Genomic DNA, 57,671 nt, shown 5'->3' with positions numbered 1-57,671 from the left:
CTCCTCGAAACTCGCGGGGACCCCATCGGCCAGGACCCGCCGGTCGTTGCCGGCAAGGAGCGAGGCCACCTCGAACGGGAAGATGTCGAAGTCCGTTCTCCCGAGGGGATCGGTCACTTTCGGGGGCATCAGCTCGCGGCAGAGCCGATTGGCCAGGAGATACCGGCCCTCGGGGTCTTTCATGTAGATGATGGCGGCGGCGTTGTCGGTGATGGCCCGCAGGGTCTCCTCGCTCTCCAAAAGAGCCTGCTCCGCCCGCTTTCTCAAGAGCGCCTCCCCCACGTGCTCGGCCACGTCCTCCAAAAGGGAGATCTCCTCCCGGATGAAGCACCCCTTCCGCTTGGCCCCCATCTGGAGGACGCCGACGATCTCCCCCTTGGCCCGGATGGGAACCAGCGCCATGGAGACGTACCCGTGCCGCCGGCACTCGTTGCGGGGGCAGTAGCGGCGGTCCTCCGCCGGGGATGAGTCGAGCTCGGAGAAGGAGTCGTTGGACCAGGCACTCCCGCGCGGGGTGAAGACCGCCTGCCCGGGGTCGGTGCGTCCGGAAGCCACCACCCCGCAGGTGCATTCCAGCCTGAGGCCGCCGGAGGGGTCGCGGACCGGGGAAGAGTGCCCGACGAGCGAGCGTTCGCGTTCCAGGAAATCGGCGCTGTACCCGTCGGAGCGGATGATGGGGAAGTCCTCCCCCTCCCTGAGGCGCACCGCCACCGCATCGACCCCGGTCATCGACTTCACCAGCGAGAGGGTCTCGGCGAGGATGTCCTCGAGGAGGGCCGGGGTATCGAGGGCGAGCATGATCCGGTGGCTCATGGCCCGGTAGGACTCCACGAGCTTCCTGGTGGTGACGTTGCGCACGAAGATGACGGTCACCCCGCCCCCCTCGGTGAGGTAACGGGCGGAGAGCTCGACGTCGAAGGTGGTGCCGTCCTTGCGGCGGTGCCGCCCCTCCAGTTCGGCCTGTCCGGTGGCGGCCACCTGTTGGGAGAGCCGCTCGAGCTCCTCGGAGGAGCGCTCGGAGAGGTCGTGGATCCTCATGGTCAAGAGTTCGCCGTCAGAGAAGCCGCTCATCCGGCAGTAGGCGTCGTTGACGTCGAGGATCCTCCCGGCGCGGTCGCAGCGGAGGATGCCGTCGCGGGCCGACTGGAGGATGGAGTTCAGCAGCTCCTCCCGCTCCCGCAACTGGGCGGTCCGCTCCTCGACCTTGCGCTCCACCGACTGGTTCGCCTCGACCAGGGAGCGCTGGGACTGGCGGAGCTCCCGGAACATGGTTTCGAAGGGGCGCCGGACCCCGCAGACGAAGATGGCGCGGTAGATCAGGTAGTAGGCGGCCAGCTTCAGGTAGTGCCCGGCCATGTTGGCGTGGTCGGAGACCCCGACGTAGCGGGTGAAGGCGATCTCGGAGAGGATGGTGCAGAGGACGGAGGCCATGATGAGGCGGAAGGTGGTCGGGCTTAGCCGGGAACGGATCCTCCAAAGGAGCGGGAGCGTGAAAAAAAGCACCAGGGAGATCGCGTACTCGGAGCCGATCTTGAAGCGGGTGAGCCCGCTCCCTTCCCGGTAGCAGTCGGGGAAGTCCCCGTGGAAGATCGCCCACAAAAGGGCGAGGGCCGAAAACGCGTATCCCCCCATCACGACCGGCAGCCGCGGCTTTTTCCCGATCAGCAGGGGGGCCGCCAGGAACGAGGTGGCCTGGAGGGCGCGGGCGGCGACCCAGAGCTGGGTCGGGAGGTTGGCGTCGTAGCCGGGAAAGACGTTCATCCCGCGGTAGGCCAGGGTATGGTGGAGATCGATGGCGCCGGCGGCGGCGAAGCCGGTGCAGATCACCATCAGGTAGCCGTTCTCCAGCCGTTCGCGGGTGTTCCAGACCAGGATGGTGGTGGTGAGGGCGAGCGATATGCTGGCGAATTCGACCAGCGAGTGGAAGAGGAGATAGGAGTAGCGGGCGGAGAGGAAGAGCCCGGCGGCCACGGCAACGGCCGCGGCCAGGAAGCGAGCGGCACCGACCTTTCCCATGACGTCGTCCTCGGCAGGCAAGATGGGAGGAGGTCCCTCGGGACGGTTTATGTCGGCTCCGCTTCGGTTCATGGCAACTCCGACGAAGGGGCAGGATCTGTACGCGCAGACGGCAAAGGATGCGGGAATCCTTACTGTATCGGCACGTCCAGAGTTAATCTTTTAACACAAATATCACTAAAGAAAACTAAGTTTATTCCTGTGATGTCAAAATCTTATCCAGTGGCGGGAAGGGCTTGAGAGTACCGGGAAGGTGAGGTGGCGGGCGAAACTCATTCCAGCGACTTGTGGAAACGGAGCACGCTCACCGAGAGCATGAAGATCCCGATGGCGGCCATCCCCGCCATCTGCGGCCAGAGCACGTCGAGCCCCACCCCCTTCAGGTAGACGCTCCTCAGCACGGTCTGGAAATAGCGCATCGGGTTCAACAGGGTGAGGTACTGCAGGAAGGTCGGCATGCTGCTGATGGGGGAGCCGAACCCGGAGAAGATGATGGCGGGCATGATGAAGAAGAAGCTGGTCACCATCGCCTGCTGCTGGGTCGCCGAGACCGTGGAGATGAAGAGGCCGATCCCGAGCGCCCCCAGAAGAAAGAGGACGGTGCCGAGGGCGAGCACCCAGACGCTTCCCCGCAGCGGCACCTTGAACCAGAGGGTCCCCACCGCGGAGATCAGGGTGGCGTCCAGGCCGCCGATCAGGAAGAAGGGGATGGTCTTTCCGAGGATAAACTCGCTTCGACGGATCGGGGTCACCATGATCTGCTCCAGGGTCCCGATCTCCCGCTCCCGGACCACCGAGACCGCGGTGAGGGTCATCACGATGACCAGCATGAGGTTGCCGATCACCCCCGGGACGAAGAACCACTGGCTCGACATGTCGGTGTTGTACCAGGGGCGCTTCTCGAGGACGATGGTGGGCAGCCGCCCCGCGGAGAGGGGTGCCGTCCGGGCGAGGGAGGCGAGCTGGTAGCCGCGGGCATAGGAGCCCGCCACCTCGTTGAGGTAGCCAAGCCCCACCAGCGCGGTGTTGGAGTTGCTGGCGTCCACGATGACCTGGAGGTGAGCGGTCTCCCCCTTCCCGAGCAGGCGGGCGAAGCCGGCATCGATCTCGACCGCCATGGTCACCTCCCCCCGGTCGATGAGGGTGGCGACCTGGCGGCGGTCGGTGAGCCGGTGGCGGACGTCGAAGTAGCGGCTCCCCTCGAAGCGGGAGATGAGCTCGCGGGAGGCCTGGCTCTGGTCGTAGTCGAGCACCGCCATCGGGACGTGCTTGATCTCGAGCGTGGCGGCGTAGCCGAAGACCACCATCTGGATCACCGGGGGTCCCAAAAGCAGGAAGCGGGTCCGCTTGTCCCTCAGGACCTGGATGAATTCCTTGACCAGCATGTGGCGCAGGCGGCTCAGCATGGCGTGCATCTAATCGATCCTCTTCTTGAAGGCCCGGGTGGCCAAGGCAGTGAGCACCACGGCGAAAAGGGCGAGCCCGGCCACGTCCTGCCACATCAGGGAGAGCGGCGTCCCCTTCAGAAAGACGTTACGCAGGATGAACATGAAGTAGCGGGCCGGGACGAGATGGGTGACCAGCTGGACTGCGGCCGGCATCTGGTCGATCGGGTAGATGAAGCCGGAGAGGAGAAAGGCCGGGAGAAAGGTCGCCACCAGGGCCAGCTGGCTGGCCGCCATCTGGTTCTTCCCGACCACGGAGAGGAAGTACCCCATGGAGAGGACCACCAGGATGAAGAGGACGGTGGAAAAGAGGAAGATCCAGAGCTGGCTCCGGAAGGGAACGCCGAACCACCAGACCCCGAGGGCCGCGCAGAGGCAGGTGTCGAAAAGGCCGATCACGAGGTAGGGGGCGAGCTTGCCGAGCATGATCTCCATTCTGGTCACCGGGGTGGAGACCAGCTGCTCCATGGTCCCCCGCTCCCACTCGCGGGCGATGGTGAGCGAGGTGAGGAAGGTCCCCACCACCGCCATCACCATGGCCACCACGCCGGGGACGATGGTCGCCATGCTCTCCAGGTTCTCGTTGTACCAGGTGCGGGCGTCGAGGCTCAGCGGGGGGGCCACGGAGGACTGTCCCCGCCGCCTGAGCCAGGCGACCTGGAGCCCCTGGGCGTAGGAGGAGACCACCGCCTCGCTGTAGCTCATCCCGAGGTTGGCCGAGTTGCTGTCGGTGCCGTTCACGATGGCCTGGATGCTGACCGGCTGGCCCGCCGCGAGCTTCGCGGAGAAGTCGAAGGGGACCACCACCGCCATCTGGCAGTCGCCGCGGTCGATCGCCTCCACCACCTCCCGGTAGCTATCCACCGTCTTCACCACCTCGAAGTACTCCGAGGCCTGGAAAAGCTTGAGGAAATCCTGGCTCTGCTGGCTTTTCTCCTGGTCGAGGAGGTAGACCGGGATGTGCTTGGTGTCGAAGCTCACCCCGTAGCCGAAGGCGAACATCATGATGACCGGCATGGCGATCACGATGGCGATCGAGCGGGCGTCGCGCTTGATCTGGATGATCTCCTTGATCGCCATGGCCAGGAAGCGGTCCAGGTTCATGGCGTCCTCCCGGGCCGGGGGGTGGTGAGCGAGACGAAGACGTCCTCGAGGCTCGGGCGGATCCGCTCGACCTTGACGGCGGCGATACCCTCGCGGGCGAGGAGCTCCTGCACCTTGGGCGCCGCCTCACCCGCGTTCTCCACCACCAGGTGGAGGGCGTTACCGAAGATGGCCGCGTCCTCGAGGAAGGGGGCGGCCCCCAATAGCTCCAGGGCCCGGCCGACCTTTTCGCACTCGACCAGCAAAAGCTCGCCCGACATGGAGTTCTCCTTGAGCTCCAGCGGGCTTCCCGAGGCGACGATCTTCCCCCGGTAGATGAGCACCAGCCGGTTGCAGTACTCCGCCTCGTCCATGTAGTGGGTGGTCACGAAGACGGTCACCCCCTCAGCGGCCATCTGGTGGATGAGCTCCCAGAACTGGCGCCGGGACATGGGGTCCACCCCGGAGGTCGGCTCGTCCAGGAAAACCACCGGCGGGCGGTGCAGGACGGCGCAGCCCAGGGCGAGGCGCTGTTTCCAACCGGTGGCAAGGGTGCCCGCCATCACCTTTTCCCTACCCTTCAAACCCGCCATCTCCACCGCCCAGGAGATGCGGGAGGAGAGCTCGGAGTGGGGGACCGAGTACATCCCGGCGAAGAAGTTGAGGTTCTCCAGCACGGTGAGGTCGTTGTAGAGGGAGAATTTCTGGGACATGTAGCCGATGTGCTGGCGGACCGTCTCCGGGTGGGAGGCGACGTCGACCCCGGAGACGGTGGCGGTGCCGGAGGTGGGAGCGAGGAGGCCGCAGAGCATGCGGATGGTGGTGGACTTGCCGGCACCGTTGGGGCCGAGGAAGCCGAAGATCTCCCCCTTGCGGGCCTCGAGCGAGATGCCGTCCACCGCCGCGAAGTCGCCGAACCTCTTGACCAGGTTGGAGACCACCACCGCCGCCCCCTGGCCGCCCTGGCCGCCCTGGAGTCCCTGGACTCCCTGGACTCCCTGGACTCCCTGGACTCCCTGGACTCCCTGGGCTACTTGGACTCCGGCGGGTCCTTCGCTCGGGGTCCGGTCTCTCGGCTCCCTCATATCCCTCGAGTCCCTCACCCTTTCTTCTCCATTCTCACCGCCTCCACGAAGAGGTCCTCCACCGTCGGGGCCACCTCCTCGATCGAAGAGACCTGCGCCCCGGCCGCCGCCAGTTCGCTTTTGAGCTCCGGGATGATCCGGTCCGGCTCGTTGACCACCACGTGGAGCCCGTCCCCCACCACCATCACGCTCCCCACCCCCTCGCGCCCCTCCAGAAGGGAGGCCACCGGGCGGGGGTCGGCGGTGACGATGGAGACCACCGAGCCTGCGAAGTTATCCTTCAGGGCGGCCGGGGTGTCGCAGAAGAGGAGCCTCCCCTCGTGCAAGAGGGCGATCCGGTGGCAGCGTTCGGCCTCGTCGAGGTAGCTCGTGGTGGTGAGGATGCTCACCCCCTCCCCCAAGAGCGAGTAGAGGATGGCCCAGAACTCCCGGCGGGAGACCGGGTCGACCCCGTTGGTCGGCTCGTCGAGGAGGATCACCTCCGGGGTGTGGACGAGCGCGCAGACGAGGCCTAACTTCTGCTTCATCCCCCCCGAGAGCTTGCCGGCGAGCCTTCCCCGAAACTCGCTCATCCCCGCCCCCGCGAGGAGCCTCGCCGCCCGCGCCTCGCACTCCGTCCCCTTCACCCGGAAGAGCCGGGCGTAGAAGCGGATGTTCTCGTCCACGGTCAGCTCCTCGTAGAGCCCGAAGCGCTGCGGCATGTAGCTCACCCGCTCTTTGGCCCCCTCCGGGTCTTTGACCAGGTCGCACCCCGCCAGCCGGACCTCCCCCGCGTCCGGCGTCAAAACACCCGCCAGCATCCGCATGGTGGTGGTCTTCCCGGCCCCGTCGGGACCGACCAGCCCGAAGATCTCCCCCCGTCCGACCGAGAAGCTCAGGCCGTCCACGGCACGCACCCCGGGGAAAGACTTGGTGAGTCCCCGGACCGCTATCGGGCTCTCCCCTTCCGTCACCGCGCCTCCCCGGTGTCGATCACCGCGTCGGCCGGCATCCCCGGCTTCAGCTCGTGGTTGGCGTTGTCGAGGTCGATCTTGATCCGGTAGACCAGGGTCACCCGCTCCTTGTGGGTCTCCACGCTCTTGGGAGTGAACTCCGCCTGCGAGGAGATGAAGGAGACCCTCCCCCGGTAGCTCTTGCCGGGATAGGTATCGCTCTTCACGGTGGCCACCGCCCCGAGCTTCACCCGCCCGAGGTTGGTCTCCGCCACGTACGCCCTGAGCCAGAGGTGGTCGAGGTCGGCGATGGTCACCACCGGGGCTCCCGCCGCCAGCACCTCGCCGAGCTCCGCCTGGCGGACCAGCACCACCCCGGAGAGCGGCGCGGTCAGCGTGGTGTAGCCGAGCCTGATGCGGGAGAGTTCCAGCGCCTGGCGCGCCTGGGCGACCCCGGCGCGGCTGACCGCCACCTGCTCTTTCCTCGCCCCTTCCAGTACCTGGCTCAGGTTCTGCCGGGCCCGCTCGTAGGCGGCCTGGGCCCGCTCGAAGTTGGTCCGGTAGCCGTCACGGACCTGGGCCGAGACCTCGTCCTTTTCGTAGAGCGCCTGGTAGCGCTGGAAGTCGGTCCGGTTCTGGTCGAGGGTCGCCTTGGCGTCCACCAGCGCCTGCTCGGCCGATCTTTTCTCCTGGACCCGGCTCCCCGAGAGGGTGAGCCCCAGGTCGGCCTGCCGCGTTTTCACCCCGGCCTCGTCGATGTCCACCTGCTGGCGGTAGTCGGCCTGGTCCAGCCGGGCGATGAGGTCGCCGGCCTTCACCCACACCCCCTCCTCCACTGCAAGCTCGGCGAGCCTCCCCTGCACCTGGAAGCCGACCACGCTCTCATGGGCCTCGATGTTGCCGGAGACCGGGAGCCCCGCTACCGTCTCCTTCCCCTTGCGGGTGGCGACCAGGTAGGCGGCGGCCAGGATCAGGAGGAGCACGACGATGACGGCGATGATTCTCTTTCTCATTGACGAGGTACCTCCTCACCGATGCCTAAGAACTGGCGGTAGACCTTTTCGGTCTCCCCCAGGGCCGAGGCGAGGGCGATCTTGGATTCGACGTGGCGGACCAGGGCGTCGAGGTTGTTGTCGAGGGCGCGGGCCAGGGCGTCCTGGGCGTTCACCACCTCCACGTTGTTGGCGACCCCGTTCTTGAAACGGTCGCTCGCGTAGGTGAGCTCCTTTTGGGCGAGCGCCAGGCCGTCGGCGGCCACCGTCACCTCCTGGTCGGCCGCTTCCAGGTTCAAAAGGGCCTCGCGGATCTCCTGCTCCACCCCGAGCTTCTGGTCGGCGATCTGGTCGTCGACCCGCCGCATCCTGCTCTCCAGCTCCACCCGCTCGCCGGTCCGGTCGGCGTCGAAGATGGTCATCAGGAGGTTCACCTGGATGATCCCGGACGGCTCGATGTCGTTTATCTGCTGGCCGCTCCCCCCGTAGTTGCCGCTCACGATGAGCTTGGGAAAGTAGCGGGCCCGCGACGCCTTAAGCTGCTCCTCCAGCGACTGCCGCTGGGTGAGGAGCGAGCGGTAGTCCGGGCGCGCGGTGAGGGCGAGGGAGACCGCCTCCTCGATCTGCGGACGGGGCAGGGGGCGGTAGCGGAGCGTCTCGGCGAGCGAGAGCTCGGTGGAGAGGTCGATGCCGATGCTCCTGGCCAGCACCAGCAGGGACTGCTTGAGGTCGTTTTTGGCCACCACCAGGTGCTGGCGGTCGTTGGCGAGCTGCACCTGGGCGCGCAGGACGTCGAGCCCGTCCGCCACCCCGGCGGCCCGCTGGTCGAGCGCCAGCCGCTCCAGGGTCTCCGAGCTCCTCACCCGCGAGCGGGCGGTCTCCACCCGGGCCGCCGCGTACTGGGCCGCGAGGTAGTTCCCCGCCACCAGCCGGATGGCGCGGCTGCGGGCGTCCCGGTAGTCGTCACCGCGCGCCGCCACCTCCTTCTCCCCGGCCCGGATCCCGTAGTAGCTCTGGAGATCGAAGAGGGTCTGGTCGCCGTAGAGGCGGAAGTCGTAGGTGGTGAAGGGGCCGACCACCGCCGGGACGCCGGGGAAGCTGATCCCCATGGCGCGGAGGTTGCGGGTCTGGTAGGCGAAGGGGGTCTCGATGTGCAGGTGGGGGAGGTAGGCGGCGTTGCGCCGCTTTTTGCTCCCGGCCGCCTCCTCCACCCGCGTCGCCGCCTGCAAGACGGCGGCGTTACCGGAGAGTCCCCGCTGGATGGCGTCGTCGAGCGACAGCGACAGGCGCTGGCCGCTTTCGGCGCCCGCCGGTGTGGAGGTGAAAAGGAGGGCCAGCGCGGCGAGAGGGAGGAGCCTTTTCATGGTTTCCCCCCGCAGGCGGCAGGCGACGAGGCCATCCCGCCGACGAAAAGCTCCACCGCGCAGGTGAGCGTCTCCTCCAGGGGGCGCAGCGGCGACAGCGACCAGACCAGGGTGGTGCCGAGCACCATCCCCTGGAAGGAGGCCGCCATCTCCCTGGCCGCCGGGCGACCGGGGATCTCCCCCCTCGCCTGGCGGTCGGCCAAGAGCCGCCCCAGCATCTCGCGGGCGTTCTCCAGCCCCTCCGACATCCGCCGCTGCACCGCCTGGTTGGAGAGGATGGCGGTGAGGAGGCAGTGGAACATGGCGGGGGAGGCCTGGAACTCAGCCGTCATGGTCAGGGCCAGCAGCGTGAGGAGGCGGGTGAGCGGGAGATCCGACGAGAGGTGGGAGGCGACGAACTCCTTCACCCGCCCCATCTGCATCTCGCGGTACTCCATCAGGATGCTCTCCTTGTTCTCGAAGTAGTTGAAGAAGGTCCCCTTGCCGACGTCCGCCGCCTCGGTGATCTGCCCGATGGTGGTGGCGGCGAACCCCTTCTCGGCGAAGATCTCCAGCGCACAGCGAAAGATCCTCTCCCGGGTCTCCCGGCTGCGCCGCTCCCTCCTGCCGTCCGGGAGCGGTTCCTCGGTCCTTGCGATCTCAGACACGCCGTCCTCCTTTATAAAATGACCGGTGGTCACTTTTGACTTTAGGTCACGAATAGCTCTTTGTCAAGCGACCCCGGAAAATATTCTTCAATCTCAATACCCTCCGGGAGAGGGGGAACCTGGACAAGGAGAATCCAGCCGGCAGCGCCCGCCATCAGTCCCCTCCGGGAGAGGGTTAGGGTGAGGGAGGCTTCCGTGAACGAACCACCCTCACCCCGGCCCTCTTCCTCCGGGAGAGGGGAGCCTGCACAAGGTGAAATCAAGCGAACAGGTTGGGAACCGTTGGGAATAGTCGTCGGGGAATGAAACGATAGAGGAGGAGAGAAAGCCCTACTATTCGGCCGCAGAGGCCGACGTCACGCTCTTCACCACCTTGGCGAGGGCCGACATGTTGTAGGGTTTCTGGATGAAGCCGGAGAACTCATGGATGTGGAAGCGCTCGGTGACGTCCTGCTCGGAGTAGCCGCTGGAGAGGATGACCTTCAGCTCCGGGTTCAGGCGGCGGAGCTCCTGCAGGCAGCGCTCGCCGCTCATGCGCGGCATGGTCAGGTCGAGGATCACCAGGTCGATGTCCGGGTGCTCGCCGAACCGCTTGACCGCCTCGGTGCCGTCCACGGCGGTGATGGTGAAGAAGCCGAGCGCCCCCAGCATCTGGACCGCGACGTTGCGGACCGCCTCCTCGTCATCCACCAGGAGCACCGTCCCGCCGGAGCGGAACTGTTCGGGCTCCTCCTGGACCACCGGGACCGCCACCCGCTCGCCCGGCGGGAGAAGTACCTTGACCACCGTCCCCATCCCCGGCTCGCTCCAGACCTTGATCGCCCCCTTGTGCCCGCGCACGATCCCTTGCACCGCGGCCAGCCCGAGCCCCCTGCCGAGAAACTTGGTGCTGAAGAAGGGATCGTAGATGCGGGAGAGGGTATCAGGGGTCATGCCGCAGCCGTTGTCGGCCACCTCGAGAAAGAGGTATCCCCCCCCGGCGAGCCCCTCTCCCAGCGAGGCCCCCTGGAGGTACTGGAGATCGCAGTCGACCATGCCGGTCGAGATGGTGACCATCCCCCGCTGTTCCCCGAGCGCCTCGCAGGCGTTGACCACCAGGTTGGAGAGGATCTGGCTCAGCTGGCTCGCGTCCCCGTGGACCGGAGGGAGCGAGTGGTCGAGGTTCAACTTCACCTGGGCCGTCTCCGAGAGGGAATCGTGCAGCATGGGGACCATCTTCTCCACCAGGAGGGAGAGGTCGATGCTCTCCAGCACGAACTTCCCTTTCCCGGAGTAGGCCAGCATCTGCCGGGTGAGGTTGGCGGCCCGGCTCCCCGCCTCGGTGATCCTCAAGAGGTTGGAGGAGACCAGCTTCGGGTCGTCCAGGCACATGAGGGCCAGGTCGGCGCTCCCCAAGACCGCCATCAGGATGTTGTTGAAGTCGTGGGCGATCCCCCCCGCCATCAGCCCCAGGCTCTCCAGCTTCTGGGCCCGCATGAGGCTCGCCTCCTGCACCAGGCGGGCCTCTTCGGCGAGCTTGCGGCCGGTGATGTCGTGGCAGATGCTCATGACGGCGGGGCGGCCGCTCCAGGTGATCCGGCGGGCAGTGACCTGGGCGGTCAGCACGCTCCCCCCCTTCGCCAGCACCTCGGCCTCGAAATCGAGCGCCCCCCGCGCCAGGACAGCCTCCACCCGGTCGAGCATCAGGGGGCCCCGCTCCACGGGGAGGAGCTGGGTGACCTTCATGAGGGAGAGGTCCTCCTGCCGGTACCCGAGCCAGCTGGCGGCCTGCGGGTTGGCGGCCAAGACGCTCGTGTCGCTGTCGTAGATGAGGATGGCGTCCCCGGCATTGTCGAAGAGGGCGCGGTACTTCTCCTCGCTCTCCTGCAGGAGCCTTTCGGCGAGCTTACGGGAGGTGATGTCGGTGAAGATGGCGGTGAACTCGCCGGGGAGCGGGCTGTAGGCGTACAGGGAGAGGAACTGGCTGGTCGGCTCGAAGAAGGCCTCGAAGGCGGTCTCCCTCCCCGTGATGGCCACCTCTCCCAACACGCCGAGGTAGTCGAAGGCGAACCCCTCGATCCCGGGGAAGATATGGCTCGCGCGGCGCCCCTCGACCTGGCTCCGGTGGATCCCCAGGATCCGCTCGAAGGCGCCGTTGACCTCCATGATGACGTAGTCGATCGGCCGCCCCTCCTCGTCGGCGATCACCCGGCAGTGGGCCATGGCGCCGTTGTCGTTTTGGAAGAGGGTCTTGTAACGGCGCTCGCTCACCCGCAGCTCTTCGGTCCGGGTGAAAAGGAGCTCTGAGGCCTGGGAGAGGGCGGCGGCGACCTCGCCGGTCTCCTTGATGCCGGTGTCGTCCGGCAGCGAGACCGGCTCCCCGCGCCCCATGGCCAGTGCCGGGGCCACCAGCGCCTGAATACCCTGGGAGATCCGCCGCGCGTAGCCAGCCGCCAGCACCACGCCGGCGATCGAGAGGAGGGTGGCCAGCGCCACCAGCCCGAGGGTCCGGAGGTAGACCTCCTCCATCAGGGTCGATTTCGACACCCCCACGGTGACCGTCCAGCCGGAGGAGGCGGAGCGGCAGTAGGCCACCAGCACCCGCTTCTGCTCCAGGTTGGTCGACTCCAGGCATCCCTCGGGTGCGCTGAGGAGGGCCCTCCTCAGCACCGGGTTGGCCTGCTTTCCGAGATAGAGGTTGAGGTTGCGGCTGCGGGCGGCCACCCGGGTGGTTCCGTCCAGGATGCTGGCGTACTCGGCGGGGGCGAGGTTGCGGCTTTTCAGTAAAGTGGAGAGGGAGTCGACCGGCAGGGTCATCGCCAGGTCGTAGGCGACCTTCCCGGCGACCACCACCGGGATGTCGATACTTACCATGGGGCGCCCGGTGGTGACCGCCCCGTAGAACATGTCGCTCACCACCGGGGAACCGGTCCCGAAAACGTGGACCACCGCATGACGGGGGGTGCGGACCGGGAGCGGCGAGCCGAACGGCTGGTAGGAGTTCACCAGCTGCTGCCCGTTGCGGTCGGCGAGGATGATGTCCGCACCCGGGTAATTCCTGAGCAGCAGCCGGGCCTCCCGGTGGATGCCTTCCAAATCGCCGGTGGCAAAGGTGGGGGAGGTGGCGAAGGCCTGCAAGGCGGACTGCACGTTGGTGAGGTTCTGGTCGACGGCGAGGGTGAGGGAGCGGGCCGAGTTGAGGAGGGCGGTCCGGGTCAGGTCGCGCTTGTCGACGTAGCCGACGTACAAAAGCGCGGCGGCCACCAGCCAGATCGGGAGGACCGAGATGGCGACCAGGGAGATCAGCTGGGATCTGGTTGTCGGTGGAGAGCTGAAGGACATCACCGCTCCAAGCAAAAGGTCGTCACCGCGCGGACGGGTGACCGGGATCCTCTACAAGGGGACCGGAGCGGGGGGCGGGAATCCTCCGGGTGCGCACGCGAGGTTTTGGCAATACTAGTACAATTATCCCCGGCACACCATTAGGATAAACCCGTAAATCCTCTAATCCATTCGTTACCTTCCCTCCTTTTGCCGCCCCATCCGCTCGGCAACCATGGCCCAGCGGGCAAGCCCCACCGCGTTGCCTGCCCCCAGCTTGCGCATCAGGTTGGCCCGGTGCACCTCCACCGTCTTGTGGGAGATGCCGAGTCTCTCGGAGATGGCCCGCGAGGAGCATCCCTCCCCCACCAGGGCGAGCACCTCCCGCTCCCGGGGAGTGACCCGCTCGAGAAGCCGGACGTTCTCCTTCTCCGGCATGAGCGACGCGGCACCGGTGCGCCCCTTCAGGTGGCGGCGGAGCCTCCCGGTGACCGCGGCCACCAGCTCGTCGGCCGAGAAGGGCTTGGGGAGGTAGTCGTCGGCGCCGGCCGCCATCCCCGACCGGATCTCCCCCCGCTCCCCCATGGCGGTCACGAAGATGAAGGGAAGCTCGGCGAGCCGCGGGTCGTTCCTCACCGTTTCCAGCACCTGGTGGCCGTCCATGCCCGGCATCATGATGTCGCACAGCACCAGGTCCGGGCGGTGCTGCCGCACCAGCTCGAGCCCCTGCTCCCCGTCCACGGCGCTCAGCACCCGGAAACCCTCCAGCCCCAGGATCAGTTGGACCATATCCCGGTAGGAAGGGTCGTCCTCGATCAACACGATGGTATATCCGTTTTCTTCCATAACCTCTCCTCTCATCGCACAAGCGGTATTTCAACCAGCATCACGGTCCCCTCTCCCGTAGCGCTCGCGACCCGGATCTCCCCTCCCAGGGTGTCCAGGGCGTCCCGCACGATGGAGAGCCCGAGCCCCAGGCCGCGCCTGGTCTCGACATTGCTGCTACGGTAAAAAGCCTCGAAGATATGCGGCTGCTCCTCCTCGGGAATGCCGATGCCGTCGTCGGCCACCTCCAGAAGGAGCGAATCCCCTTCCCGGGCGAGCCTCAACTCCACCTTCCCCCCGGTGGGTGTGTAACGGAAGGCGTTGTTCAAAAGGTTCTGCACGATCCTGCGGAAAAGCACCTCGTCGATGGGGACCGTCCCGATCCCCTCGGCGACGGTCAGGGTGAACCGGTGCCCTCCCCCCCAGACGGTCTCCACCTCCTGGGCGATGGCCCGGCAGCTCTCCTCGACCTCCAGGGAGAGCGGGGCTTTCGCCTTCCCCCGCACCCTCCCCGAGACCTCGTAGGAGGTGACCGAGTCGACCAGGTGGGCGATCTGCCGTGCCGCGTTGCGGATGCGGGCGTTTTGCTCCGCACGCTTCTCGGGCGTCAGCCGGTCCCAGTAGCGGTCGAGGACGTCGACGCTCCCGGTCAAAAGGCCCAGCGGGGTCCGGAACTCGTGGGCCACCGTGCTGACCAGGCGCTTCATCGCCACGTTTACCTCCCGGGCCTGCCCCAGCGCAAGGAGCAGCTCGTTCTCCAGCTCCTTGCGGAAGGTGATGTCCCGGATGGTGCAAAGGACGCCGACCACTTCGCCACGGGTGTTGAGCAGCGGCGAGGGGAGCAGGGAAGCCCACCCCTGCCGCCCCGCTTCGGGGACGCGGTAGGTGAGATCGAGCCCCCCGGCTCCGTCCCCTTCAAGCGCGCTTTCCAGGGCATCGCGTACCTGCTGGGCGTCCTCGAAGGGAAGTGAGCGCTCCGGCCCGCTCCCGAGCACCTCACCCGCCTTGAGACCGCAGAGGCTCTCCATGAACGGGTTCCAGACCCGCAGACGGAGATCGAGATCGTAGACCACGATACCTTCGCCGGCGGAGCTGATCACCTGCTCGCTGAACTGCATCGCCTCCCTGAGCCGCTCTTTGGCCTGCTTGCGCTCGGTGATGTCGCGCCCGACGCTCTGGGTCTCCACCAGCCTCCCGTCGGTGTCGAAGAAGCCGCGGTTGACGAACTGCATCCACCGGATCTCCCCCGCGCCGTTGGTGATCCGGTTCTCGATCACCACCACCGGGTTATCCGGCGTCATGGTGGAGAGTTTCTCCTCGATGGAAGCAACGTCGGCGGGGTAGGCGGCGGGGTGCCAGCTGCGGCCCAGCACCTCCTGGCGGGTTTGGCCGAAGATCCGGCAGTAGACCTCGTTGACGAAGGTGAGCTCACCGTTGGCGTCGAAACGGCTGATGGTCTCGGTCTGGTCCTCCACCACCTTCCGGTAGCGCTCCTCGCTCTGGCGGAGCAGCTCCTCGGCCCGCTGGCGTTCGGCCACCTCCGCGGAGAGGGCCTCCAGCGCGGCGCTCAGCCCCTCGGTCCTTTCCCTGATGGTCAGGTCGATCGAGTCGTTGAGCCGCTTCAGCTCCTCCTCGATGCGGCGGTGATCGGTGATGTCCCGCAGGAAGCTCAAGGCGGCCTCACCGCCGCCGAAGGTGACGAGGGTGGCGTCGATGGCCACCAGCAACCGGTCGCCGTTTCCGGTGGCGACGGTCTGCTCACAACTCGCGAGGCGACCGCCCTCCCGCCGGGCGAGCGTCGAGAGCCCCACTGCCGGCACCGGGTCGAGGGCGAACTCCGACCACCTCCTGCCGATCACCTCCTCGCTGCGGTAGCCGAACAGGCGGCACCACGCCTCGTTCACCTCACTGATGGCATGGCCGGGATGGGTGGTGATCATCGCGGGGAGGGGGGCGTTGAGGAAGAGGGAGGCGGCCTTCCCTTCGGCCCGGCACCGGGCCTCCTCGCTCACGGTCAGCGCCGCCTCGAGCTCGGCCACCCTGCGGGCGAGTGCCTCCCGGGAAGGGTGCGCCCCCCCGTCCCGCCCTTCCGTCGACGGCTGATGTTTCGGATCGTTATCCATAGGCTCCGTTATCGGATGTCTGTTCTTACCGTTTTTCCTGCCGGGGCAACCATCCCCTCGCCTCTAGGCCTTCCCTCACCCCGGCCCTCTCCCGGAGGGAGAGGGGGAATTGCACCCCGGCCTTCCTCCCTCAAGGGGGACCTTTCGCATGGTATCGGCAGGTTAAGGTCACTCTATATACGACGGGTCAAAATTAATTTTCAACTAAAAACGGGAACTAACCCGGACCCCGCCGACGGCACGGCCAAATACCAGCTTTCAGCTACTTGGAATCATTGAGAGTTTCAGAAAGTGTCCCAAATAGGGACAACCATTAACAGGCCAACTGGGGCCGGCAAAGTGGCGAACGAGGTGGCGAACGAGGTGGCGAAGGAGGTGGGGCGAAGTCGCGAAGGATGCAGCGTGAACGCCGGGGCAAGTTCCGGTGGGGCGGGCGGAAAGATCCCGCTCACGCGGCGGGGGCGGGGGAGTCGGCCCGTGCGGCGAGGACCTCGTGGATCTTGCGGTGGAGCTGGTGGATGTTGAACGGCTTCTGGATGAAGAAGGTCCCCTCCTCCACGATGCCGCGCTGGGCCACCAGGTTGGCGGTGTAGCCGGACATGAAGAGTACCTTGAGTTCCGGGCGGATGCCCCGGATCCGCTCCGCCATCTCCTTGCCGTTCATCCCGGGCATGACCACGTCCGAGAGGATCAGGTCGAGGTGGCCGCTCTCCTGGCAGATCCCCACCGCCTCCTGCCCCGAACCGCACGGGATCACCCGGTACCCGCACTCCTCGAGGAGCTGGGTGGTCACCACCCGCATCGGCTCCTCGTCCTCCACGATAAGGATGGTGCCGGTGCCGGCCGCGACCTCCACGCTCGCGCGCTCCCGTTCGGCGACCTCGACGGCCAGCCTCGGGATATGGATGGTGAAGGCGGTCCCCTCCCCCGGTTCGGAGTAGACGTTGATGAAGCCGCGGTTCTGGGTGACGATGCCGTACACGGTGGAGAGCCCGAGGCCGGTCCCCTGCCCCACCGCCTTGGTGGTGAAGAACGGCTCGAAGATGTGCTCCATGATTTCGCGGTCGATGCCGGTGCCGGTGTCACTCACGGTGAGGCGGACGTATCCCCCCGGTGCGGCGTCGGCGTGGCGCTGGGCATACTCGTTCTCGATGTCGGCGTTGGCGGTCTCGATGATCAGGCAGCCGCCGTCCGGCATGGCGTCCCGGGCGTTGACGGCGAGGTTGATGAGGATCTGGTAGGCCTGGGAGGGGTCCAGGTTCACCTTGCAGAGATAGGGATCGAGCTTCAACGAGACGGTGATGTCCTCCCCGATCAGGCGGGTGAGGCTCTTGGCCGACTCGGTGATCAGGAGGTTCAGGTTGACCGGGCGGGGCTCGATGATTTCGTTGCGTGAGAAGGCCAAGAGCTGCCGGGTGATCTCGCTGGAGCGCTCGGCGGCGTGGCGGATGGAGGCGATGTACTGGTGCAGCGGCTCCTCGTCGGGGACCCGCGCCCCCAAAAGGTGGGCACAGCCGAGGATGACGGTCAGCATGTTGTTGAAGTCGTGGGCCACCCCTCCCGCCAGGCGGCCGACCGATTCCATCTTCTGGGAATGGGCGAGCTGGTGCTCGAGCCTCTTTCTTTCGCTGAGGTCGGTGGCGACGAAGAGGAGGTGCCGTTCGCCGTCCAGGCTCAGGGAGAGGATGAAGTACTCGATGGTCACGCGGGCCCCCTGCGGACTGGCCAGGGTGACCTGCTGGTGGCGGGTCTTCCCGTCGGCCAGGGTCTCCTCGGCCACCCGGTCGAGCCCCGCGCCCCTCCAGGATTCCAGTTCCCGGAAGTCCTTGCCGAGCATCTCGGCGATCCCCACCCCCATGATCTCCCCCAGCGACCGGTTGGCGATCTCGCAGGCCCCGCTTTCCCCCTCGAAAAGGGCGATCCCGGTGGGGGAGTTGGCGGTGATCGCCTCCAGCATGGCGAGCGACTTCCGGTGGGCCGCCTCGGCGAGCTTGCGCCCCTCGATCTCGGCCATCAGGATAAGCTGCTCGTCCAAAAGGGTGCTGATGATGAATCCCATCCCGATGGCGGAGGCCAAAAGCGAGAAGAGCGCGAAGCCGTAAGGGGCGTACCAGGTGGTCCTGGTGAAGGGGTAGGACGCGGTGCTCAACCCCTGGGCGACCATCATCACGGTCAGGATCAGGTGCCCGGCGTTGTGCTTCACCCGGTACAGCGACCAGAGCAGGGCGCCGGAGACGACGAAGACCGCGGTCCCCACCAGGTGCAGGGGGAAGACGACCCACGGCATCTCGACGCCGGACGCGCGGGCCAGTAAGCTCCAAAGGGCGAGCAGCAAAGGAATGGCCCAAAGGCGGCGGTCGATGGGGGCGGGATCGGCGTAGGTGCGCACACCGAGCCAGAAGGAGCAGATGAAGGCGGTGTAGAAGAGGTCACCGGGGACGGTGAAGAGGGGAAGCCCCCCGATCACCAGCAGCTGGCAGCCGAGCCTCAGGCCGCTCAGCGCGTAGGCGAGCGCTAAAAGGGCGAAGGAGGAGGATGGGCCCTGCAGACGCTGACTTCTGGAGAGGGCGAACAGGAAGGCCGATATCATCAAGGACATCAGCGCCGTGATCCCCATGGCGGTTGGAAGTGAAAAACTGCCCACGCGAAACTGCTCCCATCTGCTGCGGCCGGAAAGAGACGGCTCTGCCCCGGTACCTATCGGCTTTTCATTATGAAACTTGAGGAAGGGTCATTTCCGCTTCCCGGCGCCGTTTTCGCGCTCCTCGGCCTCAAGCTCGAGGTGGAACCTCCGGGAGATGTCGGCAAGGTCGACCGCGGGTTCGGGGAAGCTCATCTTGAGCGACTCCATGGTCCGGACCACGATCTGCGAAACGGCCAGGTTCCTGAACCACTTGTGATCGGCCGGGATCACGAACCAGGGGGCGTGCGGGGTGCTGCAAAGGGAGAGGGCATCCTCGTAGGCCTCCTGGTACGCCTCCCAGTGCTCCCGCTCGCGGTAATCGGCCTCGCTGATCTTCCAGTGCCGGGCGGGGTCCTCGAGCCGCTGCCGGAAGCGGCGCAGCTGTTCCTCCTTGCTGATGTGGAGGTAGAACTTGAGGATGCGGGTGCCGTTTTCCGCCAGCAGCTGTTCGAAATCGTTGATCAGCCGGTAGCGCTCCGACCAGACCTTCTTCGGCACGAGCTGGTGCACCCGGGCGATCAGCACGTCCTCGTACTGCGAGCGGTTGAAGACCACCACCTCGCCGGCGGCCGGCACCTCCTGGTGGATCCTCCAGAGGAAGTCGTGGGCGAGCTCCTTGTGGGTGGGGGTCTTGAAGGTGCAGACCCGGGCCCCCTGGGGGTTCATGTTGCCGAGCACGTGGTTTATGGTGCCGTCCTTGCCGCCGGCGTCCATGGCCTGGAGGATGATCAGCAGCGAGTGGCGCCCCTCCGCGTAGAGGAGGTACTGCAGCTCGCGAAGCCGGCTCGTGTAGCCGTCGATCTCCTCCCGGGCGGAGGCGTGGTCCTGGTGCCGGTCCTTGAAGGAGGGGTCGATCTTGTTGAGCTTGACCTTTTCCCCCGGCTCCACCATGAAGCGTTTCAGGTAGTCCATAGCACCCCCTCCGTTTCTGCGGGTGATTTGGCAACTAGCGGATATCTTACACGGATTGAGGCACATCGTCTACAATACTCTCATCCGTCACCCCAGCTACTGGCAAAGCATAGAGTGACGCCGAAGCACTCCGCGGCTGACTGACATAACGGGGAGCGCTACTGAAGCAGGACGGGTAGACAACTGAATGGGCGGGGATGCTAACGGAGATAGATTGCGAACCGCCAAATGTTAGCTATAGTGTAGTCATCCATAAGCTACAGAGCCCCTGCAATCCAGCCTGGCTTTCCTTCCCGGGAAGCCGGGCTTTTTTTGTTCATGGCCGGTATCGTGTGAGCGGCAACGGCGTCCCACGCTCCAAAAGCCGCAGGGCCCGTTTCACCATGGCCTGCTCGGTTGCCGCCAGGTTGTTGCGCGCCAGCCGGTAGCCGGGGTCGAGCCGGAGCGCGGTCGCCAGTTCCCGCCGCGCCTCCTGGAGCCGGCCGGCGAGGAGATAGGCGTACCCGAGGTTGTTGTGGGGGCGCGCCTTGGCCGGAGACTTACGGACGGTGTCCTCCCAGAGAGCGACCTGGCTCCGGAAGTCGCGGTTACGGGAGACGGTGGAGAGGAAGAGGGGGGCGAGGAGGAGGGAGGTCAGCACCGCGCAGGCGAGGCCGGAGTGCTGCCGCAAGAGGAGGCCGCGCCTCTGCAACGAGAAATCCCCGGACCGCCGCGACCAGAGGAAGGCACCCCCGATCCCGATGGAGACCGCGATTCCCGCCAGCGGGAGGTAGGCCTGGCGATCGTTCACCAGGTCGAGCCGGGGGACCAGCGAGTTGGTGGGGAGAAGCAGCAGGAAGAACCAGAGAATCCCGAAGAAGAGCCAGGGGAGCCGCCGGAACGCGAGCACCGCACCGCCGGCCGACGCCAGCAGGAGCCCCCCCTTGAGGAGCAGCCAGCCGTCCGGATGGAGCACCGGGCGAAGGTCGGGATCGATGTTCATCCCGTTGAGAAGGAAGAGCCGGGAGAGAAGGTAGCAGACGGCGTCGGCCTGGTTCGCGAGGTTCATGGGCCAGGAGCGGATGTCGAAGCTGTACTCGAGGAGGGCGCCGTAACGGGGATGGGCCAGGAGGGCGACGGCGGCGGCTATCAGCAGGAGCCAGCTCCGCCACTCCCGGCCAATGAGCGCCCGGGACGATGTCTCCCCCTCCATGGCACGGTCCCACAGGAAGAGGGCGGCCGGCAGCATGATGGCGGTCTCCTTGCAGAGGAGAGCGGCGAGGAAACCGAGCGGGGTGAGGAGGTACCATCGGGAGCCGTCCCCCCTTTGCCGGGCGACCTCGTGCATAAGGAGCGTCATGAGGACGAAGAGGGCGGCCAGCGACGAGGAGCGCCCCGAGAGGTAGGTGACCGCCTCGGTCTGCAGCGGATGGAGGGCGAAGATCCCGGCGGCCAAGGCGGCCCCCCGGCCGGCCGGAAGCCGGTGGTGAAGCGCCAGGCCGCGGGCCAGCCAGTAGACGAGCGCCACGTTCCCCAGGTGGATCAGGAGGTTCACCAGGTGAAAGCCGAGGCCCCCCAGGCCGCTCAGGTTGTTGGCGAGGTAGCTCAGGGTCAAAAGCGGACGGATGCCGTGGGAGAGGTCGGAGAGCCAGGCGGCCGCCGAGAGGGCCTTGGCGCTTCCCAGGATGACGTCGAAGTCGTCGTACTGGAAGGTGCCGGAGAAGGCATTGAGGTAGGCGGCGACGGTGGCGGCCAGCACCAGCAGCAGTCCCGGCTCGCCGACCACGAGCCGGGACCGATGGCCGTTTTCGGGCTCCATCAGAAACCGAAGAGGGAGCGGAGCTTCTTGACCGGGTTCTTGATGGTCTCCATGGCGCTCCCCGAGCCTGTTTCGCTGCCGGAGGGGATCTTCCTCGAGCTGGTGTCGGTCCCGATCCGGCGGGAGGAGCGCTCCATGGCCATGCAATCCCCGTCCCCTATCCGCCGCCCGGTCACCCTGGTGTAGTTCTCACCCATCTCCCCCTTGGTGAACGATCCCCCCTCGAAGGAGTCGCCGCGGTACTCCACCCCGCCGGTGATCGCCCCGTACAGGGTCTTGCCGTTCCAGGTCACCGTGTTGCCGCTTCTCCTGGAGGCGACCCCGGCGAGGTTGTTGTCGAGCACCGGCTCGCTCACCGGCGAGAGGCAGCTTTTGGCGGTCGACTTGGCGGGGGCGTTGTAGATCTCGGCGTTCCCGCCGTAGAGCTGCCGGGAGGTGGTCTCGGTGGTCACCTCCCAAAGCCCCGACTTGATGGCGAGCGGCGGGAAGGAGTCGTCGCAGGCGTTTTTGCCGTCCTCCCCGATGGCCCGCTCGCAGGCCCCCGCTTTCTCCTTGGGTATCCTCACCTGCTTGGAGATCCTCACGAACTCCTTCCGGTTGGCCTCGTTCTGCATCTCCCGCTCTTTGATCGACTGCCTGGCCTGGTTTGCCCGCGCCTCGAGCTCGCGCATGTCCTGGCCGTTGACGGTCATGCTCGCCTCCTCGCCGGTGCAGCCTCCGACCCGTTTCCCCTTCATCCTGGTCCGGGCGGTCAGGTCGCCGTCCTTGGAGGAGATGGAGACCGTCATGGTCCCGGCGCTCGCCGTGGAGCTGTAGGTGATCTCCCCCTTCCCCCGGGAGGTGGCCCCGTCCTGGCTGCAGGTGAACTCCCAGCTGACCTTGCCCCCCTTGCGCTTGACGTTGGTGAAGGTGCAGTTTTGCCCCTGGGGAGGCTTGGGGATGAGGTCCGACTGGGTCACGCACTGCTTGGTGGTGACCACCGTCGGGGGGACGGCCATCGGGAGCCCCTCCATGGTGGTTTCCATGGTGGTCTCCCACATCCCCTCCTGGAACGGGGTCGCGCCGCTGCAGAGGGGGGCGCTGCCGAGGAGCATACAACCGACCATACCGAACACCGACCGACGTCTCATGGGTCACCTCGCTTGATGGTAAATGATCAGATTTCGATCCTGAACTCCGCGCCGCGGTCACAGTTTCTGACCGAGAGGGTGCCGTGCATGCTCTTCTCGACGATGTTCTTGGCCATGTAGAGGCCGATCCCGGTCCCCTGGATCCCCTTGGTCGAGAAGTACGGCTCGAAGATGCGATTGATGATATCGGCGGGGACCCCGCCGGCGTTGTCGGTGACGGTGATGACGCAGCGCTCCCCCTCCAGGAAGGTCCGCACGACCACCCACCCCTCGGCGATCCCCTGCTGCTCGATCTGGTCGCGGGCGTTCAGGAGGATGATCACCAGCACCTGGGCGAACTCGTTGGGGTATCCCACGACGGTCCGCCGGGCCGAGAGTTCCAGGTCGACCCGGATCGCCTGCTGGACGAAGCTCTCCTTGACCAAAAGATGCGCCTTGTTGACCGCGGCGTCCAAATCGAACTCCACCAGTTCCTTGTCGGGCTTGAAGAAGTTCCTGAAGTCGTCGATGGTCTGCGACATGTGCTGGATGTGGATCATCGCCTGCTGCACCGACTTGTCCAAAAGCTCGCCGCTGAACTCCCCGATCTCGTAGTAGAGCGGGAGCCCCTGGATCAACAGCCCCAGGGTGTTGAGCGGCTGGCGCCACTGGTGGGCGATGTTGCTGATCATCTCCCCCATGGCGGCCAGCCGGCTCTGCTGGAGCATGACCCGGTCCTTCTCCCTGAGCTCATCCATCGCCTTGAGCTTCTCCTCGGTCTCGGCGACAAGCCTCCCCTCCGCCTGCTGACGCTTCTCCTCGCGCTCAAGGTTTTCCAGGGCGAAGGTGATGTCGGCCTGCATCTGGAGCAGGAGCGCCACCATGTCCTGGTCGAAGTAGTCGATCCCGGCGGCGTAGAAGGTGAGCGCCCCCAGCGACCGGCCGTGCAGGTTGATGGAGATGGAGGCCACCGAGGTGAAGCCCCACCGCTCGGCCAGAGGCTTCCAGGGGGCCATGGAGGGGTCGCTCATGAAGTCGCTGCAGATGTAGTAACTCCCGCTGCGGATGCATCTTCCGGCCGGCCCCATCCCCTCCGGGACCGGCAGCGCCGAGACCCTGACCTGCTCGAGGTACTCGGTATAGGGGCCAAAGGAGGCGACCGCATTGACCCAGCCGCTCTCCTCGTCGACCAGGCCGACCCAGGCGAGGAGGAAACCGCCGTACTCCACCGCCAGCCGGCAGAGGGCCGCGTAGAGCTCCTCGCGGGAGGGAAGCCGCGAGATGACCTTGCCGGTCTCGCTCAACAGCAGGTAGAGCTGGTTGATCCGGCGGATCCGCTCCTCGGCCTGGATGAGCTCGGTGATGTCGTGGACCGAGGTGCGGTTGGTGACGTAGTTACCCTCTTCGTCGAGGACGGCGATCGAGTTGATCAGCACCGGGAGCACGGTCCCGTCCTTTTTGCGCAGATGAAGACGGAGGTCGGTGACCGCCCCCCCTTCGCTGACGAAGCGGCTGAAGGCCCGCTCGAAGTCGGGGAGCGAGCCGATGGTGACCAGCTCGATCATCTTCATCCTCCCCACCACCTCGTCGCGCCGGTACCCGAGCCATTTCAGCTCGGTGTCGTTGATGCGGACGATGATGGAATCGCGGTCCAGCGAGTGGTAGCCGCAGGGGGCGAGGTTGTAGAGGTCCTCCACCTCGCGGGCGGTACGCTCCAGCGCCTCCTCGGCCCGCTCCCGCTCGTCGATCTCGGCCAACAGGGCATTGACGGTGTCGGCCAGCTCCAAGGTCCGCTCCCGGACCCGCTGGTCCAGCTCGTCGCGGGAGCGGCGAAGCTCCATCTCCATCGTCTTGCGGTCGGTGATGTCGGTGCCGATCCCGATGACGGCGAAGGGAAGCCCGTTCTCGTCCAGCATCGGCGAGTTGGTGGTCAGCATCGGGACCACCCTGCCGTCCCGGGCCCGGACCGCCATCTCCACCGTGCACTGCTTCCCCGCCGCAAGGGCCCGGGTCACCTCCTCCTCCACGGCGGGATCGGCCACCGGGGGGAGCACGGCCGCAAGCTCCCCCCCGAGCGCCTCCTCGCGCGACCACCCGAAGAGCGCCTCGGCGGCCTTGTTCCAGTAGATCAGGGTCCGGCTCATGTCGGTGGCGATCACCGCCTGCCCCACCGAGTCGAGCAGGCGGGCCTGGAAGAGGAGATGCTTTTCGGCCTCCTTCCGTTCGCTGATGTCGCGGATGATGCTGACCAGCATCCTGGTATCGCCGATGGTGGCCCCCCGGGAGCTGACCTCCACCGGGAAGAGGCTCCCGTCCCGGCGGCGGTGGACGGTCTCGAAGAGGATCCCCTGCCGGTCCGCCTCATCCATCTGGCGGGCGGTCGCCGAATCGGCCCCCGCCTCCCGCAGCTCCGTGAGCGACCTTTCGAGGAGCTCCTCCCGGCTCCAGCCGTAGGCCAGGGCGGCCGCGGCGTTGGCCTCGAGGATCCGGCCGTCGTCGCGGCGGATGAAGAGGATGATGTCCCGGCTGTTGGCGGCCAAGAGCTCGTAGCGCCTGAGGACCTCCTCGGAGTGCTTGCGCTCGGTGACGTCCTGGATGATCCCGGCCAGCCGCTCGCGCTCCCCCTCTCGGCACCTGCGCCCGGCCGCCCAGATCCACCGGAGCTCTCCGTCGCGGCGCCGGATGCGGCACTCGAAGCTGAAGCTCTCCCGGCCGGCCAGCTCCTCCCGCAGGGTACGCTCCACCGCCTTCCGCTCCTCGGGGACGATATGGTCGAGGAACATCGCGAAATTCCAGCGGGGGAGGAGTTCGGGGTAGCCGAAGATGCGGTCGTGCTCGGGGGAACGGGTGATGGAGAGATCGCCGAGGTCGAGCTCCCACGCCCCGATGCTGCTCGCCTCCAGGGCGAAGCGGAGCCTCGTCTCGCTCTCGCGCCGCTTCCTTTCGGCATCCTTGATCTCGCTGATGTCCTCGAAGGCCACCACCGCGCTGGCCACCGCGCCGGCCGCGTCCAATAAGGGGGCGGAGCTGACCAGCACCGGGATCCGGCTCCCGTCGGCCCTCTCCAGGAGCATCTCCTTGTTGCGGACGAAGGTGCCGTTGGTGAAGGTCCGGACGCTCGGGAGCTCGTCTTCGGAGAGGGGGGAACCGTCCGGCATCAGGGCCCGGGCGAGATCGACCTCCGGCTGGGGACCGGGGAACGAGCAGCCGTAGAGGTCGCAGGCACGCCGGTTGAGGTAGGAGAAGCGGTGGTCGGAAGGCTCCACCAGCGCCACCGCGCTCGGGATGGTCTCCAGCATGGCAACGAGCCGCCGCCGCTCGTTTTCCGCCTGGTCCCTGGCCTCCCGCAAGGCCTCCTCGGTGGCCTTCCTGGCGGTGATGTCCCGGAGCGCGGTGTGGCGCTGGTGACCGCCGGAGATGGTGCAGCCATGGGCCTCGACGGTGATGCGGGAGCCGTCCTGGCGGATCAGGTCGTGCTCGACGATGCACTCGCGGGAGGCGTGCACCGCGGCCTGCACCCGCTCCCGGTCCTCCGGGGCGATCAGGGGAGCCATCTCTTTTCCCTTGAGCTCCTCCGGCGGGTAACCGAGCATCCTGGCGAACTGGTCGTTGCAGTCGACGATGATCCCCCCCCGGGTCTCGACGATCCCCTCGAAGGTGGCCTCGGCGAAGGTGGCGAGCCGGGAACGGCTTTCGTAGAGGGCGGACTCGCGCTCCAGGCGGGAGACCCGCTCCTTGGTCCGGCGGTAGGCGGTCACGATGAGCCCGGTGGCGGCCCCGATGGTGCAGAAGACCACGAGCCCCACCCGGTCGATGGCGGCGCCGACGCCGAACCCTTCGGGGGGGAGGAGGTAGTAGGCGACGAAGAGGGCGGAGAGGAAGGTGGCCAGGCCGGCCGAGGTGAAGCCCCCCACCATGGCGGTGACCAGCACCACCGGGTAGAAGAGGATGTAGGGGGAAAGACCGGGTCCGAACCAGTGCTCCAGAAGGTCGCGCACGATGATGCCGGCGATGACCGCCAGGCACGCGACCGTCAGGTGCCACCAGCGGCGGACCGCGGGGCTGCTTCCCTTGTCCATGCTAAAACCCCTGAGAATTACAGTATGAGGAAAGCGAACTGGATGGAGGGAAATCCTCCACTGTCACAGCACGCTTCTAGCACACTTTGATGCAAGCTGCAAAAGTATAGCATGACTCTCAGGGCTTTCATCTCCTACAGATTACGCACCCTTACATACTCTCAAGCTGGATCGTTATAGCTCGCCCATGAGGGTCGGAGCGATGCCGCGCCGTTTACCTAGCCGGGATAAAAGAGTAACCGATGCCGAGGGTAAAAAACTTTGCTTGACCCGTCTACCGCTTCACACTTTACCCTTGAAATCGTCACGGCCATGACAGATATTCCACACGAAAAAAGGAGAACGAGATGAAGAACAAGGTAACCGTAGACGAGTGGGTGGCCCGTTTCGAGGCGGTCGGGCTGGACGGGGAGGGAAGGGAGAAGTGGCACCGGCTGTTCGAGCGGGAGAATCCGGAAGGTCACCAGAGTTTTCTGGAGTGGCTGGGTCTCCCCCCCGACCAGATCGCCGCCATCCGCTCCCGCTTCGCCTGACGCCGTGCGCATCACACCCTCGCCCTTCAGGGGAGAGGGTGGCCGAAGGCCGGGTGAGGGAGGTTTTTCCCCCGCTACACCTCCCTCACCCCTGCCCCTTCCCTAAAGGGGCGAGGGGATATCGAGTTGCTCCCCCTCTCCCCCGATGGGGGCGAGGGAAGATGAATCAGGGGAGAGGGGACTTTCAGGAGTCGACCATGTATCGCATCACCGAACTTGCCCGCCATTTCGGCCTTTCCCGCAGCACGCTCCTCTACTACGACCGGATCGGCCTCCTGTGTCCCTCGGGACGGAGCGGGGCCAACTACCGCCGCTACTCCGAGGCCGAACGCGAAAAGCTCGCCACCATCTGCTCCCTTCGCCAGGCCGGGGTCGACATCGAGGGGATCCGCGCCATCCTCGCCACCGCCGGCGACGACACCACCGCGGTGCTGAAGAGGCGGCTGGAGGAGATCGGCCGGGAGATCGCCGCCCTTTCCACCAAGCAGCACCTTTTGGCGGGGATGCTGAAGATGTACGGCGAGGGGGGGCCCCGGGGAAGCGTCGACAAGGAGATGTTCGTCTCCCTTTTGCGCGCCGCCGGCATGGACGACCAGGCGATGAGGACGCTGCACGTGGAATTCGAGCGGAGGGAACCGGCGGCCCACCACGCCTTTCTCCGTTCGCTCGGCATCCCGGAGGAGGAGGCCCTCAGGATCCGGGCCTGGTCGCAGCAAGCCGACGGGGACGGTGAGTGACGGCGTTGCCGCCGGATTTCCTCTCTTTTTTCACATTCCCTGCATGATTTCCCGCTATAGCTCGAGCATCGGAGGGCCGCAAGGGGAGGAGCGCATGGGAAAACCAATGTCACGACAAACGGGGTACGAGCTGGCGGGTTCGCTCACCATGCTGGTGGGGATGGGCGCGTCCCTCTACATCTACTTCGCCTCGGAGAATCTGGCCGACTCGCTTTACGACCAGCTCCTCGACCAGTCGAAGCCCTACGACCGGGCGCTGGAGGTTATGGGGGGGAAGGGCAACCTGATGGCGGAGCTTTTCAAGCGGTGGTTCTTCGACCTTTGGCGGGGGACCCACCTGGCCTACACGGTGGCGGCCATCACCGTCCTCGTTTCCTTCTGCCTCTTCGTGGCCGCCCACTACCTGGACAGCGATCCCGAATGAGGTTAAAGGCGGTGGATGGGAGAGGGATGTTGTGCTATAGTCCCCGGGCTCTGAAATCAAGTCGCGGGAGGCGCTGGTGAGAAACGTCGTAACGGTGGCAGTCGCTCTTTATCTTGTTCTTTGTGCCGCGGTGGCGGGAGCCGCCACCAACCTCGTGCGGATGAGCGACCGCGCCCCCGTGCCGCTTGGCCGGGTGGTGGACGAGATCGCCACCGCCGACGCCGTCTTCCTCGGCGACACCCACGACGACCGTTCCCTGCACGCGAAGCAGCTGGAGATCATCAAGGCCCTCTACGCCAAGAACCCGCGGCTCGCCATCGGTCTCGAGATGTTCACCATCGACAGCCAAAAGGCCCTCGACGACTGGACAAGCGGCAAGCTCTCCGAAAGCGACTTCCTCCCCATCTATGCCAAAAACTGGAGCTACCCGTGGGAGCTCTACCGGGAGATCTTCCTTTTCGCCCGGGAGAAGAAGATCCCCATCATCGCCCTCAACGTCCCCAAGCCGGTGATCGGCAAGGTGGTCCGCATGGGAGCCGGCGCCCTGACCGACGGCGACCTCATCGGGCTCCCCCCCGGCCCCTGGAGTCTCAGCCCCCGCCAGGCCGACTACCTGAGGCTGATCCGCCAGCAGGCCTTCGGGAACCTTCCCCCCCGCTTCCCATCCGCCAACTTCGACCAGGCCCAGGCGCTGCGCAACCACACCATGGCCTCGTGCGTCATGAGGTACCTGGAGAGGACGCCGGGGAGCCAGGTGGTAGTCATCGCCGGGACCTGGCACTCCATCAGAAACGGGGTCCCGGACGGCATGAAGCGGTACGGCAAGGTCGAAGCCCGGGTCCTTTTGCAGGACCTGGTGGAGTTCAAGTGGCTGAAGCCGACCGCCGAGGACGCCGACTTCCTGATCCTGGGCGACCGCTAGCCGCGGCCGGCCCTGCGCTCCGGGTTGCTACCCGATCAGCGCCGACACCGATTCGTTGAGCTGCTTGATGTCGAAAGGCTTGGGGATGAAGTTCACCCCCGCCAGCTCCCCCCGGTGCTCCCGCTCGAGGAAGCTCCTCGTGTAGCCCGACATGAAAAGCACCGGGCACTCCGGCCAGACCCTCCTGATGCGGGTGACCATCTCCTCCCCGTTCATGCCGGGCATCACCACGTCGGTCAGCACCAGGTCGACCCGGGTCCCCCGCTCGCAGAGGGCGATCGCCTGTTGGGGGGAGGTCGCCTGCAGCACCGTGTACCCCATCTCCTCCAGCATCCCGGTGGTGGTCTTCAGGAGCATCTCCTCGTCCTCGACCAGCAGGATGATCCCGCTGCCGTGGCCGTGGCCGGCGACGGAAGGCTCATCCCCCCCACCCCCCCCCTTAAGGCGCGGAAGGTAGATGGTAAAGACCGTCCCCGCGCCGGGCGCGCTCTCGCACTGGATCACGCCGCCGTTTTGGGCCACGATCCCGTACACGGTGGAGAGCCCGAGCCCGGTCCCCTTGCCGATCTCCTTGGTGGTGAAGAAAGGCTCGAAGATGTGGTCGCGGGTCTCGCTGTCCATCCCCACCCCGGTGTCCGACACCGTCAGCCGGACGTAGTCGCCTGGCCCCAGGCCGCACCCCTCCTGGTAGTCCCCCATGATGGTGACGTTGGCGGTCTCCATGGAGAGCGCCCCCCCCTGCGGCATGGCGTCGCGGGCGTTCACCGACAGGTTCATGAGGATCTGGTCGACCTGGACCGGGTCCATCAGCACGTTCCAAAGCCCCTCCCCCGCCCGCAAGGTGAAGCGGACATCCTCCCCGATCAACCGGCCGAGGTTCTTCTTGTACTCCGCGATCAGGGTGTTGAGATTGACCTGCTTGGGGGCGGTCGGCTGCTTGCGGGAGAAGGCCAAAAGCTGGCGGGTGATCTGGCTGGAACGTTCGGCCGCCTTCAGGATCTGGTCGAAGGCCTCCCAGAGAGGGTCCTCCGGGGAAAGCCGCAGCTTGGAGAGCTCGGCCCTCCCGAGGATGACGCAGAGCATGTTGTTGAAGTCGTGGGCGACGCCCCCCGCCAGCCGGCCGATCGACTCCATCTTCAGCGACTGCTGCAGCTGCTCCTCGAGGCACTTGCGGTGGGTCACGTCGGTGACCGTCGCCAGCACGCGCCGGTCGTTCCCCAGCTGGACCCTCCGCATCCGGACCTCCACCCAGAACAGCCGGCCGTCGGCCGCCCTGGCGTGCCAGGGGAACTCCGGCTGTTCCCCGGCGGCGGCCCGCCTGAGGAAGGCGTCGGCCTCGGCGGCCGAATAGGGAGGGCTCCCGGCGCTGATATCGCCGACGGTCAGGGCGAGCGCCTCGTCGTGCGGGTAGCCGTACATCTCGCACATGGTCCGGTTGACGTCGAGAATGGCTCCGCTCTCCGCGTCGTGGATGATGATGGCGTCGCTCGACGCGTCGAACATGGTCCGGAAGCGGCTCTCGCTCTCCCTGAGGACCGCCGCCTGTTCCGTGAGGAGCTCCTCGGCCCTCTGGCGCTCGGCCAGCTCATCCTCCAGCTGCCGGGCGGTCAGGTGGAGCTCCTCGCCGTAGTGGACGATCTCCGCCGTCTTGCGGCGCACCTGGCGGCGCAAAAGCGCGGAAAAGGCCACCGACAGCACGAGCAGGGCCGCCACCGCGACGAAGGCGTCCTTGAGCCATCCCGGCATGACCCGGATGGTGGAGGCGTTACCGTGCGACCACCGCTCCAGCGCCCGGTGGTACGGCGACCCCTCGGTCCTTCGCCACGTGTCGAGGTAGCGGTCGAGGGTGGCGAGCACCTCCTGGTTTCGCCCCTTGGCCACCGCGAAGTAGATGTCGAAGGGGTTGAAGATCACCCCCGAGGAGTGCAGTCCGTAATCGTGCTGTTTCGCCGACCCGAAGGTGTTGTTGGCCACCGCTCCGTCGACCGCTCCGGCGGCCACCGCCTTGAAGAGCTCCTCGAAGTTGCCGTACTCCACTAGGCGGCAGGGGATCTCGAACTTGTCGACCAGGTTCTTGAAGTTGGCTCCGTTGAAGTCCCCCTTCATCACCCCGATCCGCTTGTTCCTCACGTCCCGGATGTTTTCGATGGAGGAGCCGCCCGGCACGTAAAGCTCCGCCCAGACGGTCAACAGCGGCGTTTTGCCGTAGTCGAGGAACTTGGCCCGCTCGGCGGTATAGGCCACGTTGGTCACCACGTCGACCTCCCCCCGCTGGACCCGGGCCAGGCCGTCCGCCCAGTTCCCGTAGACGTAGGTGATGGTCCACCCCTCGCGGCGGGCGATCTCGTCCAAGAGGTCGACGTACGCCCCCTTGACCGTCTTGTCGGGGGCCTGGAACAGGGTGGGGTAGAAATTGAACGCCGCCACCCGGACCTCACGGGGGGGAGCGGCGAAGGCGGCGGAGAGCGACAGCACCGTCGCGACGGCGAGTATCAAAAGTAGAGCTCTTCTCATGGTACCGACTCCTGCGTCGGGGGCCTGGTGAGGGCCGGGATCGTTCGGTGCCGCTCCGACAGGGGAGAGCATACTGTATGCCATCGGCATTTGTCGCTAAAAATTAAGGATAAAAGGAGGTTAGGGGAAATGAAGGGATGGGGGGGGGGCCGGAAAGGTGCCGTATTCGACGGGGCGCCGGCTGCCGGGGAGCGGGTAACCGGGCGGAGAATCGAGGGATTAACCGGGACCAGGGGAGCCTTTCTCAGGGGCGGCCGGGCCGGGCTCCTGGCCGGCCAACTCCCACTCGCCGCTGTTGAGGTCGTGCCGGAGCAGGTAGCGGGAGCCGTCCCCGACCCTCCCTATTCCCCGACCTTGACCACCACCGCCCCCCTGACCCCGGCTCTAAGGGCGGCCAGTGCCTCGTTGGCCTGTTCCAGCGGGAAGGCGGTCACCTCGGTCCGGACCGGGACCCGGGGAGCGAGGGCGAGGAAATCGGCGGCGTCCCGCCGGGTGAGGTTGGCGACCGAGCGGAGGACCCGTTCCCCCCAGATGATGTGGTAGGGAAAGGAGGGGATGTCGCTCATGTGGATCCCCCCCAGCACCACCACGCCCCCCTTCACCACCGCCTCCAGCGCCAGGGGGACCAGCTCGCCCGCCGGGGCGAAGATGATGGCGGCATCGAGTCCCCCGGCGGGAATCTCCCCGGCTCCACCGGCCCAGGAGGCCCCCATCTCCAGGGCGAAGCGCTGCCCCTCGCGGTCGCCCGGGCGGGTGAAGGCGAAGAGCTCGCGCCCCTGCCAGCGTGCGACCTGGGTGACGATATGGGCCGCGGCGCCGAAGCCGTAGATCCCGAGCCGCCTGCCGGGGCCGGCCATCACCAGCGAGCGGTAGCCGATGAGCCCCGCGCAGAGAAGGGGAGCCGCCTGGAGGTCGGGGTACCCCTCCGGTATCGGAAAGCAGAAGCGGTGGTCGGCGACCGTGAAGTCGGCGAGCCCGCCGTCGATATGGTAGCCGGTGAAGCGGCCGTGATCGCAGAGGTTCTCCCGCCCGTCCCGGCAGTAGTCGCAAAAGCCGCAGGTCTTCCCGAGCCACGGGACGCCGACCCGGTCGCCGATCCGGAAGGCGGAGACCCCGGCGCCCACGGCGGATACGCTGGCGACCACCTGGTGGCCGAGCACCAGGGGGAGCTTGGGGTCGGCGAGCTCGCCGTCGAGGATGTGGAGATCGGTCCGGCAGATCCCGCAGGCGTGGACCCTCAGCAGGAGCTCACCCGGCCCCGGCGCGGGGAGATCCCTCTCCACCAGCCGAAGCGGCTTCCCCGTCCCCTCGAAGATCATGGCGCGCACTGTCCCACCTCCTGAAACTCCCCCCCAACGACATCCCGAGGTTCATCGTAGGGTGGGGAGCCCTCTGCCCACCACTGCGACCTTCGACTATCCCCTCGCCCCCAGCGGGGGAGAGGGGATTTTTAGCCATATCACATGAACGGACGAGGGGATGGCTCTCTTATCCTCCGGTGGCCGCGTGCCCCTCTTCGTGTTCCTCCCGGTCGTGGAGACCCGAGTCGGTCACCACCACCAGCACCTCCTCCGGCGCCATCGGCCGCGAATGGAGGAACCCCTGGAAGTAGCGGCACCCCATCTCCTTGAGGATCTCCCGCTGGGCCACCTCCTCCACCCCTTCGGCAACCGTCAGCATGCTGAGGTTTCTGGCCAGGTTGACCACCGACTGGGCGATCGCCTGATTGTTGGGATTGCGGGTGATGTCCTTGACGAAGGAGCGGTCGATCTTCAGCACGGTGACGGGGAAGTTCTTGAGATAGCTCAGCGAGGAGTAGCCGGTGCCGAAGTCGTCGATGGCGATCTTGCACCGGAGGTCCCGGATCTTGGTGAGGATCCTGGTCGCCTCGTCCGGCCGCTCGACCAGGCAGCTTTCGGTGAGCTCCAGCTCCAGCCGCTCCGGGTCGATCCCCGTCTCCTCGAGGATACCCTTGATGGTCTCGATCAGGGCGGGGGATTTGAACTGGGCCGCCGAGATGTTGACCGCCATGGCGAGGTCGGTCCCCATCTCCCGCCAGGCCACCTGCTGGCGGCAGGCGGTCTTCAGCACCCATTCCCCGATCGGGACGATCTGCCTGGTCTCCTCGGCGATCGGGATGAAGCGGGCGGGCTCCACCTCTCCCAGCACCGCGCTATGCCACCGCAAGAGGGCCTCCACCCCGATGACCTCCCCGCACTGGAGGCAGACCTTCGGCTGGTACACGAGGGAGAGCTCGTCGAACTCCAGGGCGTGCTGCAAGGCGTGGATCAGGCTCAGCCGCTCGTGGAAGGCGCGGTCGAGCTGCTCGGAGAACATCCGGAAGGTGTTGCGGCCGGCGTCCTTGGCGTGGTAAAGGGCGAGGTCCGCGTTCTTGCCGAGGGTCATGGGGTCCTCGGCATCCTTGGGATAGAGGGCCACCCCGATGCTGGCGGTCACCAGCAGTTCCTGCCCCTCCAGCTGCACCGGTTCCCCGGTCGCCATGAGAAGCTTCTCCACCACGAACATCACCGTGCTCTCCCGCTGGACGTCGTGCAGGATGATGGCGAACTCGTCCCCTCCCAGCCGGCAGACCACGTCGTCGTCCCTGAGGATGTTGAGGTAGCGGACCGCCATCACCTTGAGGAGCTGGTCGCCGGCGGCGTGCCCGAGGCTGTCGTTGACGTGCTTGAAGTTGTCGAGATCGAGGTAGATGAGGGCGAAGCCTATGTCGTGGCGCTTGCTGCGGGCCAGCGCCAGGTCGAGCCGGTTTTGCAGCAGTCGCCGGTTGGGAAGCCCGGTCAGCCCGTCGTAGTAGGCGAGCCGGTGCTTCTCGTTCTCGGCATAGCTGATCTCGCGGATCCTCTCGTCGAGGGCGAGGGTCATCTCGTCGAAGGAGCGCGCGAGCTGCCCGAGCTCGTCCTTGGTGTAGAGGAGCCCGCTTCGGGCCGAGAGGTCGCCACCCTCCACGAGCTTGGCCGCATGGACGATCCGCTCCAGCGGCCTGATGATGAAGCGGCTGGCGAAGAGCCTGGTGAGCAGGGTGGTCAAGACGGCGGCCAGCGTGAAGACCGCCACCGAAATCCAGAGCGAGCGGCGGGCGGTGGCGGTGGCGATTTTTTCGGGGATGGAGACCCGGATGTAGAGGTAGGGGGGGGCGTCGGGGGAGAGCCTGAGCCTCTTGAAGGCGAGGTGCCGGCGGGCGCCGTCCAGGCCGACCCCGGTGAAGATCCCCTCGTCGTCGGTCCCGGTCATGTGCCGCCTGAGGTCGGGGTGGTCCGGCTTGCCGTCCTGGTTTTCGAGCCCCAGGTGCGAGTAGCGCATCAGCACCGTTCCCCGGTGGTCGGTCAGATTGACGATGGAGCCGTAGGGAAAGTTCTGGGCGTCGAAGCTCTTGGCGAAGCCGTCGAGGTCCTGGGCGGCGTACAGCACCAGGATCGGCTGCTGCTTCTCATTCAAAACCGGAAGGGCGAAGTGGATGGTGGGCTTGTGGACGGCGCGGGAGACGGCGAACTCGCCGGCCACGAACTTCCTGGTCCTCAACGCCTCCTTGAAGTAGCGCCGGTCGGCGACCGAGTACTGGATGGGGAGCGGCTGGATGACCCCGGTGGCGATCACCCGCCCGTCGATGTCGGCCACCCCGACGTTGAGGCCGGAGGGGCTCTTGGTCAGGATGAGGTTCAAAAGCTTCATGCACCCGGCGGGATCCTTGAGCCGGATCTCGGGGTACTGGGAGAGGGCCACCATCAGGCTGCGCATCCCCTCCACCTCGGCGACGTGCTCGGCGGCGATGGCCCGCACCCCGGCGATGACCTTCTGTTCCGCTTCGTGGCGCTTGTCCAGGTACTGGTTGAAGACGAACACGCAGAAGACCACGAAGATCGGGATACCCGAACCGAGCATGATCGCGACGATCATCGACCTGATGGAGCTGTCTTTGGACAACGTCTTCCCACCTCACGCCCGACTCTCTTCTCTTAACCCGCCCCCCTTCGTCCAGCAAGGTGGCGCTGCCATTGGATGAGGCGCGGACAAGCTTACTCAAAGCGGGAAAATATCACAAGCATAAATCAATTAAATCGACCCAACCTGGGGTCGTGAAGGGGCCGGCCGTCGCCGGTTCGTCGATAAAGGGAACGCCGGGTCCCGTAACGCCCGGCCGGCTCCCGAAAGGCGCGCCCGCCCCGGGGGTCAGTCGAAGGCCTTGCGGATGGCCTCCCGAAGATCCGGCAGGCGGTACGGTTTCTGGACGAACCCGGCGAGCCCCTGTCCGGAGAACTTCCTGGCCACCTCGGTATGGGAGAAGCCGCTCGAAAGGATCACCCTGGCCGCGGGGTCGAGCCGGCGCAGCTCGCGGTAGCACTGCTCCCCGTCCATGCGCGGCATGGTGAGGTCCAGGATGACCAGCGAGATGTCGCCGGCGGCGCGGTAGATCTCCAGCGCCTCCCGCCCGTCCGCCGCGGTCAGCGGGGTGAACCCGAGCGCCTCCACCATCTCGCTGCAGATCCCCCGCACGGCCTCCTCGTCGTCCACCACCAGGACCTTCCCCTCTCCCCTCCAGGCATCCGGGAGGCGTCCCTCGCGAATCTCCAGCGGCCGCCGCTCGCCGGCCGGGAAGAGGACCGTGAAGGTGCTCCCCCGCCCGGGTTCGCTTTCCACCTTGATGGTCCCCCGGTGCCCCCTGACGATCCCGAGCACCGCCGACATCCCGAGGCCGCGGCCGGTGAACTTGGTGGTGAAGAAGGGATCGAAGACCTTGGCCAGGACCTCCGGCGGCATCCCGCACCCGGTGTCGGCCACCTCGAAATAGACGTACTCCCCTTCCGGTATCCGGTCCGACAACCACGGCCCCTGCAGGTAGCGCTCGTCGCAGGAGCGCGAACCGGTGCGGATCTCGATCCTCCCCCCCTCCTCCCCGAGCGACTCCGAGGCATTGATGACCAGGTTCATGATCACCTGGCGGATCTGGGTGGCATCGGCGTCGATCGGCGGGAGGTGGTGGGCCAGGCGGTGGACGAACTCCGCCTTCTTCGACAGGGATACCTGGATCATGGGGCCGAGCTCCTCCACCAGGGAGCTGAGATCCACCGATTCCACCACGAACCTCCCCTTTCCCGAGTAGGCGAGCATCTGGTTGGCGAGATCCGCCGCCCGACCGGCCGCCTTCTCGATCCGCTCCAGGTTTTCGCGGACCGCCGAGTCGTCCGGCAGACGCATCAGGGCCAGGTCGGCGTTGCCGATGATGCCGGTGAGGATGTTGTTGAAGTCGTGGGCGATGCCGCCGGCCAGCACCCCGAGGCTTTCGAGCTTCTGGGCGTGGAGAAGCTGCCGCTCCAGGAGCCGGCGCTCCTCCTCCGCCTCCTTGCGCTCGGTGACGTCGCGGGCGGTGGCGTAGGTGATCCCGTCCGCCCGGTCGTGCACGGCGCTCCAGGAGAGCCAGCGGACCGATCCGTCCTTGCAGAGGTAGCGGTTCTCGAACCGCAGCGAATGCCCGATCTTCATCTGGCGGTGCATCTCCTCGACGGTCGCCTCCCGGTCGTCGGGGTGGACGAATTCGAGGAAGGGGCGGGAGACGAGCTCCTCGGGGGAGTAACCGAGGACCTCGGTGCAGACGGGATTGACCTTCAGGAAGGCCCCCAGGGGATCCGCTATGCACATGAAGTCTTCGGAGGTCATGAACAGGGTGTAGTACTGCCCGAGCTCCCGCTCGGCCCGCCGGGAGTCGGTGACGTCGTGGGCCGAGCCGTAGAAGTACTCGAGCCGGCCGTCGGCGTCGAAGCAGGCGGTGCTCGAATCGTGCAGCCAGCAGTAGCTCCCGTCCCTCTTCTTCAGGCGGTATTCGAGATCGAGGTTCACCGTCGGCCCGCTCCTTTTCCCGAACTGCTCCTCGAGGAAGGTGAAGACCCGCTCGCGGTCCTCGGGATGGAAGTACTCGTCCCGCAGCCGGTCGAGGGTCACCTTCCTGAACTCCTCCACCGGGTGGCCGGTGATCTCCTCGAAGGAGGGGCTCAGGTAGTCGTACCCCCCCTTGAGCACGTTGAGGCGGTAGAGGACGTGATGGCGGCTGTTGAGGGCCTGTGAGAAACAGCGGGTGGCGTTTTGCAGTTCGTCACTTTTCAGCCGTCGCATCTTGACGAGCAGGACGGCGGCCAACAGGGCGAGGACCAGGAGGAACAGGAAGGAGGAGGCGATGAGAACTCCGGGGGCGCAGAGGGTATCGGTGAAGGAAGAGGCCGCCGGGAGAGGCGCGGTTGCGGGGCTGGCGGCCAGAGCGGGGAGGGTGGCGAGTGATAGGGGCCGGTATGTTCGTTGTCGAACTGTCATGAGGTTCCCGGATGAAGTTTCAATGACGGAATTATACCGGCGCGAAGCATCGGGGACAACCACAATGATCTCTTAACCGCTCAGTGTTTCTCTGAGAAGGACCCCGCTACTGGCAGCGAAGCGGACCAGGCGGGAAACTGTGAGTGACCATTCCCGGTGACATGTCATTATGTTCAGCCCTATGCCTGCGGCTGTACTATAATGGTCGGTGTGACAACAAACGCTTCTTCAGTGGAGGTGAGCGCATGATGACCAAGCGAAGCGTTTTTCCCGGCCTGATACTGGCACTGTCTCTCTGCTTGATCCCCGCGACAGTAACGGCGCCCCTTGCCGCCGAGGGGGGAGCTACCTCCTCGACCGACAAGCCTCTTGACGAGATGCCGGTATTGACCGGAAACGACTGGCGGGTCCTGACGCCGGAGACCAAGCTGGCCTTCATCCTGGGGGTGGGGCACGTGGTGACCATCGAGGAGAACGTCATCGAGCGGCATCCCGACCTGCGGCGCAAGGGGTTCGTCGCCAAGCTGGCCGAGGGGCTGGCCGGGGTGCCGATGGACAGCATAATCCGGACCATAGACACCTACTACACCGAGCACCCGGATGACCTGGGACTGCCGGTGATGGCGGTCATGTGGCAGCAATTGGTGCGGCCTAAACTCAAAACGGGGATCGCGGACCGTCCGTTCAGCGGCCAGAACTGACCGCGGGCGTGGACAGGTCTCAGGAGGCCAGGTATGAGACCAGTGAGATATCTGACGGTCGTCCTGGTGGCGGCCTTGACCTTTGGTTGTGTTGGTATGAACAGACAACAGCAGAGCACCCTCTCCGGCGGGGCCATAGGCGCCGCCGGAGGCGCCTTCCTCGGTGCCGTGAGCGGCGGAAGCCCGGCAGTCGGGGCTGCGGTCGGCGGTGCCGCCGGTGCCCTGACCGGCTTCATTCTCGGCGACCCGAGAAACGACCGGCACTACTACCGCCGCAGGTAACGACAGGGGACCGGCTCCCGTGGGCCGGTCCCCTTCACCGTTTCACCGTGGCTAACGGGGAGCGGCTCCGCCAGGTGCCTCTCCCCCTCGGTCGCGCTAACGGGGACCGGCTCCGCCAGGTGCCTCTCCCCCTCGGTAGCGGTCACCGCTACGCCGTGGCCGGGAAGAGCACCCGGAAAACACTTCCCCTCCCCGGCTCGCTCTCGATCTGCACCACCCCCTCGTGCCCGCGGACGATCCCCTGCACCGCGGACATCCCGAGCCCCCGCCCGGTGAACTTGGTCGTGAAGAAGGGTTCGAAGATCTTGGCCCGGGTCTCCTCGTCCATCCCGCAGCCGGTGTCCGCCACCTCCAGCACGACGTAGCTCCCCGCCGCCATCTCTTCGCTCACCCAGGCCCCTTTCAGCTCCTCCCGCTCGCACCACCTGGACGAGGTCCGGATGACGATGGACCCCGTCGCATCGCCGATGGCCTCGGAACCGTTGACCACCAGGTTCATGATCAACTGCCGGATCTGGGCGGCGTCCCCCTTCATGAGGGGAAGCGGCCGGGCGAGCTCCAGCCGGAGCTCCACCTTGGCGGGGAGCGAGGAAAGGAACACCCGCTCCTGCTCCTCGACCACCTTGTTGAGATCGATCGGTTCGACCACGAACATCCCCTTCCCCGAGTAGGCGAGCATCTGCTTGGCGAGGTCGGCCGCCCGCATCGCCGACTGGCTCACCCGCTCGAGGAACTCGCGCAGCGGCGAGTCGGGCTTAAGCCGCATGAGGGCGAGCTCGGTGTTCCCCACGATGGCGGTCAGGATGTTGTTGAAGTCGTGGGCGATCCCCCCCGCCAGCACCCCGAGGCTCTCCATCTTCTGGGCGTGCATGAGCTGGCGCTCGAGGCAAAGCCGCTCCTCCTCGGCCTGCTTTCTCTCGGTGATGTGCTTGGCCTGCTGCACGTTCTGCAGGGCCTGGCGGGAGAGCTGGCTGGCGATCAGGAAGAGGGCGTCGCTCACCTTCTGGAACTGCTCAAGCGACATCCGGTTCACCCTGGAGAGCGCCTCGCGGTACTCATCCTCGTCCGCCCCGATCTCCCTCGCGTAGGCCATCATGGACTCCGGGTCGCAGGAGTCGTCGAGTACCTGCCCGACCAGCCAGATGGCGATCTGGCGCTCCCCGACCCGGATGCTCGCCCCGCCGTCCCACAACCCGCCGCTCAGGCAGTGCTGGATGGCCGGGCCGTGGTGCGTCTTCCCGATCGCCGCGGCGGAGCGGTAACAGTTGGCGAGCCCCTTCGTGGTGCCCCGGATGACGTGCTCGCAGAGGTGGCAGAAGTTGCTCGGGCGGGTGATCGGGGCCCCCTCGACATCGGTGATCAGTGAGGCCACCCCCATCGCCTCGGCGAAGGCGTCCTGGATCCGCTGGATCTCGTCGAGGTCGAAGAGGTCCTCGAACTTGATGTCGGAGGTGCTCCCCGGCGGGCTGGTGAGCGCCACCAGGCGATGCTTGAGCGCCTCTTCCATCCGTTTCTGGTCGGTGATGTCCCGGTTGATGCCGATCATCCTGACCGCTGACCCGTCTCCGTCCCGGATCACGATCCCGTCGGCCTTGAGGTGCCTCACCGTGCCGTCCGGGGCGACCACCCGGAACTCGGAGTCGAAGTCCCCCTCCCCCTCCAGGGCGGCGGCACAGTCGGCCATCGCCCGTTCCTTGTCGTCGGGGTGCAGCCCGATGATCCAGGTGTACACCGATCCGGTGAACTCCTCGCGGGGTATGCCGTAAAGTTCCAGCATCCGGTCGTCCCAGACCATGGTCTCTTCCCGGATGTTCCAGTCCCAGACCCCGAGGTGCCCGGAGCTGGTGGCCAGCTGGAGCCGCTGGAGGGTGACCTGCAGCCGGCTCGTCATCTCGTCGAAGACCCGGCCGAGCTCGCCGAACTCCCCGCCGTCGAGCAGCGGCCCCACCCGGGTGCCGAGGTTTCCCCCCACGAGCTGCTGGGATGCCACCCGCAGCCTCGCCACCGGCTCGGTGATCGAGCGATTCCCGATGATGACCGCCAGCAAAAAGGCGCAGCCGGCGAAGGGGAGCAGCATGGCGATGCTGTACGCGAGCTTGCGGTTCTCGTTTTCCACCGCCGCCTTGAGCGACATCCCCGCTATCACGTAGAGGTAGGGGGTCGGTTCGCCCGCCAGCCGCAGGGTCCGCCAGCTGCTGATCCGCAGCTGCCCGTCGTTGCGTAGCAGCACGCCAGTCCCCCGGCCGCCCCCCTGCGACAGCGCCTTCCAGGCCGGCGGCGAAACCGGAGTCCCCAGCGGCCGCACCGTTTCGACCCCTCGGCTGAGCGTCAGCCCCCGGTGATCGACCAGCACGTAGTTGGTGTCGCGGGGAAGCCGGGAGCGCCGCAGGATGGAGCGCATGATGTCGAGGTCGTAGCTCAGGATGACCGTGCCGCTGAAGCCGTTTCCCTGGCGCGTGAGGGGGTAGGCGAACGAGATGGTGGGGGTGTTGAGGACCCGGTGGAGGGCGTACTCGCCGGAAGAGAAGCGCATGGTGGCCCGGGCGCTCTTGAAATAGCGGCGATCTGCTATGGAGACGTCATCCATGCCGGGGATGGAGGAGGCCCAGATCCGCCCGGTCTCGTCGGAGATCAGGATGCTCGTGTACTGCGGGTTCTTCTTGTGGATGCGGACGATGAGGGGCTCGACCTTCTCCTTGTTCCGCCTGTTCACCTCGGGGAGGTCGGCCAAAAGGCTCCCCAGAAGCTGGGCTTCGGTGATGAGGCTCTCCTGTCTGGCCGCTATGTTGTCGGCGAGCTTCTGGGTTTCGATCTCGGCGTTGCGGTAGCTTTCGTGGCGTGCCCTGAGGCCGGAATAGACGATGATCCCCAACGCGGGAAGCGTCAGCAGGATGGCGATGACGAGGAGCTGAATGCGAATCGGCAGTTTGGTGAATCTCGACATAAGGAGACTCCTGCACTGTTTCACCACTCATGCATCACATTCGGAAGGGGGCTTGGCTGAACGCAGGCTAATTCAACCACTATACCGTAAATGGGCTCCTTGGCAAACGGGTCCTCCGGATCTGTCATAGTCCCAGACACGAAAGTCTCCTATGTCATGGCGGGGCGCCCCTGATTCAATGTGGACCTTCACTCACCCCTGCCCTCTCCCGGTGGGAGAGGGAGAGACTGCGCTGCGCTAGGTGAAGCGGGCCGCATCGGAAGATCATCGGGAATCAAAATGAAAACGCCCCCGGCTTGCGCCGGGGGCTTCTTTCATGGTTTGGTTACCACCACGGCGGAGGAAACGTTCCATGGGCTGTCGGCGTACCCGCTCTTCACCGCCTTGACCCGGAAGACGTAGGTCCCGCTGGCGGGAACGGTGACGATGGCGACGGTGGCGGTCCCGCTGTAGGCCGCCGTGTAGGGGCCGCCATCCTTGCTGTACTGCAGCTGGTAGGTCACTCCGCTCACGTTGCTCGTACCCCAGGCGACCTTGACACTCCCGGTGCTGCTGGTGGCCGGGACCACGATCGGGGCCGGCATCCCGCAGGCGAGGGTGACCGTGCAGCTGCTGGTTGCCGAGTACGGGCTGTCGGCGTACCCGCTCTTCATCGCCTTCACCCGGAAGGTGTAGGTACCGTTGGCGGTAACGGTGACCATCACCACCGTGGTGGTGACGGTGGCGGCTACCGTGTAGGCTCCGCCGTTTCTGCTGTACTCGAGCTGGTAGGTCGTCCCGCTCACGCTACCGGCGGCCCAGGCGGCCTTGATGCTCCCGGTGCTGTTGGTGGCCGGCACGGTGAGCGAGGTGGGGGGACCGCAGGTGAGGGTGACCAGGCAGGTGGCGGTCGCCGAGTACGGGCTGTCGGCGTACCCGCTCTTCATCGCCTTGACCCGGAAGGTGTAGCTCCCGCCGGCCGGCACGGTGACCATGGCGACGGTGGCGGTTCCGATGTAGGCCGCCGTGTAGGGGCCGCCATCCTTGCTGTATTCGAGCCGGTAGGTCGTCCCGCTCACGCTCCCGGCCGCCCAGGCCGCCTTGATGGTCCCGGTGCTGCTGGTCACCGGCACGGTGAGGCCGGTGGGGGCGTCGCAGGTGAGGGCGACCAGACAGGTGGCGGTCGCCGAATACGGGCTGTCGGTGTACCCGCTCGCCTTCGCCTTGACCCGGAAGGTATAGCTTCCGTTGGCGGTGACGTTCACCGTCGCCACCGTGCCGCTGACGGTGGCCGCTACCGTGTAGGGAGCGCCGTCTTTACTGTACTCGAGCTGGTAGGTCACGCCCCCCACGCTCCCGGCGGCCCAGGCCGCCTTGATGCTCCCGGTGCTGTTGGTCCCCGGCACGGTAAGTGAGGTCGGAGCGCCCAACTGGGGGGCGGTCAGGGTGATCGTGTTTCCGGCCGCCGTGTTGTTCCCCCGGTTGTTATCGGTCTGCCGGTTGGTGTAATCCGCATAGGCCAAGAGGTAATAGCTCCCCCCGCGGGTCAGGGCGGGGACGGTCACCGGCGTCGATCCGCTGCTGCAGCCACCGGCGGCCAGCGTCGCCACGCTCCTGCTTCCGAGGAAGACGTCGTCACTGGAGACCGCCACGTCGGTCGAGAGGTAGAAGGCGACCAGGAATCCGGTGGCGGAGCCGGGGCCCGCGTTGCAGACGGTGTCGGTGACGGTGATGGCGGCGTTCTGGGTGGCCTGTGAGGGGCCCGCGACCGACTGCATCGCGAGGTCTACCGGCGGAAGACGGGTGATGTCCAGGCTGACGCTCGCCATGTTGCCCAGGGTGTCGGTCGCGGTCACCAGGACCGGGTTGTCCCCGATGGCGAGGTTGACGGTAAGGCTGAAGTAACCGTCACCGGCCCGCGGTGCAACCACGGTTCCGTTGACCGTCACCTGGCTCACCCCGGACGGGTCGGTGGCCACACCGGAGATGAGCGTGGCGGGGAGGGTGGTGTTGTTCCCTTCCGAGGAGGTCGCCGTCAGTTCGGGCGGGAGGCTGCGGGTGGTGAGGGTGAGGGGGATGGAGGTGACGTTCCCCGCTTCGTCGCTGCTCGACACCGCGAGGTAGTAGGCGGTCGCCTCTTTCAGGGACGAGAGGACCACCCGGTGCTGCAACACCAGCGTCCGGTCGGTCACGTTGGCTCCCAGGGTCTGGGTATCGCCGTAGTCGACCACCGAGTTGGCGGGCTCGTCGCTGTTCCAGCCGACCACCCCGCCGGTGTCGGTGACGGCGGTGACGGCGGCGGCGGAGAGTACCGGCGGCACGTCGTCGACCGTGGCGGTGGCGGTTGCCGTCGCCGGGTTCCCGGTCCCGTCGTTGCCGTCGTGGTAGACGGCCGTGATGGTGTCGCCACCGGATACCTGGAGGCGGCCGTCGTTAGGGACCGCCGTTCCCGGGGCGAGGGGGAGCCGGCCGGTGAAGATCGCGCTGGCGGGCCCGCTCTCGGTCAGGAGGACCCGCTCTCCGGCCGGCTCGCTGCCGCTTAAGAGCAGTACCGTTACCTGCTCCGCACGGGCGGGATCGGTGTCCAGGTCACGGTCCACCACCCTGATGTTGACCTCGCCCCCGGACGCGTAGAATTTGCGGTCGAGGACGATGCCCCCTCTCGGGGTCGGCCCGATCACCCCGGTGACCGCCAGGGCGAAGGGCTGGGGCCCCATGGGAACGTTGTAGGCGGTGACGGCGACCCGGTAGACACCCGCCGCCGGCGCCTTGATCAGCACCTGCTCCTCGACGTTGAGGCGGTCCGGCGTCCCCCCGGCCACCGACGCCCCGTCGATGAAGGCGTTACCGGGATAGACGCTCCCGTCGGGTCCGGTAACCGTCAGGTCGAGGTCGTTGACCAGGGCCTTGGAGGCGCCGGTCGCGCCGGGATAGTCGGACCAGGCCAGGGTCACCTTGAAGGGGTGGCTCCCGTCGGCCACCGGGATATCCTTGATCCAGCTGCCGCCGGTATCGAGCCCCGCCGTCTCGTCGGCCACCTGCAGGCTCTTCCCTTCTCCCGCGAAGAAGAGGGCGTCGTCCAGGGTGATCCTCCCCCACCCCTGTCCGGTCGAGGGGATGGTCCCGTCGGTGGAGGTCCCGGTCATCTCGCGGGCGCTGTTGATGAGGACCGCCCTGATAAGAGCCGCCGAGGGGATGAAGGCGGCGGAGGGAGAGGCGAACCCGTCCGGGTAGTACCCGTCGGTGAAGTACTGGCGGATCAAGGCGGCGGCGCCCGCCACCGCCGGGGTGGCCATCGAGGTGCCGCTCATGGTGATGGTACCGCTGTTGTAGCTTCCCTTGACGCCGTCGGAGTCGGCGGAGACGATCTGGTAGCCGGGGGCGGTCACCGTCGGCTTGATGCGGCCGTCGGCGGTGGGGCCGTTGCTGCTGAAGGTTGCGAGGTTGTCGGCCCCGCTTCCGTTGTAGGTGGCGCCGACGCTGACGACGTTCTTGGCCGTGGCCGGCTCCCCGACGGTCCCGCTGGCCGGCCCGGAGTTGCCGTTGGCGAAGAGGGCGACAAAATCAGGATGTTCCCAGAGGAAGCGGTCGGCACTCGCCGCGAAGGGACCGTAGGTATTGGTGCCGCTCCCCCAGCTGTTGGTGTGGAGGCGGGCACCGGCGTTGTAGGCGGCGGAGAACAGGAGGCCGAGGTCGCTGGGGGGATAGACGTAGGAACTGGCCCCCGCGGTGAGATCCTGCAAAAAGATCCGGGCCTTGGGAGCCATCCCGTTGGCGGTGGTGGCTCCGTCGACCGGGGTACGGTCGCCGCCGAGCGTCCCGCAGACGTGGGTGCCGTGCCCGGGGTTGTCGGCGTCGTAATCGTCCCCGTAGGTGCTGCTGTAGCCGACCAGCTTACGGTGAGTGGGGCCGACCGGCGCTCCCGCCGGGTCCCGAAACCAGGGCATGTCATAGTCGAGGCCGCTGTCACCCACCCCGATGATCTGCCCCTCGCCATGGAGGTTCCGGTCCCAGATCACCTTCCGTTCCGGGACGTTCCCCTGGATCACCCAGGCCGTCGTGTCGTTGAGAAGCTCCATCTCCGCGTGCTCGTCGATCCAGCTAACCTCCTCCAGTTGGGCCAGTTCGGCGAGCATGGCGGCCGCCACCGTCACCCGCAGGCCGCTGGGCCCCACGTCGAGGACCTCCCCACCCTTGCGCTGCACCGTGGCGAGCACCTTTTTCAGCTGGGCGGGATCGTCGATCGTGAGATGCACGGTGACCTTCTCCCCGGCCGGGGGGGCCAGGTGGCGTCCGCGCAGCCTTTCGTGCAGCTTGAAGGCCGGCTGAAAACGTGCGGTCCCCTCGATGTAGGGGAGCCGGGCGATGGCTTCCCGAGCGCCGTCGTCCATCACGGCGCGGAAGGCGAACTCCGGCAGGTAGTCGGTAAGGCGGCAACCGAGCCTTTCCACCTCCGCCTTCTGCTCAGGATGGATGGGGCCGGAGAACTTGACGATCCAGGCGCGGGCCCCCTTCTCCTCCCGCGCCTGAGGCAGGGCCGGCACCGCCGGCTCCTCCCCTTGCAGGCCGACCACTATCCCGTTGATTCTCACCTCGTGCCTGGCCGGCACGCCGGCCCAACTCCCCCTGGCTATCAGCAAAAGGAGGAGAAGGGAGATGAAGGTAAAAGTCCCGTGAAGCTTAGGCATGGCTCCCTCCTTTACTGGATGGTTCGCTTCCCGTCGCTGTCACTGGTGTGAGCGGTGACAGCCCGGTCAGTTGCGCGGATTGACCCGGCACCACGAGTACGGAAGAAGACACGGCCTATTACATTTCGAGTTCTCAGCTGCAGGCGCTTTAAAAAACGCTCTGCCAGTAGGGTAAAGGTCCGGCATTCAACAGGTACATTCCTGCGCAAAGCCTCTGTCGATCACCTCTTGAGCGTTGATGCAGGAAGTATATGCCTCGGCGAACTGCGCGGAAATCGGCTGAAAGGTTATTTAATTTGCAGCCGGGCCGGCTAGTTCAATGGACGGTCCCGAGGATGGGCCGAAGGGGTACCCGAGGTACCAGCGGCGGAATTACCGCCAGGGGAGCCTTACGGGGTAATACGGGGAAGAAAGCGGCCTAGGCCGGGTGGGGGTGAGTTGTGGTGAGCGAGGTGGTAAGGAGCAAAGTGGTGGAGAGACAGGTGGCGGGGAGCGAGAGCTGGATAATGCTTCAGGCGGCGGGGAAAAGCGGAGTGGCCGATTTCAGCTTGAGGGCGAGGGGGACCAGTTGTGCGCGGCTGGAGACGTTGGCGGTCTTGAAGATGCGGCCGAGGTGGGTCTTGACGGTATGCTCGCTCATGTTGAGGCGGGAGGCGATCTCGCGGTTCTTGAGCCCCTCCGCCACCAGTAGGAGGATCTCCTTCTCCTTTTTGCTGAAGCTCTCCAAGGGAGCCGGGGTCTGCATGGGGAAGGAGTTGTGGAGGTAGGCCTTGAGTTTGAGGTGATCGATCCAGAGTTCCCCTTCGAGGACGGTCTGCAACGCCTTGAGGAAGAGGTCCGAGCCGGTGTCGGTGGAGATCACGCCGTCGAGCTTGTGGGTGAAGAGGAGCCGCACGATCTCCTCCTCGGCCAGCCCGGTATCGATAAGGAGGACCTTGGTGTGGTTCCATCTGGCCGGCCGCGGCTCCTTCAGGGCGGCGACATCGACGAGCACCAGGTCGAAACTGGCGGCGAGGTCCGTCCCGCCGTCGTAGCCGACGTGCGCCACGTAGCAGCCGGAATTCCCCATGACTCCCTGCAACCCTTCGCAGAGAAGGCGGCTGCTCAGATTGATGAGAATGTTTGCTGGCATCGTTCCCATGTCCCCTCGCAGGTGGGCAGACAAAGGCAGCGGGTCCTTCTTCAGGGTCTGGTCAGCATATTCTCATAGCTAAAAAAGACTCGATCCTGGCAACCGGCATGGCTTTTTCAATCTCAACCGCCATGACAGATCTGAGTCTCGCCAATCACTCAAGGCAACAAATTGCTTTTATTATACAGCAACTTTCCCGGATGCATCCAGTATCGATCAGAAACTGATACACCACCCCTGGCGGTTCGTCAAGCACGCCCCTCCACAAATTCAGAGCCACCGTTCACTATCCCTCTCCCTCCGGGAGAGGGTATATTGTCGAGGACCTTCGGCAAAAAGAAGGGGAGTGCGCCCAAGGTCCCTTCCCCTTCAAGGGACAGGGTGAGGATGGGGTAAAAAAGGAATGGATAACTACGCGACAGAAGCGGCGGGAAGCGTTGAATTGGACGGTGGCGGCGCCACCGCCGGGGGGCTTCGCCAGACCAAAGAAAGGGCACGGGTTTCATCCCGTGCCCTTTTGGCAAGACCGCCGGTTACTCCGGTACCGATGGCGAATCCGCTGTCGGCTTCCTTTACAGCAAGTCGGAAACCTTTACAACCTCCGGGGCCATCATCCGGTCAGGCGTTGCGGCGCCGTTTCCCGTAGATGGCGAGGCTTAAGAATCCTGCCCCCAGCATCATCATGGTTCCCGGCTCCGGGACGGGGGGCGGATCCTCGTTGCCGCCGTTGCCGGCATACCCGGTGACGATGCCGTCCTTGGTGAAGATGTGGGCACCGGCCTCGTAACCGTCGGCGTTGGCCACCAGCACGTCGTCGATGCTGTTCCAGAAGAACGTGCTCGACGTATCGGTCAAGGTGAAGGTGAGGCTGTCCACGGCACAGGAGTAAGCAGCATTGCCGCTGATCCTCAGGTTGAAATTACCGAAGCCGCTCTCTTCGCCGCCCCTACTTTGCGGAGATGCGTACCCGGTGAGGATACCGCCACCGCTATTCTTACCGCCGGTCCAGCTGAAATTGGTCGCCGTGGCCGATCCGCCTCCGGTATTAAGGGCAACCGAACCGCCGTCCCCCAGCATGTAGCTGTCGAGCCCGGTCATGGTCACGGTAGCGGTGGTCGGGGTGAGCAGATCGACCTGAAGCGTCGCGTAAGGGCCGAGATAACCGGCATTGACCAGGGCAGAGTTCCCCACACCGATGGTCAGCGTCTCGCTGCCGAGGATCGGGGTAGCCGAGGCGCCCATCGGCAAGACAAGAGAAGCCAGCAGACCAAGTCCCGCAATCACACTCAATTTGCATTTCATGACACATCCCTCCAGACATTTCCTGTCCTGATCAGCCGCTATCTTCCGCTCAACTGCTCCCTACCCACGATGGGGAAGGAGAAGGAACCTTCAGCGGAAGAGGGTCGCCAATCGGGTTTCATGTTGATGTTTCTCTACGAGTAGTCGTTCGTTTTACCCCAGTGGCTGAATCCCCAATCCTCCTTCTCAGTTTCTGCCTGCTCTTTTAGGCACCTTACGAATCCGGTTTGCTGCGCCTGCCGTGATGCGGGAAACGGTAAATTGACCGGTGTGGCGACAGGATCAGCAAGCGCCATGCCAAGCTTAAATCATGCTAATTCAATTGAACTTTTCCATCTTCGTGAAGGTTGCCGCCAAGGCGTCTGTAAACTTTTCCGACGTCCTGTAGGAAATTGGACGAGGAGAAGGAAACGTGGCCGTCTTGTGGAGATTTTACCGTTGGCCTAGAATGTCTGAGGGTGATCGAAATGAAGAAAAGATACGTTTTCACTACGCTTTTGACTGTGGCGCTGTTGGGATGCCCCTTTCCAATCTACGCGGCGCCTCCGCGCAGCGAGCAGGTTGCCGACGCCAGGATTGCCGACGCCAGGGGTGGCGGGGCCCGCGGCGGCGGGGGAGAGGCGCATGGCGGCAGGGCTGAATTCCACGGCGGCGGTGGAAGGGGCGGCTCCCCCGGCGGCGAGGTCCGCGGCAGGGGAGAGGTCGGCGAGCACCGTGAAGGTGGCGAGTCCAGGGAGCGCGAGGAACACGAACGGCACGAGCGTGACCACCACGAGGAACAGTGGCGTGGAGAGGGCTACGGAGGCGACGTGATCATCGCCCCCGGCTCCGGCTACTATCCCTATTACGACTACGACGAGGAGTTCCCCTCCTATGGCCCGACCGAGTACCTCTACTACTGCGAAAACCCGCCGGGCTACTATCCGAGCGTTCCGCAGTGCCCGGAAGGATGGGAAGTCATTCCGCGCTGACGGCTTGCGGCGCGCACGTTCCCTGTCCGCCCGCAGCATTTGACCTCAGCCCGCCCGGTTACCGGATGGTCGCCGAAACAGTGGGGGTCAGGCCGGAGACCATCCTCCCCCCGATATCCACCGGCGAGAAACCGGTCACGGCGAACTCCTCCGGGGCGGGATCGGATGCGGGGGAAACCGTCAGGGTCAGCTGGGCGAACTCGCCGGGGCCGAACCCCGCCGACGAGTTACCGACCAGCACGAAGGTGAGGGTCCCGGCGGCGGTAGCGGTCGCCGGTTGGTAGATGACCAACTGGGGCGGGACGGTCGCCTCGTTGGCAGTCACTCCCGAGGGAACCACCACGGTGGCGAGGACCGCGCCCGTGTCATCGGTGGCGGCGCTCACTCCGGGAGGGATGGCTACCGTCATCGACACCCCCGCCAGGTTGCTCTGCACGGTTCCCGCACTCCCCAGTTTGACGGTGGCTGTCCTGTTCTGCGCACCGCCACCTCCGTCATCCCCGCACCCGGCTATCAGCGAAACCAAGAGGGCCAGTATTATCCAGACGCCCCACCCTTTTCTCCGCATCGGCATAGAGACCTCCTCCCCCTCACCAGGTCACCGCGCCAACCACCCGGCGCAGCATGATGATCACATCCGCGATGTCGACGACACCATCCCCCCGGGGAGCCTCGTTTCCGTCCAGCGGGGCCACGTCCGCTCGCTGACGCTCCGGTTCGGTCAGCGCCCCGTTCCCCACCACCCACTGCAGCGTCATCCAGACGTCGGCAATGTCGATGTAACCGTCGCCGTTCAGGTCGCCGGGGGGGAGGGACGTGTAGATGATATTGCGGGAGACGGTGGTGCTGTTATTGCCGGCCTGATCGGTCGCCGTTACGATCACCGGGTACTGCTTCTCCGAGGTGAAGGTGAGCTGCTGTCCGAAGGCTCCGCCGGTCACCGCCGGGGAGTACTCGGCTCCCTCGAAGCTCACCGTCACCGTGACCGCGCTGTCCGGATCGCCCGCCGTTCCCTTAAGCAGGAAGCCCGGCTCCCGCACCGTAATGTCCCGGTCGGGATCGGTGATCGCCAGGGAAGGCCGGCTGACATCGAGGAGGACGCTCCGTTTCGCGGTGGCACGGTTTCCCGCCGGGTCGGTGGCGGTGACGAGGATGGTGTTGTTTCCCGGCACCAGCGGGCAGCTGGCCGAAAAGCCGGAACCGTCCACCAGGGCGTTTTCGAAGGCGCCGTCGTTGACCGCCACCTGGACGGTGGCCTGCTCGCTGACGGTTCCGCTGACGGTAATCGTTCCCCGCGCCGTCACAGAGTTGTCGGGCGGGTTGGAGACGTCGATCACCGGGACGCTGCGGTCAAGGGTGATGACCCGGCGATCTGTGGTGGTATTGGTGGCGGTATCGGTCGCGACGATGGTGAGCTGGTTGCCCCCTTCGGTGAGGGTAACGGCGCGGGAGAAGTTCCCGTCCCTGTCGAAGGAGATCGCTATCCCGTTGATGGTGAGGAGGGTTATCCCGTTCACGCCCCAGACGTTGCCGGTTACGTTGAGGGTCGCGTCGGCGGTGAAGCTGTGATCGGGAAGGGTGGAAACGGCCAGGGTAGGCGGCGCGATCGGCACCACGACGATCGAAAACGCGGGGAGCGCCACCGTATCCACGCCGTTAGTCGCGCTGATCACGATGCCCGGGTAGGTACCGGCATCGGCGGTGACCGGTGTCCCGGTGAGGGCACCGGCGGCGGGATCGAAGGAGGCCCACGGCGGCCGGTTCACGATGGTGAAGCCGCTGGCGTTGGCCGAGGTGGGGACGAAACGGTAGACGCCTCCCGCGGTGACGCTCCCGGAGGGGGTTCCGGAGATGGAGACCGGTGGCGGAGGAGGAGTCACCACCGTCACCGAGAAGGAGGGAAGCGATGCCTGTCCCTGCCGGTAGAGTGCGGTTATCACGATACCGGAGGTAGTGCCGAGGTCGGTCAGGGTGGGAGTTCCCGACAGCGTTCCGGTGGCCGCATCGAAGCTCGCCCAGGAGGGTTTGTTGGCGATGGCGAATCCGGTGGCGCCGGAGGCCGTGGGGGTGAAGCCGTACAGGCCCCCCGCGTACACCTGGGCGGCCGGGGTACCGCCGATCGTGAGGATCAGCGCCTTGTAGAGCCCCTTGGCTCCCCCGCCGTAGGGGCTCGCCACCGCATACACCGTCCTGCCGTCGGTGGGATCCACCGCCAGCGAGTAGACCGTGACGTTTGAGCTGCCGTCTACCGGCAGCCCGCTAGTCACGTTAGTCCCCACCCCGCCGGCAACCCTTGTCACGCCGCCGTAGACCTCGCCGAGGAACTGCGTCCCGCTCTCGGACGGGGAGAAGGCGATGGAAAGGATATCGTCCCCTCCCCCGCCCCCTCCCCCCTGCCAGGAGGCCCCGCCATCGGCAGTTCGATAGAGCCCGAGCCCCTTCACCGAGACGAGGAGGGATTGGCGGTTATTGGGATCGATGGCCAGCGCATAGACGACCGGGGGGGGGGGCGGGCCAGCTTGGTGATTCCGGTATCGGCCTCCACCCAGTTGGCGCCACCATCGTTCGATTTGTAGACCCCGCCGGTCCCATCGTAGAGGACCCGGCTGTCGGTGGGATCGATGACAAAATGCGAGGGGTAGAATGCGGTACCGCCGCTCCAGGAGCCGCCGCCGTCGGTCGACCTGCGCAGGAGGCCGTCCGCCATGGCGTACACCCAGCCGTCGCCCGGACCGACCCCGAGCACGGTGGCCTGCGAGGTGAACACGCCACCGAGGGCGCGCCAGGAACTGCCGCCGTCGACCGACTTGAAGAGGCCGCTGTCCGTGCCGGCGAACAGCGTGCCAAGGTGGAGGGGATCGGCGGCGAGCGAGGTGATCGCCGCCCCGCCGGCCGAGACGGGATGCCAGGTGCTCCCCCCGTTGATGGACTTGAAAAGCCCCGTGGTGGCAAGGGCATAGACGGTACCGCCCCCGGCCGGGTCCACGATCACCTGGCTGGGGCGGGCATCGGACGGCAGGCCGGTCTGCTGCCAGATGGTGGCCGCGGGAGTCACCGTGATGGAGAAGGGGGGTAGCGAGACGGTGCCCCCCGTACCGGTGGCGCCGATCACGATATCGGGATAGGTATCGGCATCGATGTTGGTCGGTGTGCCGGTCAGGGCACCGGTGGCGGGATCGAAGTCGGTCCAGTACGGCTGGTTGGTGATGGAGAAGCTCTCGGCGCCGGTCGCCGAGGGGAGGAAGCTGTAGAGGTTTCCCGCCGCGATGGTGGCCGGTGGGGAGCCGGAAATGACCGGGGCGGGGGCCGTCGAGGCCACCAGCATCCGTGCAGGCGTTTGGGCACCAGGGCTGGAATCTTCCGAAGAGCCGGCGGCCCCTGGCGAGGCGGATGAGAGGAGCAAGGCAAAGAGCAGGGCGCCCACCAGCGCCATCCTACCAGTCGATCTCATGGCGTTCCCCCTTTTGGCAACAGAGATGGGCTTCGCTGATCACGCAGGATGTACAACTGAGGACGGGTTCCATCGGGACCCGGGTATGTAAAGACAGCAGGAGGACAGAGTGAGGGATCGTGGAACTGACACAGCTTTAACCGTCTTGCAGGCACTGTTAGTGTATGACGGGAGGAGGTACTGTCAAGCCACCGCCCCTCGCTAAGCTCACCAGGTAAACAATCAAAGGACGCGGGACCGAACAGAGAGCCATCCCCAGTCTGGGCGCGTCCTTGACTGAGCCTGCCTCGGCTGACCGATGATTACGGTGAGGCGAGCCGGAAGGCGGCGGTCATCCCCTTCAGCTCCTCGGCCAGCCTGGCCAGTTCCGAGGCGCCACTCGCCGATTCCTGGGCGCCCCTGGTCGTCTCGTGGACCACCTCGGTCACCTTCTGGATGTTGGAGGTGATCTCGGTGGTGGTGGCGGTCTGCTCTTCGGCGGCGGTGGCGATCTGGTTGATCTGGGCCGCCACGTCGTTTACGTGCTGGAGGATGTCGTCGAGCGCCTGGCCTGATTTCATCGACGCCTCGGTCCCCTTCTCGACCTCCAGGACCCCCTCCTCCATGGCGGCCACCGCCCCCTTGGTTTCATGCTGGATGGCATTGATCATCACCCCGATCTCGCGGGTGGCCTTGGTGGTACGCTCCGCGAGGGCGCGCACCTCGTCCGCAACCACCGCGAACCCCCTCCCCATCTCCCCGGCCCGGGCGGCCTCGATGGCGGCGTTCAGCGCCAGGAGGTTGGTCTGGTCGGCGATGTCCTCGATGGTCCCGATGATGGCGCCGATCTGGTCCGATTTCTCCCCCAGGCTCTCCACCGTCCGTGCGGAATCCTTCACCTTGGCCGCAATGCTGCTCATCAGCTGGACCGTCTCGGATACCACCCCGGCTCCCGTTTTGGCCGAATCGCTGGAGATACTGGAGCCGTCGGCGGCCATCGAGCAGTTACGGGCGATCTCCGTGGAGGTGGCGGCCATCTCCTCGCTGGCGGCTGCCATGGAGCCGGTCTGGGATGCGACCTCCTCCGCCTGGATGGCCATCTGTTCCGCCATGCCGTTAAGCTGGGCGGCGGCCGTGGCCACCATGTTCGATGAATCCACCACCTTCAAAAGCGCCTCGTTCATGTCGGCCAGCATCTTGTTCACCACGTTCCCGAGGTGCCCGATCTCGTCTTGGCCGCCACCGGAGACCCGGGCCGAAAGGTTCCCGGCCGCCGCCTCGTCAAGTACCCCGATCACCGTCCCGAGCCTCTTGAGCGACATTTTCACCGCCACCCCGACGACCATCGCGGAGAGGGCAATGAGCACCAGCGAGAGGGTGCTCAGGATCCATTTGAGCTTTACATACTCGGCAAAGAACTCGCCCTTCTTCACCCCGACGTAGAGAGCCCCGATGGTCTCACCCTGCCCATTCTTGATCGGCTCGTACCGGGTGAAGTACGGCGTCCCCAGGATCGCCGTTTCTCCCTCGTACCCCTTGTTTTCCTTGAAGATGGCGTCGTAGGCGGGCCCCTGCAGCTTGGTACCCACCGCCCTCACGCCGTCTTTCATGACGTTGGTGGAAATGCGGGTATCGCCCAGGAAAATGGTGGCAGTCCCCCCGCAGATCTCCTGCATCTTGTCCGGGATCTCGAAGTTGTTGTTGACGACATAGTTCCCCGCCATGAGTTTCCCGTCCACCGCCTTGAAATCGCTCCCCTTCCTCGCCAAGAGATCCTTGAGCGTCTTCATGCGGGTGGCCTGGGAGATGCCGGCCCGCTCGAGAAGGGTGCTCCTTAACGTGGAGATGGCGATGGCGGTGGTGACGGTGATGGCCACGGCGACAATGATTGCGTTGACCAGCATGATCTTGGTCGAGAGCTTCACGGCGCTCCTCCTTGGGGGGTAGGGTCCACAGCACGAAAAGGTATGCCGGTCATCTGGTGCGGCCATCGGCACCGGTGTACGGAGCGGCCGCAACGGAGCCATGTGGTCGATATCGGCCGGGGGGAGGAAAGCTTTAGAGTATTTTAACCAACTGTTTTGCAGGCGGACGGGAGCCGCCGGCAGGGCGACCGCTCCCGCCGGCCGCCACAACCGGCGGCCGCGGGGCCATTGCCCACCCTTCCACCGTGGAATGGCCGCCGCCAAAGATTGTCCCCGGGAGACGTTATCGCTGGCTAACAGAGCGATTTCCGATCATTTTCACTGATTTCACTTTTTTGACCTGGATCAAGAGAACCAATAGAATCCTGTTCTAAGCTTGCGCGGTGTTTGCGAAGGAAACCGGCAGGGGTCCGAACAGGGACGGGTGCGACTAGCGGCTTCCCGGGAGCGTTGGGAGCCCGGAAGCCACAAATATAGAGAGGGACGTAAGGGAGATTTCCTATGGCACGTTGGTTCGCAAAACTAGGCAATGGGCTCGTGGTGCTGGCACTTTTGGCGGTCGCCGGTACCGCTCGGGCCGAGGGGGGCAAGGAACTCTTCGAGAAGCAGTGCGCGGGCTGCCACAGCATCGGCGGCGGAGACGGCGGCGGGCCCGACCTGAAGGGGGTGGGGGCCAGGAGGCCGGCGGCGTGGCTCGTGCGGATCATCACCGAGCCGGAGAAGCTGACCGCGGAGAAAGACGCCACCCAGGCCGAGCTCGTGAAAAAGTTCGGCATGGAGATGCCCAACCTCGGGGTCTCCCGCGACGACGCCCAGAAGATCGTCTCCTTCCTGGGAGCGGGCTCCGGTCAAGGCGCACCGGCGGCGGGCGCTTCCGCGGCAGCTGCACCCGCGGCGGGTGACGCCAAGGGGGCCGAGGCACCCAAGGAGGTGGTGGTGACCAAGGAGTTGCTGGCCACCGGCGTGCAGCTCTTCACCGGCAAGCAGCCTTTCGCCAAGGGGGGAGCCCCCTGCGTCTCCTGCCACCGCCTGGGCTACCCCGGGATCAACGGCGGGGTGCTGGCCGCCGACCTCACCAACAGCTACGAGAAGATGGGAGAGAGCGGGGTGCACGGCGTCCTCAAGGGGCTTAGCTTCCCGGTCATGAAGAAGATCTACGCGGACCGCCCGTTGACCGACGACGAGATCGCCGCCCTCACCGCGCTCTTCAAGGACGCGGCCGCGAAGAAAGCCCCCACCCGGGATCCGTACCCGGTGGCCGGGCTCGGCTTCTTCGCCCTCCTGATCGTCGCCGCCATCATCTTCAAGAGGAGAATCAGCTAATGCCGTCCAACAGGATCAAAGACGATCTGCGTCCCGAATCCCGCAACTGGGAGGAGTTTTACCGAAACCGCTGGCAGTACGACAAGGTGGTCAGGAGCACCCACGGCGTCAACTGCACCGGCGGCTGCAGCTGGATGGTGCACGTAAAGGACGGCATCGTCGGCTGGGAGCTGCAGGCCAACGACTACCCGCAGTTCGACGGCTCGGTCCCCAACCACGAGCCGCGCGGCTGCGCCCGCGGCATCAGCTTCTCCTGGTACCTCTACAGCCCGATGCGGGTCAAGTACCCGTACCTGCGGGGAGCGCTCCTCGACCGCTGGACCGAGGCGAAAAAGCGCTTCGACGATCCGGTCGATGCGTGGGCCAGCATCGTGGAAAACCCCGAGACCCGCGCCTCCTACACCTCCAAGCGGGGGATGGGGGGGATGCGGCGCGGCGACTGGGACACGGTGGTCGAGATCATCGCCGCCTCCAGCATCTACACCGCGAAGAAGCACGGCCCGGACCGGGTGATCGGCTTCTCCCCGATTCCCGCCATGTCCATGATCAGCTACGCGGCGGGGACCCGCTTCCTCCAGCTCTTCGGCGGGGTCGCCATGAGCTTCTACGACTGGTACTGCGATCTTCCCCCCGCCTCCCCGCAGGTCTGGGGCGAGCAGACCGACGTGAACGAGTCGGCCGACTGGTACAACGCCTCCTACGTGGTCCTCTGCGGCTCCAACGTCCCGATGACCCGCACCCCCGACGCCCACTACCTCGCCGAGGCCCGCTACCGCGGCACCAAGGTGGTGGTCATGTCGCCCGACTACTCGATGGCCAGCAAGTTCGCCGATGCCTGGCTCCCGGTGGAGCAGGGGCACGACGGCGCCTTCTGGATGGCGCTCAACCACGTCCTCTTGAAGGAGTTCTACGCCGACCGCGAGGTCCCCTTCTTCCAGGATTACGCGCGCAAATACACCGACCTCCCCTTCCTGGTGAAGCTCGACGAAAAAGACGGGAGCTGGCGGCAGGGGGACCTTCCGGCGGGTGTCAAGGTAGTTGTCGCCTCTGCTGAGTTTTAAGCTGCGGCGAGTATGATTTCCGGCGCAGGCTCAGGATTAAGGAAAACGGCCCCCACGGGGTCCCAATTTCGGATGCCTTTAGACCACCG

The 57,671-nt window shown here is 66.0% G+C and carries 37 protein-coding genes (1 of these 37 running past the window's edge); 9 read left to right on the top strand and 28 right to left on the bottom strand.

What is annotated here, in order from left to right; genetic code table 11:
• From ACYVL5_RS11515 to ACYVL5_RS11440, 16 genes are all read right to left on the bottom strand, one after another.
• A protein-coding gene (locus ACYVL5_RS11515; protein ID WP_460595720.1) for an MASE3 domain-containing protein crosses the window boundary here: on the bottom strand, positions 1–2,088 show its 5' portion. Its footprint begins 1,284 nt before the window's first position; only the first 2,088 of its 3,372 coding nucleotides appear in the window; the start codon lies at positions 2,086–2,088; the stop codon falls past the left edge of the window.
• Between the two features lie 200 nt (positions 2,089–2,288).
• Complete coding sequence (locus tag ACYVL5_RS11510) at positions 2,289–3,431, bottom strand: ABC transporter permease (protein WP_460595719.1); 1,143 nt, start codon at positions 3,429–3,431, stop codon at positions 2,289–2,291.
• Positions 3,432–4,565, bottom strand: a complete 1,134-nt coding sequence (locus ACYVL5_RS11505; RefSeq protein WP_460595718.1) for an ABC transporter permease — start codon at positions 4,563–4,565, stop codon at positions 3,432–3,434.
• The gene (locus ACYVL5_RS11500; protein WP_460595717.1) at positions 4,562–5,629 is read right to left on the bottom strand and encodes an ABC transporter ATP-binding protein; all 1,068 of its coding nucleotides are present in this window, start codon (positions 5,627–5,629) and stop codon (positions 4,562–4,564) included. The genes ACYVL5_RS11505 and ACYVL5_RS11500 overlap by 4 nt, the downstream gene beginning before the upstream one ends.
• 14 nt (positions 5,630–5,643) lie before the next feature.
• A complete protein-coding gene (locus ACYVL5_RS11495) occupies positions 5,644–6,582 on the bottom strand; it encodes an ABC transporter ATP-binding protein (protein WP_460595716.1) in 939 nt (312 codons plus the stop codon).
• Positions 6,579–7,574, bottom strand: a complete 996-nt coding sequence (locus ACYVL5_RS11490) for an HlyD family secretion protein (RefSeq protein ID WP_460595715.1) — start codon at positions 7,572–7,574, stop codon at positions 6,579–6,581. The genes ACYVL5_RS11495 and ACYVL5_RS11490 overlap by 4 nt, the downstream gene beginning before the upstream one ends.
• Positions 7,571–8,917, bottom strand: a complete 1,347-nt coding sequence (locus ACYVL5_RS11485; RefSeq protein WP_460595714.1) for a TolC family protein — start codon at positions 8,915–8,917, stop codon at positions 7,571–7,573. The genes ACYVL5_RS11490 and ACYVL5_RS11485 overlap by 4 nt, the downstream gene beginning before the upstream one ends.
• Complete coding sequence (locus tag ACYVL5_RS11480; protein WP_460595713.1) at positions 8,914–9,564, bottom strand: TetR/AcrR family transcriptional regulator; 651 nt, start codon at positions 9,562–9,564, stop codon at positions 8,914–8,916. Before ACYVL5_RS11480 ends, ACYVL5_RS11485 begins: the two co-directional genes overlap by 4 nt.
• A gap of 333 nt (positions 9,565–9,897) precedes the next feature.
• The gene (locus ACYVL5_RS11475; RefSeq protein WP_460595712.1) at positions 9,898–12,885 is read right to left on the bottom strand and encodes a hybrid sensor histidine kinase/response regulator; all 2,988 of its coding nucleotides are present in this window, start codon (positions 12,883–12,885) and stop codon (positions 9,898–9,900) included.
• A gap of 174 nt (positions 12,886–13,059) precedes the next feature.
• Positions 13,060–13,710, bottom strand: a complete 651-nt coding sequence (locus tag ACYVL5_RS11470; protein ID WP_460595711.1) for a response regulator transcription factor — start codon at positions 13,708–13,710, stop codon at positions 13,060–13,062.
• A gap of 11 nt (positions 13,711–13,721) precedes the next feature.
• On the bottom strand, positions 13,722–15,812 hold the full coding sequence (locus ACYVL5_RS11465; RefSeq protein ID WP_460595710.1) for a sensor histidine kinase: 2,091 nt from the start codon (positions 15,810–15,812) through the stop codon (positions 13,722–13,724).
• A gap of 448 nt (positions 15,813–16,260) precedes the next feature.
• Positions 16,261–18,411: an ATP-binding protein gene (locus tag ACYVL5_RS11460; RefSeq protein ID WP_460595709.1), complete on the bottom strand. Its 2,151-nt coding sequence runs from the start codon at positions 18,409–18,411 to the stop codon at positions 16,261–16,263.
• Positions 18,412–18,543: 132 nt separating this feature from the next.
• Complete coding sequence (locus tag ACYVL5_RS11455) at positions 18,544–19,407, bottom strand: polyphosphate kinase 2 family protein (RefSeq protein ID WP_460595708.1); 864 nt, start codon at positions 19,405–19,407, stop codon at positions 18,544–18,546.
• Positions 19,408–19,723: 316 nt separating this feature from the next.
• On the bottom strand, positions 19,724–21,205 hold the full coding sequence (locus ACYVL5_RS11450) for a tetratricopeptide repeat protein (protein ID WP_460595707.1): 1,482 nt from the start codon (positions 21,203–21,205) through the stop codon (positions 19,724–19,726).
• The gene (locus tag ACYVL5_RS11445; RefSeq protein ID WP_460595706.1) at positions 21,205–22,335 is read right to left on the bottom strand and encodes a DUF3617 domain-containing protein; all 1,131 of its coding nucleotides are present in this window, start codon (positions 22,333–22,335) and stop codon (positions 21,205–21,207) included. The genes ACYVL5_RS11450 and ACYVL5_RS11445 overlap by 1 nt, the downstream gene beginning before the upstream one ends.
• 26 nt (positions 22,336–22,361) lie before the next feature.
• Positions 22,362–26,393 (bottom strand): PAS domain S-box protein, encoded by a 4,032-nt coding sequence (locus ACYVL5_RS11440; RefSeq protein ID WP_460595705.1) that lies wholly within the window; start codon positions 26,391–26,393, stop codon positions 22,362–22,364.
• A 347-nt stretch (positions 26,394–26,740) separates the two neighbouring features.
• Here ACYVL5_RS11440 and ACYVL5_RS11435 point away from each other — a divergent pair, with 347 nt between their 5' ends.
• From ACYVL5_RS11435 to ACYVL5_RS11420, 4 genes are all read left to right on the top strand, one after another.
• Complete coding sequence (locus ACYVL5_RS11435) at positions 26,741–26,926, top strand: MerR family transcriptional regulator (RefSeq protein WP_460595704.1); 186 nt, start codon at positions 26,741–26,743, stop codon at positions 26,924–26,926.
• 197 nt (positions 26,927–27,123) lie between these two features.
• Positions 27,124–27,663, top strand: coding sequence for a MerR family transcriptional regulator (locus tag ACYVL5_RS11430; RefSeq protein ID WP_460595703.1), 540 nt, complete (start codon positions 27,124–27,126; stop codon positions 27,661–27,663).
• A 106-nt stretch (positions 27,664–27,769) separates the two neighbouring features.
• Positions 27,770–28,087, top strand: coding sequence for a hypothetical protein (locus ACYVL5_RS11425; protein WP_460595702.1), 318 nt, complete (start codon positions 27,770–27,772; stop codon positions 28,085–28,087).
• A gap of 76 nt (positions 28,088–28,163) precedes the next feature.
• Positions 28,164–29,009, top strand: a complete 846-nt coding sequence (locus tag ACYVL5_RS11420; RefSeq protein WP_460595701.1) for a ChaN family lipoprotein — start codon at positions 28,164–28,166, stop codon at positions 29,007–29,009.
• Positions 29,010–29,036: 27 nt separating this feature from the next.
• Here ACYVL5_RS11420 and ACYVL5_RS11415 read toward each other — a convergent pair whose 3' ends face one another.
• From ACYVL5_RS11415 to ACYVL5_RS11400, 4 genes are all read right to left on the bottom strand, one after another.
• Complete coding sequence (locus ACYVL5_RS11415; protein WP_460595700.1) at positions 29,037–31,523, bottom strand: ATP-binding protein; 2,487 nt, start codon at positions 31,521–31,523, stop codon at positions 29,037–29,039.
• A gap of 341 nt (positions 31,524–31,864) precedes the next feature.
• On the bottom strand, positions 31,865–32,842 hold the full coding sequence (locus ACYVL5_RS11410; protein ID WP_460595786.1) for a zinc-dependent alcohol dehydrogenase family protein: 978 nt from the start codon (positions 32,840–32,842) through the stop codon (positions 31,865–31,867).
• 169 nt (positions 32,843–33,011) lie between these two features.
• Positions 33,012–35,465 (bottom strand): bifunctional diguanylate cyclase/phosphodiesterase, encoded by a 2,454-nt coding sequence (locus ACYVL5_RS11405; RefSeq protein ID WP_460595699.1) that lies wholly within the window; start codon positions 35,463–35,465, stop codon positions 33,012–33,014.
• 246 nt (positions 35,466–35,711) lie between these two features.
• Positions 35,712–37,844, bottom strand: a complete 2,133-nt coding sequence (locus ACYVL5_RS11400; protein ID WP_460595698.1) for a PAS domain-containing hybrid sensor histidine kinase/response regulator — start codon at positions 37,842–37,844, stop codon at positions 35,712–35,714.
• Between the two features lie 245 nt (positions 37,845–38,089).
• On the opposite strand from ACYVL5_RS11400, the gene ACYVL5_RS11395 reads away from it, so the two are divergent.
• Together ACYVL5_RS11395 and ACYVL5_RS11390 are read left to right on the top strand one after the other, a co-directional pair.
• Complete coding sequence (locus ACYVL5_RS11395) at positions 38,090–38,545, top strand: hypothetical protein (protein ID WP_460595697.1); 456 nt, start codon at positions 38,090–38,092, stop codon at positions 38,543–38,545.
• A 33-nt stretch (positions 38,546–38,578) separates the two neighbouring features.
• Positions 38,579–38,827 carry a YMGG-like glycine zipper-containing protein gene (locus ACYVL5_RS11390; protein WP_460595696.1) on the top strand — a complete coding sequence of 83 codons (249 nt, stop codon included), beginning with the start codon at positions 38,579–38,581 and terminating at the stop codon, positions 38,825–38,827.
• A gap of 148 nt (positions 38,828–38,975) precedes the next feature.
• Here the strand turns inward: ACYVL5_RS11390 and ACYVL5_RS11385 are convergent, their stop codons facing one another.
• The 4 genes from ACYVL5_RS11385 to ACYVL5_RS11370 all read right to left on the bottom strand — a co-directional run bounded on the left by ACYVL5_RS11385 (position 38,976) and on the right by ACYVL5_RS11370 (position 48,872).
• Complete coding sequence (locus ACYVL5_RS11385) at positions 38,976–41,771, bottom strand: PocR ligand-binding domain-containing protein (RefSeq protein ID WP_460595695.1); 2,796 nt, start codon at positions 41,769–41,771, stop codon at positions 38,976–38,978.
• A gap of 314 nt (positions 41,772–42,085) precedes the next feature.
• A complete protein-coding gene (locus tag ACYVL5_RS11380; RefSeq protein WP_460595694.1) occupies positions 42,086–46,438 on the bottom strand; it encodes a S8 family serine peptidase in 4,353 nt (1,450 codons plus the stop codon).
• Between the two features lie 511 nt (positions 46,439–46,949).
• A complete protein-coding gene (locus ACYVL5_RS11375) occupies positions 46,950–47,570 on the bottom strand; it encodes a helix-turn-helix transcriptional regulator (protein ID WP_460595693.1) in 621 nt (206 codons plus the stop codon).
• Positions 47,571–48,188: 618 nt separating this feature from the next.
• On the bottom strand, positions 48,189–48,872 hold the full coding sequence (locus tag ACYVL5_RS11370; protein WP_460595692.1) for a PEP-CTERM sorting domain-containing protein: 684 nt from the start codon (positions 48,870–48,872) through the stop codon (positions 48,189–48,191).
• Between the two features lie 467 nt (positions 48,873–49,339).
• Between ACYVL5_RS11370 and ACYVL5_RS11365 the strand changes: the two genes are divergently transcribed.
• A complete protein-coding gene (locus ACYVL5_RS11365) occupies positions 49,340–49,843 on the top strand; it encodes a hypothetical protein (RefSeq protein WP_460595691.1) in 504 nt (167 codons plus the stop codon).
• Positions 49,844–49,901: 58 nt separating this feature from the next.
• On the opposite strand, the gene ACYVL5_RS11360 is transcribed toward ACYVL5_RS11365, so the two are convergent.
• The 4 genes from ACYVL5_RS11360 to ACYVL5_RS11345 all read right to left on the bottom strand — a co-directional run bounded on the left by ACYVL5_RS11360 (position 49,902) and on the right by ACYVL5_RS11345 (position 55,198).
• A complete protein-coding gene (locus tag ACYVL5_RS11360) occupies positions 49,902–50,417 on the bottom strand; it encodes a hypothetical protein (RefSeq protein WP_460595690.1) in 516 nt (171 codons plus the stop codon).
• 16 nt (positions 50,418–50,433) lie between these two features.
• Complete coding sequence (locus ACYVL5_RS11355) at positions 50,434–52,287, bottom strand: putative Ig domain-containing protein (protein ID WP_460595689.1); 1,854 nt, start codon at positions 52,285–52,287, stop codon at positions 50,434–50,436.
• Positions 52,284–53,294 (bottom strand): WD40/YVTN/BNR-like repeat-containing protein, encoded by a 1,011-nt coding sequence (locus ACYVL5_RS11350; protein ID WP_460595688.1) that lies wholly within the window; start codon positions 53,292–53,294, stop codon positions 52,284–52,286. Before ACYVL5_RS11350 ends, ACYVL5_RS11355 begins: the two co-directional genes overlap by 4 nt.
• A 302-nt stretch (positions 53,295–53,596) precedes the next feature.
• Positions 53,597–55,198 carry a methyl-accepting chemotaxis protein gene (locus tag ACYVL5_RS11345; RefSeq protein ID WP_460595687.1) on the bottom strand — a complete coding sequence of 534 codons (1,602 nt, stop codon included), beginning with the start codon at positions 55,196–55,198 and terminating at the stop codon, positions 53,597–53,599.
• A 501-nt stretch (positions 55,199–55,699) separates the two neighbouring features.
• Between ACYVL5_RS11345 and ACYVL5_RS11340 the strand changes: the two genes are divergently transcribed.
• Both ACYVL5_RS11340 and ACYVL5_RS11335 read left to right on the top strand, forming a co-directional pair.
• Positions 55,700–56,521 (top strand): c-type cytochrome, encoded by an 822-nt coding sequence (locus ACYVL5_RS11340; protein WP_460595686.1) that lies wholly within the window; start codon positions 55,700–55,702, stop codon positions 56,519–56,521.
• Positions 56,521–57,582 (top strand): nitrate reductase subunit alpha, encoded by a 1,062-nt coding sequence (locus ACYVL5_RS11335; RefSeq protein ID WP_460595685.1) that lies wholly within the window; start codon positions 56,521–56,523, stop codon positions 57,580–57,582. The genes ACYVL5_RS11340 and ACYVL5_RS11335 overlap by 1 nt, the downstream gene beginning before the upstream one ends.
• The last annotated feature ends 89 nt before the right edge of the window (positions 57,583–57,671 follow it).

The organism is Geomonas sp. Red276 (assembly GCF_054784495.1).
This window is presented reverse-complemented; position numbering and strand designations above follow the sequence as displayed.

Excerpts from the sequence above, each read along its gene's own strand:
- ACYVL5_RS11455 (WP_460595708.1), bottom strand. The coding sequence starts at position 19,407 with ATGGACTACCTGAAACGCTTCATGGTGGAGCCGGGGGAAAAGGTCAAG.
- ACYVL5_RS11375 (WP_460595693.1), bottom strand. The coding sequence starts at position 47,570 with ATGCCAGCAAACATTCTCATCAATCTGAGCAGCCGCCTTCTCTGCGAA.
- ACYVL5_RS11460 (WP_460595709.1), bottom strand. The coding sequence starts at position 18,411 with ATGTCCTTGATGATATCGGCCTTCCTGTTCGCCCTCTCCAGAAGTCAG.
- ACYVL5_RS11510 (WP_460595719.1), bottom strand. The coding sequence starts at position 3,431 with ATGCACGCCATGCTGAGCCGCCTGCGCCACATGCTGGTCAAGGAATTC.
- ACYVL5_RS11435 (WP_460595704.1), top strand. The coding sequence starts at position 26,741 with ATGAAGAACAAGGTAACCGTAGACGAGTGGGTGGCCCGTTTCGAGGCG.
- ACYVL5_RS11360 (WP_460595690.1), bottom strand. The coding sequence starts at position 50,417 with ATGCCGATGCGGAGAAAAGGGTGGGGCGTCTGGATAATACTGGCCCTC.
- ACYVL5_RS11365 (WP_460595691.1), top strand. The coding sequence starts at position 49,340 with ATGAAGAAAAGATACGTTTTCACTACGCTTTTGACTGTGGCGCTGTTG.
- ACYVL5_RS11340 (WP_460595686.1), top strand. The coding sequence starts at position 55,700 with ATGGCACGTTGGTTCGCAAAACTAGGCAATGGGCTCGTGGTGCTGGCA.
- ACYVL5_RS11370 (WP_460595692.1), bottom strand. The coding sequence starts at position 48,872 with ATGAAATGCAAATTGAGTGTGATTGCGGGACTTGGTCTGCTGGCTTCT.
- ACYVL5_RS11350 (WP_460595688.1), bottom strand. The coding sequence starts at position 53,294 with ATGAGATCGACTGGTAGGATGGCGCTGGTGGGCGCCCTGCTCTTTGCC.
- ACYVL5_RS11440 (WP_460595705.1), bottom strand. The coding sequence starts at position 26,393 with ATGGACAAGGGAAGCAGCCCCGCGGTCCGCCGCTGGTGGCACCTGACG.
- ACYVL5_RS11400 (WP_460595698.1), bottom strand. The coding sequence starts at position 37,844 with ATGACAGTTCGACAACGAACATACCGGCCCCTATCACTCGCCACCCTC.
- ACYVL5_RS11470 (WP_460595711.1), bottom strand. The coding sequence starts at position 13,710 with ATGGAAGAAAACGGATATACCATCGTGTTGATCGAGGACGACCCTTCC.
- ACYVL5_RS11385 (WP_460595695.1), bottom strand. The coding sequence starts at position 41,771 with ATGTCGAGATTCACCAAACTGCCGATTCGCATTCAGCTCCTCGTCATC.
- ACYVL5_RS11425 (WP_460595702.1), top strand. The coding sequence starts at position 27,770 with ATGTCACGACAAACGGGGTACGAGCTGGCGGGTTCGCTCACCATGCTG.
- ACYVL5_RS11450 (WP_460595707.1), bottom strand. The coding sequence starts at position 21,205 with ATGGAGCCCGAAAACGGCCATCGGTCCCGGCTCGTGGTCGGCGAGCCG.
- ACYVL5_RS11390 (WP_460595696.1), top strand. The coding sequence starts at position 38,579 with ATGAGACCAGTGAGATATCTGACGGTCGTCCTGGTGGCGGCCTTGACC.
- ACYVL5_RS11490 (WP_460595715.1), bottom strand. The coding sequence starts at position 7,574 with ATGAGAAAGAGAATCATCGCCGTCATCGTCGTGCTCCTCCTGATCCTG.
- ACYVL5_RS11380 (WP_460595694.1), bottom strand. The coding sequence starts at position 46,438 with ATGCCTAAGCTTCACGGGACTTTTACCTTCATCTCCCTTCTCCTCCTT.
- ACYVL5_RS11465 (WP_460595710.1), bottom strand. The coding sequence starts at position 15,812 with ATGGATAACGATCCGAAACATCAGCCGTCGACGGAAGGGCGGGACGGG.
- ACYVL5_RS11475 (WP_460595712.1), bottom strand. The coding sequence starts at position 12,885 with ATGTCCTTCAGCTCTCCACCGACAACCAGATCCCAGCTGATCTCCCTG.
- ACYVL5_RS11430 (WP_460595703.1), top strand. The coding sequence starts at position 27,124 with ATGTATCGCATCACCGAACTTGCCCGCCATTTCGGCCTTTCCCGCAGC.
- ACYVL5_RS11505 (WP_460595718.1), bottom strand. The coding sequence starts at position 4,565 with ATGAACCTGGACCGCTTCCTGGCCATGGCGATCAAGGAGATCATCCAG.
- ACYVL5_RS11485 (WP_460595714.1), bottom strand. The coding sequence starts at position 8,917 with ATGAAAAGGCTCCTCCCTCTCGCCGCGCTGGCCCTCCTTTTCACCTCC.
- ACYVL5_RS11445 (WP_460595706.1), bottom strand. The coding sequence starts at position 22,335 with ATGAGACGTCGGTCGGTGTTCGGTATGGTCGGTTGTATGCTCCTCGGC.
- ACYVL5_RS11335 (WP_460595685.1), top strand. The coding sequence starts at position 56,521 with ATGCCGTCCAACAGGATCAAAGACGATCTGCGTCCCGAATCCCGCAAC.
- ACYVL5_RS11395 (WP_460595697.1), top strand. The coding sequence starts at position 38,090 with ATGATGACCAAGCGAAGCGTTTTTCCCGGCCTGATACTGGCACTGTCT.
- ACYVL5_RS11500 (WP_460595717.1), bottom strand. The coding sequence starts at position 5,629 with ATGAGGGAGCCGAGAGACCGGACCCCGAGCGAAGGACCCGCCGGAGTC.
- ACYVL5_RS11415 (WP_460595700.1), bottom strand. The coding sequence starts at position 31,523 with ATGAGAAGAGCTCTACTTTTGATACTCGCCGTCGCGACGGTGCTGTCG.
- ACYVL5_RS11410 (WP_460595786.1), bottom strand. The coding sequence starts at position 32,842 with ATGATCTTCGAGGGGACGGGGAAGCCGCTTCGGCTGGTGGAGAGGGAT.